We start from the raw sequence: 56987 nt of genomic DNA, 5'->3' as shown, positions 1-56987 counted from the left end.
AAGTTGTTCCAGGGCCTGTTGAAGACACTGGCTCAGCGGATGATCAGCCGAGTTGAGCTGCCGAGCCACTCCCAGTTCATCGACCAGGCCGGAAACTACTTCGTGTTCATCATCAGTGAGCGCCTCGCGCTACCTGGTCACCTATTGAGGTGCCGGAGGTAGAGGATGCGAGCGGCGCTGCGTCGCATTGGTGATCAGTTGTTCGTAGCGGGCGGTGTGCTCAGGGCTCAGTCGGCCGGCAGCGTAATCTGCGGCGATGCGGCGGCGGGCCTGGTCCAGAACGGCGCGGGCGTTGAGGAGCGGGGTGACGCCGACCGCGCGGAGGATTCCCGTGCGAACGGCGTGAGCCTGAGTTGCCATGGGGTGAGAGCGCCCACCGGCATGAGTTGCCGCTCCGCTCGAAGGAGCGGATTACGCCCCAATGCCTCTCCCCTCGCTACTCTTGGTCGGTTGCGGCTGGCGTCCGGGTCAGGTTGAACGTGAGGCTGGAGAAGTCGCGGCCCTGGATCACCGGGCCGCTCTGGGTGCCGCCGCTGATGCTGTTGTGCACGTCTCCGCCCTGCGCCTCCTGGGCCTGCCGCCACCACTCGTCGAGGCGGGTGCGGAACTCGCCGTCCAGGGCGGCGCGTACGCCCAGGGCAGTGGCGAGCGCCTGGGCTCGGATGGGGTCGGTGGGCTCGCTCTCCAGGGCCGCGACCTCCAGCTCGCCCGAGCTGATCGAAGAGGCTCCGTCATCCTCGGCTCCCTGTGCGACCCCGCGGCGGAAGGGACGCCGGACCAGCGCGGTGAGTCCCAGCCACGCGTTGCGCCCGGCCTCGGTGCCGATGCCGCCTGCCAGTGCCGCCAGTGCGGCTGCCGTGATCGGATCCACGCCAGGTCTCCCTCGGTCTGAGTCTCGGAGCACCCAGCTTAGGGTTATGTCCTGGTGGGGTGGAGGGGCTTGCCCGCCAACGGGCACTCTGGTGAGACGGCCAGTCCGGACACTCCGCATTCTTCCGTTGGACCGTCATATCACTGACACGGCCCTACTGTTGTCGTATGGCGGAGGAGACGCGCAACAGCCTGGACGGTCGTGCCGAGGTCGTCGTACAGGCCAGCCGCATCGGGGAACTGCACCAGCACCTACACGGTGTGGAGATGTCGCCGGCGGCACCCGTTCCGTTCCAGCTTCCCCCGGCGCTCCGCCGGTTCGAGAACCGGTGTGCGGAACAGGAGCGCATCACCCGGGCGATCGAGGATCACGCGCCCGGTACCGGTCCTCTCGTCGTCGCGCTCACCGGCATGGGTGGCGTCGGGAAGACCGCTCTCGGATTCCATGTGGCACGGCGGTTGACCGACGGATACCCCGACGGCGTGCTCTACGTGGACCTGGACGATCTGCGACGGGATGGTTCCGTCGAGGTTGCGGATGCCGTCGGGGAGCTGCTGACGGGCCTGGGCCTGTCGCCGGAGTGGCTGGAGCGCTCCTTCGCCGGTCGTACGAAGCAGTTGTGGACGCGCACTCGGGGCAAGCGAATGGTCCTGGTCGTGGACAACGCGAGATTCGGGAGCGAGGTGACCCCACTCCTTCCCGCCTCGGACCGGAGCCTGGTGATCGTCACCAGCCAGGGAGCCCTTTACGACCTCGACGGCACCGCCGCTGTCGAGGTGACGGTCGACCCGCTTCACATGGATGATGCGGTGCGTCTGCTGACGCATCTCGTGGACGATCCGCGCCTGGCGGGCGAACCAGAGGCCACGTCCCGGCTCGCGGAGGGGTGCGGGGGTCTGCCGGCCGCGCTTCAGGTGGCCGGTCAGTGGGTGCGCAGGTACCGCAGGCGGAGCCTGTCCCGGCTGGTCGACGAGCTGACGGCCGAGCTGCACGGGAAGGGGATTCCCATGGTCGAAGCCGTCTGGGATGCCGCGTACGCGAGCCTGACCGCGAAGGCTGCCCGCCTGTACCGGCTGCTGCCGGAGTTGCCCGGCCCCAGGATCGAGGAACTGTCCGCCGCAGCTCTGCTCCTGTGCGGCCTCGATGAAGCGGCTGACGCTCTGGAGGAACTCGAGTCCGCCGGGTTGCTGGACGGCAGGGGCGAGGACGGCTGGCGGATGCACGATCTCCTGCGGGGGCACGCCGAGCGATGCGCGCGGCGTGGCGATCCGATTGCGGAGGAGCGCGAGGGGGCCCGCCGTGCTCTGATCACGTGGTACCGGCGTCAGGCCGCCCGGGCGGACCTGTTGGCCGCCGGCCCCCGGATGACGTTCGCCGAGGTGCCGGATTCGGTAGGGGAGGAGACCCCCGATGTCTCCTTCCCCGGCAAGACGGAGGCGTTGCGGTGGCTGGAGTCGCAGCGGCTCGCGCTGTACGGATGTGTCCGTCTCGCCTTCGAGGCGGGGCGGGACGGGGACGCCTGGGCGCTGTGCGAGCCGCTGTGGACGCATTTCCTCGACCACCCGCACTACGCGGATGTCATGGACGCGTTCCGTATGGGGGCGGAGGCGGCCGACCGGGCCGAGTTCCTGCCCGCGATGATCCGGATGAGGTGCCAGCTCGCCCGCCCTCTGTGGGAGCAGGGGCGCCACGAGGACGCCGCTGAGCAGCTGAGGCACGCGCTTGGCGCAGCACAGTCCCTGGGGGATTCCCCGGCGGAGCGAAAGCTCCGGGCGTCGACCGTCGAGTTTTGTGGCCTTCTGAAGTCGGAGACCGGCGACTGGACCGGTGCCGTCGCTGACTTCGAGACGGCGAGGACCATCCACAGGGAGATCGACAACGGGTACGGGGTGCTGCTCCAGACGTATCTGCTGGGACGGACCGCCCTGAGGCGAGGGGCTCACCACGAGGCGATCGGGCATCTGGAGCAGGCGTACGCGAGTGCGGTCGAACAGCGGCGGGAGCGGATGATCTCACGCGCCGGGTTCGAGCTGGGGCGTGCATTGAGGCTGGTGGGCAGGCTGGAGGAGGCGCACCCCCTGGTCAGCGCCGCACTCGACGGTGCCCGAGCCCGCGGCTCCCGAATGGACGAGGTCCGTGTACTGGAGGAACTGGCCCTCCTGACGGACGTGCAAGGCGACCCGTCCGGCGCGGAAGTCCATCGCGCGACGGCGCGTCGCCTCGTCGCGGAGGCCGGCGGCCTCCTCAGCGACAGTCAGAGCTCGTAGTCGAGGTCGTCCGGGTGCGCGGTGTCCAGGTGCACTCGGGCGGCCACCGAACCGGCGTCGCACACCAGCGTCACCGCAGAGGCCGGGTCTGTACGGTCGCCTAGCCAGGCGTGGACCGCCGATACCACGAGCGACGGATCGGGGTACGAGATGCGGCCCCCGTTCCTGCTGGGTTCCACCCTGGCGGTCAACAGTCCGGCCGAACGGTGCCGAATCAGAACGCGGCTCCGGGTGAGGATTGCGGCCGCGGTGCGGCAGCTCGGACTCTCCTCCATGGCCTGGGCCGTCCAGCCCTCCGCCGTCCACGCCGTGCGCCCGCTTGGAGCGGTGGTGCTGTCCGCGCGACGCCAGAGCACCGCGGCGCTCTGCAGGTGCCGTACGCCCGCGCCGGGGAACTCCGCCGCACGGTGATGCGCTGGCTCGCGTGCGTGGACGGGGAAGCGCCGCACAGAGACGTGTACGTCGGTCACCTCGGCCCGGACTGCGAAGGCCAGCGGTCGTCGGGATGGTGAGGACGGCAGGGGAAACGCCGGTGAGTCCGGTACGCCCGGTTGGGGACTCAGCCCGAGTAGACGATAGAGATGTGTACGCAGCCGTGCCAGCGCCTGCCCCTGCGACGCGAACGCCTCGGCCGCGTAGCCTCGGGTGTCGGCGGACGAAGCGGCCAGGTAGGCGGCTTCCAGAGCGGCAGCGGACGTGAGTCTCGGGGTGGAGTCCAGCAAGCGCGCCATCGGGCTTCCGGGAAGGACTTCGTTGCCACCGTCGTATGCGTTGACGACCGGCGTTCCGAGGGCTGCGGCGTAGAGGGCGGTGGAGCCGTGGTCGGTCACCACGGCATCAGCTGCGACCAGGAGAGCAGCCCATTCCTCATAGGGGGCGGCGAGGACCAGTCCTGCGGCGAACGCGGGGGCGAGCTGACGGGCGAGATCGAAGGCGCCGATCCTGCTGTGCTGGTTGGGGTGCAGGATCAGGGCGACCTGGTATGCGTCGTACGGAAGGAGCCCGGTGAGTTCGGCGGCGAGGCCCGGACGGCGGGTGAGGAGCGACTCCGGGCCCCAGGTGGAGGTCACGGCGACGAGTCGGCGGGATCCGGTCCCCAAGGCGTCCCGATAGACGTCACGTTGCGGGGCGGATGCCAGGAGGCGGTCGAGGGTCGGGTCGCCGACGACGACGCTTCGGCTCGCGGCCAGGTGGCTTCGGGAATCCAGGCGGGCGACCTGCTCCTCGTGGGCCAGGGCGTGGAGATCGGCCCAGGGCTCGTCGCCGACGAGTAGGTAGTAGGGGTCCAGTCCGGACGGGATCCCGGGCGAACCGTCGTCATCGATCGACTTGTTGAAACCAGCCCCGTGGGGGAGCAGTACCCGGGGTCCGGAGAGACGGTGCAGCCCACCCTTGGGACTGGCGGCGAGGATCAGGTCGTGCCGGGCACGGAGAGCGTTGTCCCAGGGCAGGGTACGGGCACCCGACCGCTCCAGAACGGCGAGGGCGTCGATGTCGAAGTCTGAGCCGGGAACAAGGGTGAAGCGAGTGACGATGCGGGGGTCGCCCTGGAAGACGGGCAAGACGTCGAGGAGCCGGTGCAAAGCCCCCGCCGAACGAACAGCGACGAGTACGGCCCGCTGCCCGCTGCCCGCTGCCCGCTGCCCGCTGCCCGCTGCCCGCTGCCCGCTGCCCGCTGCCCGCTGCCCGCTGCCCGCTGCCCGCTGCCCGCTCAAATTATCCACTATACCTGGAGAAGATGAGGAATGTGGTGCGGTTTCATTCGAGGGTGCGGGATCGTGCGAGGACGCCTGATGCGGCATGACCTCGATGTTACCGATGCTGTAACCCCGTCATTGTCGCGCTGGTTCGCGTACGGTGACCCATGGTCGACGTTCCGAGAGGCGGTGGTCCATGCGCGCGCACGACGATCCCGAACGTCCCGTGACGCCTGGGATCATGAACCACCTTCCCGGCAACGTCGACGGACAGCTGGCGCAAGTGGGTGTCGCGCACGGTCCCATCACCTTCAACTACCACGCGGCAGAAGCCGTGTTATCAGCCGCTGGCCGTCGGCTCAACCAGGTGCCGAGACCGCCCCGAAGTTTCGTCAACCGTCACCGTGCGCTCGCGGAACTTGACGAAGTCCTCGCCGCCGACGACTTTCCGGGCTGCCCGATCGGTGTCTTCAGCGGACTGCCCGGCATCGGCAAGACCGCTGCCGCGAGCCAATGGGCACACATCAACCACCAGCGCTTCCCCGGCGGACAACTGTTCATCGACTTCGCCCAGCTAAGGTCCGGCGCCGGCGCGGACGTCTCGGAAGCTCTCGCCATCTGTCTACGAGCGCTCGGCGTCCACGACCAGTACCTCCCGGTGGGCTTTGCCGAGCGGACCGCCCTCTACCGGGACCTGTCGGCCGAGCGGGGCGGCATGCTGGTGGTGCTGGACGACGTGACGCGTCCCGCCCAGGTCACGCCCCTCGTGCCGCAGGGCCCGAGGAGCGCCCTGCTGGCGACGAGCACTTGGCGGCTCGGCGAGCTCGTACTCGATGGAGCAACTCTGCTCCAGCTTGACGTCCTCGACCCGGACAGCGCCGTGGAACTGCTGTCAGCCGTGTGCGGACACCAGCGAATCGCGGATGAACCCGATGCCGCGAAGCGTCTGGTCGAGCTCTGCGGCGGCCTTCCGATCGCGGTGCGGCTGTGCGGCGCCCGCCTGCTGACCCACCCCCGTCTGACCATCGGAGAGCTCGTCGTCGAACTCTCCGACGAACAGAGCCGCCTCAGCCGTATCGCCGTGTCCTCAGCACACGAGGAGCGCACCATGTCCGCCGCTCTCGAACTGGCCTACCGCGACCTTCCCGAAACCGCAGCCCGCATGTACCGGATGCTTGGCCACCTGCCAGGCCTCAGCTTCGACACCGCCGTGGCGGCGGTGGCAGCCGGGCTGGCCACGGCGGAGGAGGCGAAGGAGACACTGGACGTTCTGGAGAGAGCGAGCCTGCTCTCCGTCATGGAGGACCGCAGGTACGCCCTGCACAGCCTCGTACGGCTTCACGCCCGGGAGATGTCCCTGGCGCAGGACCCGCCCAGCGCGGCTCGGGAGACAGTGGGCCGGGTGCTCGGCCACTACCGACTGCTGACGGTCCTGGCGGATCTCGCCATCCGGGCGGACCGGCTCAGGATCACCGACACGGCTGAGATCACCACCGCCGCCGAAGCCTTCTCGGCCCCCGGTGAGGAAGCCAGCACTGGCGTCGGACCGTTCGCCGGTACGGATGACCCTGGTCGTGACGCGCTCTGCTGGCTGGAAGCCGAGCGCTCCAACATCCTCGCCGTGCTCCGTGCCGCTGCCGAACTGGGCTTCGCCCGTCCTGTCTGGCAGACGGTGGAGGCGTTCACCGTGCTCTTCCTCCATCACCGTCACCTCGCCGACTGGCGCGAGTCGTCGGAGCTGGGCATCGACGCGGCCCGGGGGGACGGCGCTGTCGCGGCGGAGGCCAGGTTGCGCAGCCTGGCCTCCAGGCCGCATATGGACCTGGGGCAGGACGAGCGGGCCAAGGAGCATCTCGACATCGCGGAGCGGCTCGCAGTGGAGTCCGGGCACGTCGTCCTCCAGGCCTCGGTGCAGGAGTTCGCCGGCCGGTACTGGGACCGGCACGAACCTTCCCGTGCTGTGGACGCCTACCGAGCGTCGCTGGCCCTCAATGCCGAGGCTGGAGAGGTGCGAGGCGAGGCACTGGCCCGGTACTTCCTGGGCTGCGCGCAGAGCGCGGCCGGCGACCACATGACCGCGCTGACGACGCTCCGCCGGGCGCGTACCGCCCTGCTGTCTCTGGGCGACTACCGCATGGCGGCTCGGGCCCTGGCCGATACCGGCAGGACCAAGGCGCGGCTGGGCGACACAGTGGATGCGATCGTCGACCTGTCGCGGGCAGCCGCCGATCTACGCCGGAGCAGGGCCTTCCACTACGAGGCGCAGGCTGTGGAGGACCTCGCAGGGCTTCTGGAGGACCCGGAAGAGGTCAGGGCATGTCTTCGCCGCGCCCTCGTGATCTACGAGGAGGGGGGAAGCCCGCGGGCAGCGGCGGTCCTGGCCCGGCTAACTGCCGGCTGATCGCTGGATGAGTGTGGCCCCTGGAGCATCAGCCGTTGCCGCCGCGGGCCGTGCCACAGGTACAGCATCGTGTCGTGGAGCGGCAGACCGCCCCGCAGGCAGGCGTACACCGCTGCCGCGGCGGTACCAGGGGACGTGAAGGCCCCGTTCGGGGTGGTGACCCGCACTGTCCGTCCGTCGCGCAGACCCACCAGGCAGCCGTTCTCCTGGGAAAGCGCGACGATCCGCGCCCCGGGGAAGTCGGAGTGCAGACGAGCGACGGACTCGGCCGCCGCCTCGGAAGCGAGGAGGCCGTCGGTGGCGCAGATGACGGAGGCGCTGTCGGTCAGCCGGGTGTCCGGCTCGTCGATGTCACAGGCAAGGTGCCAGAACGAAGACTCTCCCTCCGCCGGTTCCTCGGCCAGCGTGGCCGGGAACCGGCGTACGCGCACGTGGACGTCACCCGTCGCGTCCCGCTCGACCTCCGTGTGCACCATGAGCGACCGGACTCGCGTGACGGCGGGTGGCGGAAGAGGGAAGGCGCGGGGGCTTCGCGGGGGCAGGTGCTTCTGCGCGGGGAGCCCGATGAGGTCGTAGACCAGGTCGCGCAATAGGGACAGGGCAGCGTCTGGCTCCGCGAAGGCGCGCGCGGTCACGTCGGCGAACCGATCCGAGTGGTGTCTGGAAAGGGCGTTTTCTAGTTGTTCGCGCAGTGCCTGGCCCGAGACCACCCATTGAGCGGCCGAACGCAGCGCGTGTCCCGCCGTCCCGGGAACGGCCTCCGCCCCGAACGCAGCCAGCAGTACGGGGCGGTCGACCGCGGCCCCGTACAGCGTCACGGAACCGTGGTCACCGATTACCACGTCGGATGCCACCAGGGCCTGCTGCCAGCCGTCTGTAGGGTCGATGACGATCAGCCCCGACTCCAGGGCGGACTGCTGCATGACCTGTACTTGCCACGGCCCATGAGCGGACCAGACGTTCGGGTGCAGGACGAGTGCCACCCGGAATTCGTCGGTGGGCAGTTGAGCGAGCAACTCGGCGGGTAGCCCGGGGCGCGTGCCGATCAACGACTCGCCGCCCCAGGTCGAACTGACCAGCACCAGCCGCTGACCGGGGAGCAGGCCCAGCGCGGACCTGTACCGCTCCCGCCAGCGGGCACTGGCCCGCAGTCGGTCGAAACATGGATCGCCCACGAGTACGGTCCGTCCCACCGTGTCAGGGTGGGCGGCGGAGAGCTGCGCGGCCTGGTCGGGATGCGACACAGCGAGCCAGGCGCGCCGGGCCGTTAGCAAGTCCTCCGATACTAGGCCCGAGAGCCTCCTACCGGCCCCGGAGGAATCGGGCACGAGCTTGTGGAACCCGACGCCGTGTGGAAGCACGAGTACCGGGTAGTCGCCGACTGGAACCGAGATGTTCTCGGAAGCGGAGACGAGCAGATCGGGCGAGATCTCCGAAAGCTGAGACCACGGAAGTGTGCGGCATCCAGAGGCTCGGAGTAGATCGAGAACCCCGTTGTTGAAGGCCGACGTCGGGTCGTAGGCGAACACCACGGTGACGCGTGCATCGTCGTGGACGATCTCTGGTATGACGTCCAGCACACGCACCAATGATGTAACCGTCCTGGCCGCCACCACCAGCGTCCGCTCGCCGCCGAAGGTGCGCCAGCGCTCGGCATCAGGTCCTACCGGAACCAGAACGCGTTCGTCGGAATCCATCGTGCACCTCCGCCTGACGGCAGGATCACACACATGCGCCTCACCGGCTCCCGGCTCCCGGCTCCCGGCTCCCGGCTCCCGGCTCCCGGCTCCCGGCTCCCGGCTCCCGGCTCCCTAGCATAATTATTCAGACTTGGCAACCGATTCATCTCCCCCTTTCAGAGAAAGGTTACTTGGTGCCTTCCCCCGGAGGTGCTGAGTGGCTCACTCCGTGCGGGTCATCCTCAACGGGCATTTCACCTGGTCCGGATCGTGAGGTCGGCGGTTCGCTCCTCGGGCCAGCGCCAGGCGAGGGACGTGGGATTGATACGAGGTGACTCAAGTCGGGGTCGCACGGACGGCCACTGCGACAGTGGCCCGCGTGATTTCCGATGAGGTGACCGACGCCGTACCCCTGGTCTATGACGACAGCGTGGACATACCCGTGCTGTTCCGTGATGGGCCGGCCAAGCGACCGTTCAAGCAGTGGCGGACGGCCAAGCACCGGGCGTGGACCACACCGGGAGCGTTTCCGGACAAGGACGGCTGGTACGCGCCGACGACGACGTGGCGGGAGATCGTCAAGGCCGCCACCGAGGTAGGCCGAGACGTCACGCCCTGGCTGCACCAAGCCCCGCAGCTGGCGCGGGGTGAACTGGTCGCCCGCGTCTCCCCGCTATACGCCTATCTCGGCATCCACGACGTCACCCCCAAGCATCCGCTCCCGCACACGTCGGGTCGGCGCCTGACGGTCAACGCCGTGTACGAGCATGGCACCGAACGCTCCGCCAAGAGCATGCTCGGCTACCGGCTGGGCATGACGATGGCGGAGTGGGCATGCCGCTCGTTGATGGGGCTGGGCCAGACCTGGCACATCGAGGATGGCGGTCCCGTACCCGCCCTGGAGAGTGCCTTCAAGGACCCCGTCCGCACCCTTCCGGACCTGTGGGGGGTGCACGAGGCGGAGAACAGGTACTGGCTGATCGAGGCCAAGGGCGGCAACGTCCGCAAGAACCGGCTCACCGAAGGGTGGGAGCAGCTCGAGGAAGGGACCAAGGTCCTCCACGCATATGCTCACCGCCGCATCCTGTGCGGTGCCTCCGTCCAGCCCCAGGGTGACCTGTTCGTGACCATCGACCATGACCACCACCCCGGACAGCCGACGCTCCCGGTCAATGGGAAGTCCGCTCCAGCGCCCAGCAGCCCCGAGGACCACATCGGCGAGAGCGACGACGCGCTTTTGGCAACTGCTCGCGCACAGATGCTGACCTTCCTCGCTCTGCGCTCCGCGCCTCCTTCCCGGCTTCGGACTGTCGCCTTGACTGCGGACCGCTCCACCCGTCGCCGGCCTGCTGACGGGTTGACGACCCCGCTGGAACGCGACCCGATAACCCGTGACATGCGTGCAGCCGTTCGCGCCGAAGCCCCATCGGACGACGAACAGGCCCGCCGTAACATCACCCGCGAGATCGGCCTGGACGAGTTCCTCACCTACCGCATCCCCGGCACCGAACTGCACCTAGGCATGTCACGCCGTCTGTTCGCCGCCTGCGACCAACTCCACTACGAGGACCAGGCCATCGCCGCGCGCACCCCCGGCCTTCGCGCCGAGGACCAGCGCATTGCTGACGAGCCCGCCGACGAAGAAGCTGAGGAACAGCGCCGCCGTACCCAGCGGCGCGTCTTTCGTGAAGCGCAGGAGCAGGAACGAGAGCTCATCCAGGAACGCCTCCGCGACGCGTACGTGGACGGCGGCGACCGCCAGTGGCGTGACCTCCTGCTTGGTCAGGCAGAACCGAGACTCGACCTCGACGACCAGCCGGATCTGCTGGAGGCGGCAACCCCGGAGACCTACCTCGCACTGCGCCGAGACGACCTGCCTCACCATCGCCGCTGAACGGAGACACTGGTCTACTCGGCCTCCGACGATTTCTGTGTCGTCCATGCAGCGACGCTGGAGCGCCATCCGGTGGCTGACGGTGAGGGCGCTAACACTCCGCCGTTCGTGTCGGGGGCTGCCCGCAGGGCCTGCTGGATCTGGTCGACCGCGGGCGCACGGCCAGCCCGCCCGCGGTGCGGTAGATCCGGCAGGCGACCGACGGTGAGGCGCCCGGCTCGGCGAACGGGTCGCGACCGTCGATCAGGATCGTCGGGGAGCCGGTGAAGCCCGACCGCTCGGCTTCGCCCTGGTCGGAGATCACCCGCGTGGTGAAGGCGGAGACGGACAGCCCGGCGCCTTCCATCGCCTGCCGTAACCGCTCCTCCACGAGCTTCTGGTTCGGGCAGCTCGGGACCACCAAGACCTCGATCTCCATAATTTCCAGGATCGCGCGCCCGGCACTGTAGGGGCCGAAGGGCCCGGCCCGGTGGTGCGAGTCCACCTGCCTTGCAGCGCAGCCCTCCGCCTCGGCTATGGGACCGAGACAGAGGGCTTCGTGGTGAGCAGGTGCGACGTCAGGCTGTTCGCCCGGCCGCTTCGTGCGGCGGCTCGCCCTTCTGCGTTGTACGGGTGCGTCGTTGGCGGGGGACGAGCTTCACGACCGCCTCGGCGGCCTCGCGAGCGAGGTCGTCCAGGACGGACTGGTAGATGTCCCGGGTGATGTGGGTGTCCGAGTGGCCGAGCATCTCCGACACGATCTTGATGTCCACTCCGGCGGCAAGCGCCAGCGTCGCGGCACCGTGCCGTAGGTCGTGGAGACGGACCGGGGGCAGGCCGGCGGCTTCGAGCTCGCGCGTGAACATGAGCGAGACCTTGGCGGGGTGCAGGAGCGAGCCGTCCTCGTCGGTGAAGACGCGGCCGGTCGTCTTCCAGGCGGCACCCCAGCGGGCCTGGTCCTTACGCTGGCGCTTCTGGTGCTCGCGGAGGGAGTCGACTGACTCGGCGTCCAGAGCGACCAGGCGTTCCCCGCTGTCAGTCTTCGGGGCCGCCTCGTGCACCTGCCAGCCCGACTGGACGAGCTGGGTGGCGACGGTCATGGAGTGGTGGGCCAGATCGATGTCTATCCACCGAAGCCCGCAGGCTTCACCACGGCGCAGCCCTCGGAAGGCGATCAGGTGCCAGAGGGTGTAGAGGCGGTGCGCGGCGACCTGGTCGAGGAAGGCGCCGGTCTGCTCCGGCGTCCAGACCATGACGGGGCTGGGCTTCTCCCCGGTCCGCTTCCAGTGGCGTACCCGCTCGGCGGTCCAGACCATGGCCTTCGCGCGCGAGGCCGGGTTCAGTTCCACATGCTCGGCGGGGTTGAAAGGCGGGATGATCTGCTGGGCGATCGCGGTGTTGAGGGCGGCGCGCAGGGTGCGTTTGATCGTGTGCTGACTGTTGGTGCGGGTGGGCTTACGGAAGGGCGGCATCTCGTCGATGGATGCCTTGAGCCACTTGCGGCGGGCTCGGTTGTCCGCGCCCTTCCAGGGGATGGTCTTCAGCTCGTTCAGGGCTGCTCGCCGTAGGGCGTTCTGCTCGATGATCTCGACGTTCGCGTCGTTGATGGCCTCGAACATCCTGTCCAGGTCGGCGACACGGAGCCGGTCGAGCCGCAGGTGCCCCAGATGGGGCTTGAGGTGTACCCGTACGTCGCTCTCGTAGCGCTTGAGGGACGTGGAACGCAGCCGCTTCTTGCCCGCCAGCCACTCGTCGAGCCAGTCCCCGACAGTGATCTTGGAATGGAGGCTCTGGCCTGTGGCATAGCGCCGGCGCGTCTCGTCGTAGTCCGGCAGCGGCTCCTTGTTCTTGGCGCAGGTCTCCAGCATGTCGCTGACCGCGAGATGACCGGTGGGGTCGTCCTCGTCGGGGATGGCGAGCAGCGCCCGGGCCTTGTTCAGCTCCTTGGTGGCCTCGGCGGAGGACTCAAAGCCGCTGCGGCGGAACTCCCGGCGGGTGCCGTCGGCGCGGTTGGCCAGTTCGTGGCGTATGGACCAGGTGCCGTGGCGTCGGTTGGCGAGCTTGGGGCACGACTTGCCGTAGTTCTTGCCGGTCTCGGCGTTGCGGCAGGAGCAGCGGCGCGTGACGGCGCCGCCGGACGTGGTGGTGCTCGGCAACGCTAGTCCTCGGGGGTGTCGACGAACGTGAGGTCGGCAGGCAGAGCGGGGGGAACCAGCCCGCGCTCGCGCATCGCGTCGCGGAACTCCCGGAGTTCTCTGCAGTCGTCGAACGCGAGGTGCTCGTATGAGGCCGCGGTTTCGAGGAGGGCGTCGCGCCGGACGGCGTCGAGGGTGATGCTGGCCTTCCGCCGCCGTTCCTTCGCCAGGCGGGTGGACGTCAGGGCGGTGGTTACGGCGTCGCTGTGGGCGCGGTAGGTGTCGAGCACGTCCCGGGCGGACCCCTCGGGGGCGGGCTTGTCGAGGGGGGTCTCGCCGGTGAACCAGGACACCGCCTCCCATGTTGGGACCTCCCTGCCGGGGAGCACGGCCACCGAGGCGTCGGTGCCCAGCGGGAACAGCAGACTGATCGGCGGAACCTTGTAGACCTCGGCCAGGACGAGGAACTCCGCCAGGTCGATCGAGCTGCGTCGTCCGGTCTCCAGGTTCGTGATCGTCGTCTTCGGGACCGCGAGGCCCAGGGAGGCGCACGCCTCGGCGGCCTCCGCCACGGTGAGGCCGGCGGCCTTGCGCGCCCGGCGCATTTGCTCGGCGACGCGGGCGGTGAAGCTCGGAGACCAATCGTTGTTCGTCATAGGTGCAACTTACTTTGCGGAAATGTGTGGCTGCAACATCCATGGTAATCATTCTGTCGCCGGAACAACTTTTGATGATTGGATGCGTCATGGCTGCGTGCAAGGTTGTCAGGGGGATGACCCGTGAGGAACTGCTCGCTCTGCCTGTCGCCGTCGACCTCGACACGGCGAACAAGGCGCTGACGATTGGCCGCAGCACGGGCTACGCGCTGGCGAAGCGGGGCCAGTACCCCGTCACGGTCCTCAAGCTCGGTAACGCGTACCGCGTGGTCACGGCGGACCTGCACCGGCTCCTCGGGATCGACCTGGCACACGCTGTCGGGAGTGTTGAGCTCTGCTCGTAGCTGGGACGCTCCGGTATCCGCCTCTTCCGGGGTGCCGGGACCCCGTTCCAGGGTTACCAGTGCGCTGACGAAGAAACGCAGTGCATGCCGCTCACACGGTGTGGATAGTTACTGCATGGATGCGATTGGCGCCGCACGCGCTGTTGTCGAGGAACACCACCCTGACGCTCGGGCAGCGTTCTTGGGAGGCAGCGTCCTGACGGCTTGCCGCACGGCGACGTCGGACCTCGACATCGTGGTGCTCCTGCATGGGGCCCCAGCCCCGTACCGTGCAAGCCTCCGGCACGGCGACTGGCCGGTGGAGCTGTTCGTGCACACCGAGGCGAGTTGGCACGCGTACGTCGAGCGAGAAGTGAGCAGGCGCCGGTCACCGTTGCTCTGGATGTGCGCAGACGGGCTGCTGCTCTTCGACGCCGATGGAGTCGGTGCCCGACTCGCCGCTGAAGCCGGGAGGCTGGCCGCTGCGGGACCGCCGACCGTTTCGGCCGAAGAGATCGATGACTACCGCTACGCGATCACCGACCTCCTCGACGATCTCTCGGGGAGCGCGGACGGGGGTGAGCGGCTGTTCATTGCCGCTGAACTGGCGCGGCGAACCGGCGAGTTGGCCCTTGCCGCTGGCGGGTCTTGGGTCGGAGGCGGGAAGTGGCTGGCGCGTCGTCTCGAGACCACGGCGCCAGGGCTGAGCATGCGCCTGCACCACGCAGTCCGTGAGGTGCTGGAGGGGCAGGTCGAGCCGCTCGTCGGTGTGGTGGGCGAGGTGCTGGAACAGACTGGCGGCCGGTTGTGGGAGGGCTACAAGCGCAGCGGCAGAACGCCATGAGCGGCCCGGCTACCGGTGGCTGCTGGTATTCGTGACTGCGAGCGGGCTCGGGTCTGGCTGGGTACCCTGCAAGCCTCGCTCGGCACACGGCGGAGGCTGCTGGGGCGCAAAACGGGTCGAGAGAGGTTCTGAGGCGCCGGCCCTCTGGGGCGATGTTGTTCAAGCTGACCGGTCGAGTTGCTCGGGCAAGACGACACTCTCCTACGCCGCAGCCAGCAGGCTCGAGCGGATTGCCGTACACGACTTCGACGAACTCGGTGTGCCGGAGGATGCTGACCTGCACTGGCGCCATCGCATGACCGAGATGCGGGTGCGACGCGCGCTGGAGTACCAGGACCGCGGAATCGACCTTCTGCTCACCGGGCAGTCCCCCTTGGGTGAAGTCCTCGCCGTGCCCTCCGCCCCACTGCTGGACGGCATCGCCGTGTGCCTGGTTGATGTCGACGACGAGATCCGGCAATTCGCCTCGCTGAGCGCGACGCCGGTCGGTGGGACGCCCGGCGGTCGATGCCTTCCTCGGCTGGGCCGCGTGGCACCGGAAGCACGCTCTCGACCCCCGTCACCGGCCCGACGTTGTCATCGATAACAGATGGCCCGAGATGGTCTGGCACCGCTGGATCGGGTGGCACACCGGTGATCCCCGATGGCGCACTCAATTGCTCGACGCCACGGATCAGCCCGTCACGAAATCCGTGGACCAGGTCGAGAGGTGGATCACCGAGCAGCGCGACGCGCGTCAGGCCAGCCAACTCGCCCTGAGCCGAGACTGGGCTTCTTGATCCGTTCGAGCCGCCCGGACGGGCTGTCGACGATCCTGCTCCGGGTCGACGCCGAGCGAGGGTGCTGTCCCGTCCCATGACCACCGATTACGGCCCTAGAAACGCGCCTACCAGTCGCGTCGAGGGCAAACAGAACGGCGCCGACCCGGACGGGTGGGTCGGCGCCGGGTCTGAGTCTCAGGCGTCGATGCGGGCGACCTTGCGGCCGACCTTGAGGTACAGCTCGGCACCGTCGAGTGCCCCGACCTCGTTCACGACCGCGCTGAGCGCCTGCTGGACGGAAGCCTCCGTGAGCTGCGTGGTCTGCTGCTCTCCGTCCGACTCGCGGATGAGGCGGAGGCCGTTCTGCTGGGCCACACGGCGCACGGCGGAGATGCTGGGAGCGAAGTCCAGCGTGTGACGGATCAGCGCCCCGAGGGTGTCCTCGGCATGGTCCTTCAGGGAGACGATGGGGAGGTTCTGAGTGTCGCCGAAGGAGCGCTTGGAGAAGCGCGCCGTGAACTCCGCGCGGGCGGCGGCAGCGGCGTCCAGGCCGTGGAGAGCGGCCACCACTTCGCCGGCAAGGATCCGCTTGATCGCCATCGGGTGCGCGGTTCCCTCCTCCAGGCGCTTGGTGACCAGGCGGATCTCGTCGTCCGTCCACTCGGTGAGCAGCTGGAGGTACGGCTCGGTGAGGTGGTCGGGGATGGACATCAGCCGGCCGTAGACGTCATCAGGCGACGCCGTCAGGCCCACGTAGTTGCCCTTGCTCTTGCTCATCTTGGCGCCCGTGCCGTCGGTACCCTCGATGAGCGAGGTGGTGATGACGACCTCGGGGGTCTGGTCCGAGATCTCCATGACCTTGCGGCACATCTGGAGGTTCAGCAGCTGGTCCATGCCGCCGAGTTCGACGTCGGCGTCGATGGCCACCGAGTCCCAGGCCATGACGACGGAGTAGACGAGCTCGGCGATGGATAGCCCGTGGCCCTCGGCGAGCCGGGTGCGGAAGTCCTCGCGCTGGAGCGACATGGAGACCGGGACCCGGGCGAGAACCCCGACGAGCTCCGGCAGGGTGACCTTGTTCAGCCACTCGCCGTTGAAGCGCAGGTCGGCCCGCTCGAAGTCGATGAACGGTGTGACCTGCTGCTGGTAGCCACTCAGGTTGCGAGCGATGTCCTCGTCGGTGAGGGGCGGTCGCTCCGAGGAGCGTCCCGACGGATCGCCGATCTTGGCCGTGACATCGCCGATGATGAAGACGACGTGGTGGCCCATCCGCTGGAACCGGCTGGCGATGATGATCGGCACCGCGTGGCCAAGGTGGACATCGGGCGAGGTCGGGTCGATGCCGTACTTGACGACGAACGGACGTCCCGCCGCCTGCGCGGCCTCGATCTTCTCGGCGAGTGCCGCGGCCGAGGGGATCAGGTGGTTCGCGCGCCCCTCGACCAGGGCAGCCTGCTCCTGGGGGGAGAGGTCGGAGAGGTCGAGGGAGCGCCGTGCTGTTGTCTCGCCGAGCAGCTGCGCGGCCGTATAGTCCGCGCCCAGGTCCGCTCCATCGAGGATGTGCATGACACGGGTGACGGACTCACTCAAACGGCTCATGGCGCCTATACGCTCCTGCGTCGGACAACTGGCCTGACCAGTAGTGGGATTGGAAGCGGCGATTTTATCATCGCCACCTTCGATGCATCGTCGGATTGATCATGAATGACCCGGTTGTTCCGGGCCCGCCGTCAGCCGCACCAGCGGCCGTCCCGCGACCGTACTGGAGAGCGACCGGAGCCATGGCTTTATCGGGTCACGGGAACGGAGCGTGCCCATGAGCATTCCTGGAATGAGAAATATCGCGGACAGGCGCTTCTCCCGCTGCATGGCGGATTCCACCCTGTGGCCGAAGGCGAGCGTGCGGAAATGGCAGGAGATCCTTCGTAGCCGGCGACGGTTCGCCCACGCGGGAGGATTCCCGCACATCGCACGGAGACGGTCCGAGAGCGCCACGCAGACCTCGGCCCGGTAGTCCTGTGAGACGCCGGGCGTACCGCGGTCAGTCATGCTGCGAGGGTGGACCCGGTAGAAGGTCAACGGATCCCGGAGGGTGATGCCTCGGCCGGCCTCGCGCAACGCGTGGAAGAAGATCTCGTTGCTCACCGGAAGGAGGCTCAGGGCGGCATCGCGGCGGACCACCAGCGTGCTCGTGTTCCCGCCCGGGTGCGGCTCCTTCAACATCCGGTTCCCGTCGGAGTCGACCACGTGCTCCCAGTGCTCGATGAACAGCGTCCCACCCGTCATCGCCTCGGCGCATGTACGCAGCTTCGACGGGTGGAACCAGTCGTCGGCGTCGAGCGGAGCCACCCAGTCACCGGTGCTGGCGAGAAAGGCGTCGGTCAGGGTCTGTCCGAAACCCCGCTGGTTCCTCCGAATGACCTTGACCTTGTCGTTTCTCCCGTGGCGCAGGCACACCTCTTCGGTCTCGTCGACGGAACCGTCATCGATGACGATCACCTCGTGCAGGACGAAGTCTCCGGGTTCTTGTTCCAGACAACTCGTTATGGCCCGGTCGAGATACCGACCGTAGTTGTGGCACAGGATCACGCACGAAATACGAGGCGGGCCGTTCATCGGTCACCTCCGTACACGCGGGCGTATTGCCGCAGAATCACCTGATGCTCCTGAGTCCTGTAGTCAAGGAACTCACGATCCAGACGGCGTGGCCTGGAGTCGAGCCGAGCCGCCGCGTTCTCCAGCGCGGTCAGGAACTTCTCTCCGAAGAGATTGGGGTGCCCCTGCGACCAGTCGAACCACTCAGGCTCCTCGACCAGCCCCTTGTGCTGCTCGTACTGATCGGTCAGGTGTCCCGTGAGGGAGCAGACCGGGAGCAGGTTCAGGTCGAAGGCCAGCTCCAGCTGGCCGGAGTGGCTGCCCCAGAGGTAGGGGAGCAGCAGCGCGTCCGATGCCAGGCCGGCTTCGACCACTTCCTCGTCCGTGGGATACGGGCGCATGGTCAGGCGGATACGGGCATCGCGCCGGGCCGTCTCCAGTAGTAGCGGAGCGCGGCCTCCATCGGCGAAGTCGGCAGGGCTGAACGCGCGCAGAAGGACATGGAGGACGCTGTCGGGGTCCGTGATCCCCAGACTCCAGTTGACCAGGGTGGATAACTGGTCCCGGCTGGCCCGTGAGGCCCCGAACATGAGGTACCGGGACGAGCCGCTGGACTCGCGCTCCAGGCCAGCCAGTTCCTCCGGGGCCGCGACGTACCCGTGGGGGACGACGGCCGCGTCGGGACGCTTGCCGAGGACCTCGGTCAGCTTGGTGACAGAGCCTTCGGTGAGGCAGACCCAGCCCACCTCGGCCGAGTGGAGCATCCGCAGCCGTGTGGTGAAGTCCTCGGCGCTGCCGACCATGGGCCGCGTGTCGTGGGCGGTGAAGACCACCTTCACTCCGTCGTCCAGGCACGCGTCGAGCAGGCGCTCAAGAGTGGCGGGGTCCTCGAAGTCGATGTGGTGCAGGTGCAGGACGTCGAGCCATGTGAGAGGGGCATGTTCGAGGAGCCAGGTGGCGTTGACCGCCGTCGGCACCGTGTCACCGCCGGGGATCTCGGTTCCGTTCAGGATGTGGAAGTCATGGCTCTGCAGCTTCCACGCGTACGGGGTACGAGACGGGAGGTGAACGACACGCATGCCCGTGGACCGGGGAATCGCTGTCACCGTTGTTCCCCCTCCGCCTCTTCCGCGCCGACGAGGAGTAACTGGGTGGAGAGGCCGTTGGAGGCGTCGTCGCTTCGCGTGAGCTCGGCGTGGTGGATCTCGAAACCCGACGCCTTCAGCAGCGCCTGGAACTCGTCGCTCGCCCACTCCCGGACATGGCTGGGGTTGCGGGGTGGCCCAGATCGCGAACCTCATGGAAGCCATGGCCGCGATCATTCACCTGCCCGCCGACACCGAGCCGCCCGCATGGCTCGCCGCGCCCGACCGCGAGCACGAACAACGCACCATCGTGGCCTGCCAAAACGGCCTGCTCGATGTCGCCAGCCGCGACCTGCACCCGCTTACCCCCATGTTCTTCAACCGCGTGTCGGTGCCGTTCGACTACGAGCCAAAAGCACCCGCCCCCGCGCGCTGGCTCGGCTTCCTGAACTCCATCTGGCCCGACGACCCCGAAGCGATCCAGGCCCTACAAGAGTGGTTCGGATACGTCCTGTCCGGCCGCACCGACCTGCAAAAGATGCTGCTCATCGTTGGTCCCATGCGGTCCGGGAAGGGCACGATCGCCAGGACCCTGACTGCGTTGGTCGGCAAACGCAACATGACCGGGCCGACCATGTCGAGCCTGACGACGAACTTCGGCCTCGCCGATCTCGTCGGCAAGTCGCTCGCCATCGTTGCCGACGCCCGACTTCCCCGGCAGGGCGCCGAAACGATCGTCGAGCGGCTGCTCACCATCTCCGGTGAGGACGCGGTCACGGTCGACCGGAAGCACAAGGAACCGTGGTCCGGGCGCCTCCCGGCGCGGTTCATGCTGCTGTCCAACGAACTGCCGGCGTTCCGCGACTCGTCGGGCGCGATCGCCTCCCGGCTGCTCATCCTCACCATGGCCATCTCGAACCTTGGGCGCGAGGACACCACTCTCGAACGCGACCTGGCCCGCGAGATGCCCGGCATCTTGAACTGGTCCCTCGACGGCCTCGACCGACTCACCCAACGCGGGCGCCTCGTCGAACCCGCCTCGTCGACCGAAGCCGTCGCCCTGCTCGAAGCGAGCACAAGCCCCATCCGCGCGTTCCTCGCCGACTGGTGCCACCTCGACCCCGAAGCCAGCACGCCGAAGGACGGACTGTACGAGGCGTGGCGCGACTGGTGCCGCACCGAAGGCCGCGACCACCCCGGCACGAAACCGACGTTCAGCCGCGACCTATTCGCAGCCGGGGTCGGCATCAAGGAGACCCGCGTCAGGGTCGGTGGTGCCCGCGTTCAGTCGTACTCCGGCGTCCGCCTTGACCGTCCGGCACCGTCCGGTCAGGGCTGGTCAGGGTATTGGTCAGGGTCCGGTCAGGGCGGATAGCCCGATAAACCCGCAGGTCACGGCAGGTGGTCAGGGCGGTCAGGGTGATTTCAGAAAGCTTTCCCGCGCACACAGACACACGCACGCGCACCCCGTCAGAAAAAGTTCCCCGACATCACCCTGACCGCCCTGACCAACCAGGCGCCACCTGCGGGAACACGGTCACCCCCCACCCTGACCGGACCCCGCCCAGCACCCTGACCACCCCCGGCACCGCGAGCACCCGCACGCCGAAACCACCCCCTACCCACACCCCCTGTCGCACCGCGACGACCTACGTCCCGCGCGCACGTGAGAGAAGCACCGCCCCCGCGTCCGCGACCGGTCGCCACGCCCCCCGCGCGCAGGCGCGCTCACATGTATGAGAGGAACCCCGCCCCATGAGCACCGCCCCCGCCCAGCCGTTCGTACGACGCACCCGCGGCTATCCAGGCCGCGAGGAGCTCGACGCGGTGAACATGCGCTTCCGCCGAGCCCTAGCCCGCCTCGCCCGCGAGGGCACAAAGGACCCGGCCACCGCCGCCAAGCTCGCGCCGATCATCGCCGAGGCCGTCAGGACGCTCGAACGCCTCACCGCCAAGGCGACCGAAGCCGAGGGCAACTCCGCCCGGAACCGCGCAGCCATGGAACGCGAGCAGGCCAACTTGGAGCGCCTCGCCTGCCGCGCCGGCATCACCCTCCGTCGTCCGCCCGCCAAGCCCACCGGGCGCGCCGATGGCTAGCCGGACCCGTGACAGTGACGTGAGCACCCCCCTTGTGACCAGGAACGATGCACCCGTCAGCGGATACCAAATCCGTAGGAACGACCCCGCCGAGGGTGTTGTCGTCGTGCCGCGCGCCCTCACCTCCACGACGTTCGCCGCCCTTGTCCTGTACCTCCGCGACCGCGTACAGGCCGGCGGGGGCGCCCTCACCCCCGACGCCCGCGCGCTGCTCCGCGACCTCCACCGCGCCGCAGAGGGCGCCGAGGCCGACACAATCGAACACAGTTCCGATATCGGCACCGTGCCGCCCCCGCCCGGCACCGTGAACACCGTGTCGGTCGCAGAGGCCGCCGCGGCGCTTGAGTGCCGGCCCGAATACGTACGCCGCCTCGCCCGCCGCGGCGACCTCACCGCCCACCGCCTCGGCCGCCGAGCGTGGGCAATTGACCGCGCATCCCTCGACCACTACCGCCACGGAAGGACCCACGCCCCATGAGCACCGCCCCGAACCTCGCCGACGAGGTCACCACCGCCGAGCAGGAAGCCGCCGAGGCCGAGCAGCTGCTCGGCGCCCTGGAGGAACGCGTACGCGACGGCGACGACGAGGTGACCCCGCAGCAGCTCGCCGAACAGCGCGAACTCAGCGGCTTCGCCAAGCTGCGCGCCGAGGCTGCGCGTCGCAAGGCCGAGCGTGCCGCCGCCAAGGCCGAGGAGAAGCGCCGCGCCGATCTGGTCGCGCAGGCCGTTGACCTCGCCGACGGGAAGGGCGACCGTGCCCCGATCGCCGCCAAGTACGATGCCGCCCTCGCCGCCGTCGCCGAGCTGGTTGCCGCGGTCGAGCAGCACGACCAGGCCGTGACCAAGGCCGGCCGCCTGCTGCGGGAGGCCGGGTGCGGGCCGTCCTTCGAGTACGTGCAGGTGGACCACGGCGAGTACGTGACCAACCAGCCGCGCCCGGTGCCCGCGTCGCGGACCGCGCCGAAGGTCGACGCCAACCCGGGCACGGTCGCGTTCACGTTCGGCGACGGCACCCGATATCCGATCACCCCGGGTGCCGTGCTGGCCGTCCTGTTCGCCAAGGCCGCCGCGGGCGACGCCGGGCAGATGCCGACGGGCGAGCCCCGTCTCACCGCCGCCCCCCTCACCGACCACGCCCGCCGACACCGCGACCAGGTGCGCGCTCTGCTCACCGCGGGGGATGCCAAGTGACCGGGGCCCGCGAGCACATCACCGAGGCCGCGCCGGACCCGTCCCCGCGCCGCCGCTACGTCGAGCGGTCCGGGTGGGTGTCCCCGGCCACGCAGCGGCACGCCGAGATGCTGGCCGCCATCAAGGCCGACAACGCCCGCGACCGCTACCAGCCGCCCACGACCCGCGCCGAGCTGCTCGCCATGCGCAGCGACGACCAGGTGCGCACGTACAACGAGCACCGCGAGGTGTACGACCGGCTCATGCACGGGGGGAGTGACACCGCATGACCAGCCTCGCCGACGCCATCCGCCGCCGCTACGCGCAGCAGGCCGCCAAGCCGAAGTCGCCCCCCAGTCCCCTTGCCGCCGCCGTCGCCCGCGACCTCACGACACCGTTGGCGAATTCCGCGGCGAGCGTGACGTCCGCCTTCATGACCCGTTGTGGTCGTGAAGGCCGACGTGTTCCACCGCCTCAACGCCTGGTGGACTGACACTCCGCGAGCCCGTAGACGAACGTCTCGCCTGGCGGCCCTACGGCCCACCACCTAGCAGTACTAGGTCCCCAGCCCTCATCCCGGGCCAACCCGAGATCATGCGCAAGTCCGATGCCACCTTCTGGATGCGGGAGCCACCATGCTGGTGGAGACCTGCCAAGAGGAGCGCATCATGTCGTACCCGGAATACATCGAGTACCCGGAAGCCCGCTACCACGGCAACAAGGGCCAAGTGAACGCGGCCTTCCGCCCGGCCGACAGCCCACCGGACATCTCCTCACCCGGCGCCTCTACCCACTACCTCGCCACCAACGAGTCGACCGGCGGCGAATTCGGCCTATACAAGGTGGAGCTGGGTGCACGGTCCGCTGGGGCCAAGACCCACTTCCACAAGGCGATGTCGGAGTCCTTCTACATCCTCTCCGGCGAACTGGAGCTGTACAACGGCGAGAAGTGGGTCACGGGCCGCGCGGGCGACTTCCTGTATGTACCGGTCGGCGGCCTGCACGCCTTCAAAAACGTGACCGACGAGCCCATGTCCATGCTCATGCTCTTCTCCCCAGGCGCCCCACGCGAGGAGTACTTCGAGCGGGTCGCGGAAATGGCGCAACGCGGCGGCGAAGAGCTTATGCAGTTTCGCATCCGACACGACAGCTACTTCCTGGAAGACTTCGAGTCCGGGGAGGAGTAGTTCGGGGCCGTTGCAGGACTATCGCTCCCCCACTGCGATGGCCACTCCAGGGCGAGCCCGGCCTGTACAAGTTCGCCAACGGTGTCACCTCACCGCCGGGGCCGCGCCGTACCCGATTGCGCCGTGTTCAACGCAGCGCTTCAATGGCCCGCAGGACCAGGGCGCGGGCATCCGCCCCGTACACGGCCATCCTCCGCAGCCGCTCGAACGCCCTCACGTACAAGGCAACGTCCGATGGCTGCGTTATCCGCACGCGGGCCGACATCAACTCCACGGACACCAACGCGTCGTCGTACACGTGGAACAGCTCTTGCGGCCACAACCCGCGTTCCCGCCTCGTGCGGGGGATGATGCCGAGAGACACTGACGGCAAGGCACCGGCCGTGAGGAGATAGCCGAGTTGGGCAGCCATGGCGTCGGCGTCGCCGAGTTGGTAGTAGAGAACGCTCTCTTCGATCACCATCACGAACCGGTGTCCCGCTTCGTGCACGATCCGGGACCGTTCCATCCGGGCCGCCGCGGCCTGGTCCGCGTCGTTGGGCACGTCGAGCAGTTCAGCGACGTGGGACAGCACTGCGCGGGCGTAGCCCTCCGTCTGGAGCAGTCCGGGGACGAGGGTAGGCGAGTAGACCCGGAACAGCTCCGTAGCCTGGTACAGGTCCACGTAGCTGTCCTGTAGCCGCTTGAGGCCGGCACGCATCTGCCGCCGCCACTCCATGTACGCGGACTCAGCGTCCCGGGACTGAGCGATGATGTCCGCGGCCTGGTCCTCCGAGCCGCACGCGTGGCACCACCGGCGGATGTCCTCCGGCGTCGGCGGAGTGCGGGCGTTCTCTATCCGAGATGTCTTCGGATGCGTCCAGCCGCACCGCACGGCCAGTTCCTTCCCGGTCAGGCCGGAGTCGGCCCGCAGGTCACGCAGGCGACGGGCGACGCGCTCACGGGCAGCTTGGGCCGAGGAAGACGGGGAAGCGGGCATGTGGTGCGGCTGAACCCTTCACCTAGTCGAGCTTGAATTCACTGTGCGGAATGGCCCGTTGCCACACCGCCTCGAACGCCTCAGCGCACAGCCGGGCCGCTGCGCGATCCGTGCTGACCTCCCCAGGGGCCGACGCCCCATCCCCGGTGAAGTGGTTCCACCGGATCAGCCGGCCATCGATAAGCCAGAAGTCGTTGCCAGGCAAGGCAAGGTCGGATGCCTGCCGCCGCGGAAGCCAGCGCACGTTTTCACCAGCAGCGATGTTCACGACCGTGCCAGCGTGCTCGTACCGGATGTACGCGGACACCGGTACGGAGATGATCCGGGCCCGGCGCATGATGACGCCGCGGGCGACGGTACGGCGGGCAAGGCTGGTCCATGGCGCCCAGTATGGCGAGTCAGGGTCGGTGTCGGCTTCTCCGGTCTCCCGCCAGCGGGCGACCGCATCGGCCTCGGACGTGACGCCGTACGTGTCGCGCATCTCCAGATGCACGGCCGACTCGCGGGCGCTGTCCAGCAGCTCAGCGAAGCTGGGCACGCTCTGCGACATCACATGCCTCCCTCAGGATCGACACCATGCGGACCGGCACCCGCACCACCTGCTCGTTGTCCGGGATACCGACAGCGTGCCCCGGTACTTCGAAACGGGCGCACTCAGCCTCCGTCGCCGCGTCAGGCTTCCATCCCTGAATGACAAGTTCGCCTCTGCTCTCGTCGACCCACACGGTCGGGCTCTCGCCTTGCCCAGTGTTCGGATCGATACCGATGAACCTTAAAGACACGTGGACCTCCAACGCTCCTGGTGTACAAGGATGTTCACACCCTTGTCTTGGCCAGGGTGTGAGTCAAGGGCACGAAAGCCCAAGTCGTAGGCGCCGAAATGGTGTCGTGAACATCTATGAACATCGCTGGCCGGTTCCGAATCCGCGCTCGTAGCGTCTGCGGTCACGAGAAACCCCGACCGCGTGAACGGCCCGGGGAACGTGGCCGACCCCACGAGGGAGCGACAACATGGCAGAGGGCACGCCCCGCCAGACCACCCCCACGGAACCAGTGCACCTGCTGGAGCCCACGCCACCGGTCAAACCGGTTCCGGGGTGCAACGTGTGCGCGGCTCTGGACCGGCAACGCGCTGATGCCGCCAGAGCAGGCGAGTGGTCACAGGCCACCGACTACTCCGTCGAGATGTGCCGCCACGCGCACGAAGGGCAGCAGTGAACGGGAGCACGCCCGAGCCCTCGTCCGAGCCCCGGCCAGAGTCACCGCCCCGGCGTGGCACGACGCCGCAGACCAAACCTGTCACGCTGGCGACGTTCCGGGTGTCTCGCGACAGCGGCCGGACATGGGGGGCCCGCAGGAAGATCCGTAGCACGGAGCCACTCGAACCGCTCTCGACATCCGTGTGGCCGCTCTGTGAGTGCCCGCGCTGCCGCTGAACGCCCCCGCAAGGCCGCCCCGCCCGCTGGTGATGCGACAGCGGACGGGGCGGCCTCGTGCCCTACTCGCTGTCCGGCGCCCCTGCTAGGCCGTGTATCGGAAGCGGATCATGCACATAGGGTGTCGGCATGTCGCTGAGCCACATAGCCCTCTCGTCCGGTCGTTCGATCGAGCTCACCGAGCTGCGGATGTCTACGACGTATGGGGGGATGCTGGAGGGCTATCCGTGCCAGCGCATCAACGACATGAAGGTCAGCGGCCTCCTGCGACAGGCCGAGCATGCGTTCTCCTTCGCGCCGGTGCATCTCGTTCCGCCCTCCCGCGAGTACCCGGACGAGACCGTCGGCGCCTTCGGACCCGTTGAGGTGCTGCCATCCGTGGCTTGCATCGGTGTTTTCGGCTCTACAGCGGTCGATCCTGAACTCGACGCAGTGCTGCACCGCTCCGCTCTCATCGTGGCCTGGTTCCAGGCCACCCCGGAGGTCCCGTCGGGCGAGAATGCTGATCTCGCTCTTCGCAGCATTCGCTGGGACGAGCTGGCACAGGACTACGAGCTCTAGGGACACGTGCTGATCACAGCCACTCGTTGATGGCCGCTACGAGGACAGTGGCCTCATAGCGGACCGCGACCCTAGCCCCAATACCGGTGATTTAGTCGTTTTACCGGCGGGTCGGGCTGGTCTTGGTCGGCTTGGTGATCGTGACGGTTGGCTTCTCTGGGCGGGGTGGGTGGCAGTGTTCGGCTCGTTTGAGTTTCCAGTTGGCCATCTTGCGTTTGATCACGCGGGGGTTGGACCGTTGCCGCTGGGGCGGCAGGAGTCGTTCACGGATCTCACGCAGGGCGTGTGCCAGGGCCCGGCCGAGTCGGCAGGGGGGAAAGCGCCGCCTGCCCGGTGACGTGGCGGCGGACGACGTGCAGGGTGCGGGTGAAGGAGATCCGGTCCGGATCCCGTCCTGCCTGTTGTGCGGCCTGGTGCATCAGGTCGCGCAAGGGGACCAGCAGGAACGCGAAGATCTCCTGCTCGACGCCGGCCGGATGCCGGGAGCGCAGGACGAGGCGGGGTCCGCCCTGGTGGGTCTTGATCTCATCCAGCGTGGTCTCGATCTTCCACCGCTGGGCATACAAGGTGGCCAGTTCGGCCGCCGGAGCGGCCTGCGGGTCGAGAATCGTGGTGATCAGCCGGTAGACCGTGCCGTTGGCGCAGTCGTCGAGGGTGTACTCGATGACTCGGACCGTGATCGGGTCGGCCCGGCGGTTCTTGTCCCGCGCGGCAACGATCTCCGACAGGTACGAGCCGTCGTCCAGGGTCTCGACCACGGGCAGGACCGCGTTGTTCTTCACCCGCCACAGCAGGTCGGCGCCACCCGCGGTACCAGGCCCCGGCCGTCGTCTCGGTGGCCACCGGTCGGCACACCCGGGCGAACAATGCCTTGAGCGGTTCGGGGCCCAGCCGCAGCCGTGCCCGGCCGATCGCCGCCGTCGACGGAACCCGCCGCTGATTGGCCAGCCGTCGTCAACGACGAGTCGAGCGACTTTCATGCGGTGGCGCGGGGTGAGGACAGCGTTCGGATGTGACATTTCTGCGCTCCTGGATAGGGCGAAGGGCCGACCATCGTGTGTGTGGTCGGCCCTTCGAGAACGAACTTGGCGGGTGTGGGGCGTGCAGGTCAGTCCACCGGGGATACCCGAATGAGGTTGCCGTCGGGGTCCGTGATCACGAACGTGCGACCGAAGACAGCGTCGTGCGGCCTCTCCACGACGTGGACTCCCTTTGAGACCCAGTTCGTGAAGATTTCGTCAACTGCCGACGGTGGTCCCGGCACCATCAATCCGACCTCGGTTGTGCGAGGGGTGTTCGGGACCGCGTGCTCGCTGTAGCCGGTCCACAGCGCGAACAGGACGCCGGGGGCAACCTCGAAAGCTACGTAGTGGGGACTGGTGAAGGTCGGTTCGATCTCGAACAGGTCGCTGTAGAAGGTGGTAGCGGACTTGGCGTCGCGGACGCCGATCAGGAATAGGTTCGGTGCGGGCATAGAGCGCTCCTCAACTCAGTGATTTCTCGGTACCGCTTCAATTGATCGCCGAATCGCGACAGAACCTGTCATCTTTTTCTGCGAACATTGGTCAGCGTGAAGGCTTCAAGGTTGTTGCACCTCTTGTTGCTCCTGCAGGCCCGCCAGCGCATCACCACCGCCGAGCTGGCCAAGCGTCTGGAGGTGTCTCGGCGGACTGTGCTGCGCGACGTTGAGGCGCTCTCGACTGCAGGGGTGCCTGTTTATGCCGAACGCGGGCGCAACGGTGGGATCGTCCTGCTCCCCGGTGCACGGCTCAACGCATCCCATCTGGAACCACCAGAGCTGGAAGCACTCTCCGTAGCGGGTTTGGACAGCACGCAACGTGAGCGCATGGGCCTGTCTGCGATGTGGGAGTCGGCCGCACGCAAGATCGCCGCCCGTCAGGCCGCACCACCTGAGTACCCAAGCCCGCTGCGACTGGCGGATCTAGTGCTGGTGGACAGCACCGCATGGTTTGCCGACTCAGAGGCAGCGGTCGACGTAGCCGATCTGGCATCGGCCCTGCGGCACCGACGCCGACTGCGAATCCAATACCGGCGCAGCGCCGAGAATCAGGCCTCAACGCGGGTGGTCGACCCGTACGGGATCGTGGCGAAGTCCGGCCGCTGGTATCTCGTTGCCGATCACAGGGGCGATGGTCGGCTGTTCGCTCTGGAACGACTCTCGGCCTACGAACAACTCGACGCGCCAGTTGCTCTTCGACCAGACGAAACCCTCCGCACCAGATGGGCCGCGTTGAAGGAACGCACCGAGGGGCAAGGTCGCGTGAGCGTGACCTTTCGCCTGCCAGAACATGGCCTCGACTTGGCGCGGCGCATCCTCGGCACACGCATCCATGATGTCTCCGATGCGGAAAACGGATCATGCACCGTCGTCGTCTGCTACCCCGACATCGAGTCAGTGCGTCAACTCCTCCAATTCGGCGACCACATCGAGATACTCACCCCGCAGACAGCCCGCAAACGCATCAGCCAGCTCGCCAGAGACCTGGCTGAAAGACACTCAACCCCAGCCACGTGACCGATCAGAACGGCCTGCTCTCAATCAACGTCTCCGGTCAGTACAGCTAGCGGCCGTGCGCGGGCGTAGCCACGGACCCACGCCGACCGGAGCAGCGACGTACGCGGGTACGGGCATACCAAAGGTGACTCCCGTCGGCGCTCCGCCTCCTACCCCGCCAAGACCGCTCGTGCGATCTGCTCGCGTGTTCCCGCCATTCCCCCCTTCTGACCTGCACGTATGACAGGGGCCACCCGTGTTCGACCGGTGGCCCCTGCCTCGTCACACGCCCTTCTTGCTCCCGTCGAACACTGGCATCACCGGGAACAGGTCACCAGTCCGGATGGACAGAACCGCCGGCCGATGGCCGCCGCGACTTTGCGCACACTGGTCGGCGTATCGGTGCGCCTGCGCGAGAAGTCGTACCGCGTGCCGCACGACGTCCGACGCCGTCACACCCGTCCCCTGCAACAAGGCCAAGTCGGCATCCAAGTCCGCCGTACGGCGCACGGACAAACGCTGCTGCCTGCTCACTGGCCCTCCCTGGGAAGGGCGACAGCTTCGGACCACGTCTTGCCCGCGGCCAGGGCGGCGCGCGCCTGCTCGCCAGTGACGTAGCCGGTGGGCGGGTGCTCGGCGAGCCGTTCGCACAGGTAGGCGCTAGTCCACTCGACGCCGAGCGGGGCGCCGTCGAGAACGTCGCGCAATGCGATCTTCGCGTGCATGGCGCGGTCGCACAGCACACGTTCGTACGCTTCGGCGCCGCCGGTCGTAGCTGGCGCGGGGATGTCGAGCGCGTCGAGAACGGCCGCGAGCAAGTCGCGCACGGCACCGTCCGGGGTACGGTCCTGCATGAGTCTGGACTCCTTGATCAGAAGGGGTTCGGATCAAGGCCCCGTCCGGCGTTGGAGTCGCCGTGGCGGGGCCGCCGTCGTGTCGGCGGCGCGGTGGTCACGTGGTCACGGGAGTGGTCACGGACGCGCCATAGAGGGCCGACACGGGCCGATACCGGATGGCGGGGCCCTGGCCTGCTGACCTGCGCGGGAGTTGAGATTCGTCACCGGGCACCACCCGGCGGCACGCCTGAATTCGAACTTTTAATCCGTTGGTTGTGGGTTCGAGTCCCACACGGCCTACGCCTCAGCCCCAGGTCAGAGCACATCTGATCTGGGGCTGGTCCCGTTCTGCGGGCTTCCGGGATCGTTGGCCGGCTCCTGCCGGCCCGAGCGGAGGACGATGCTGATGGTCGTGCCGTACGGCCGATACGCCGAGCGGCGCGACATCCGGGTCAGGCCGCCGGCTCGATGTTCTGGTTGGCGTGGAAGAGGTTGTGCGGGTCGTAGGTGCGCTTGATGGCCGCGAGGCGGTCGTAGTGGTCGCGGTAGGTGGCGCGTATCCGGTCCGGGGTCTCGCCCGCGCCGATGAAGTTCACGTAGGTACCGCCCATGGAGTGCGGGTGCAGCTCCTCCCAGTAGTCGACGCACCACTGCCTGAGCCTCTCGGCGTTGTCCGGGTCCGGGTCGATGCCCGCGATGACGCCGGACCAGACCGCGTCCCGGTAGGCCCAGGCGGTGTCGTCGGGGCCCAGTTGGTGGGCGGCGCCGTCGACCGGGTACAGGTGCATCGTCGACAGATCGGTGGGCAGGTTCTCGGTGTACTTGGCGTGGACGGCGATGGCGTCGTCGGTGATCCGGTCGAAGAAGTTGCCGCGCCAGTACCACTGAAGGCCGGCGGGGAGCAGCTCGTCGAACATGGACTGCAGGGCGGTGTAGGGCATCGGCGTCGTGAAGTGGAACGCGGGCGGGCCGGGGTCGTTCACGGGTTTCAGGGTGGCTTCGAAGAGGCCGGGGTCGCCGGTCCAGCACCACACGACACCGCACACCTTCTGATCGTGGATCTCCTCCGGGAACGGGGGACCGGGCGGCACGGTCAGCGCGGCGAAGAAGCCGCTCAGGTCCTTGGTGGCGTTCGGCAGGAAGTCGCGGTACCAGCGGAGTATGTCGGGGGTCCGGTCGACCGGCCAGAGGGTGATGGCGACGCCCACGGTGTCCACCGGGTGCATCCGGAAGGTGAAAGAGGTGACGATGCCGAAATTCCCGCCCCCGCCGCGCAGCGCCCAGAACAGGTCGGGGTGGGTGGTGCCGCTCGCCGTCACCGAAGTGCCGTCCGCCAGGACCACGTCCGCGGCCAGCAGGTTGTCGGCCGTCAGACCGTATCGGCGGGTGAGGTGGCCGTGCCCCCCGCCCAGCGTGAGGCCGCCGACGCCGGTGGTCGACTGGATTCCGGCGGGGGTGGCCAGTTGGAAGGCGTGCGCGGCGTGGTCGAGGTCGCCCAGCGTGGCGCCGCCGCCGACCGTGGCCGTTCGCGCCGTGGGGTCGATGTGCGCCCAGCGCATGGGTGACAGATCGATGGTGACTCCGTCGTCCACCAGACACAGGCCGGCGCCGCTGTGTCCGCCGCCGCGGACCGCGAGCACGAGCCCCTCGTCCCGGACGAAATCGACTGCGGCCATGACATCCGCCGTGTCGCGGCACCGCACCACGGCCGACGGACGTTTGTCGATCATGGCGTTGTAGATCGTGCGGGCGGTTCGGTACTCCGGGTCCTGCGGACCGATGACGGGACCGCGCAGCGCGCTCCGCATCGAGTCCAGGGTGTCGAGTGTGCTGCCGTTCATGGACCGCCATCTCCCTGTTCGCCGAGATGCGGCACTCCGAGTACCGCGGACGGAACCGGCCTCCGTGGGCTGTTGTCTCAAGCCTCCCCGTGGTCCGGGAGCCGTGCCAGTTCGCCGGAGCGCGGGGAGGGAGGCATACGCGTCACGGCTGCGGGAGAGCGCCAGGACGGGGGCCGGCGCGCTCAGACGAGGAGCTTCGTCTTCGCCCGCTGGTACTCCTCGTCCGTGAGGGCACCCCTGTCCTTCAGCTCGGCGAGCTTCGCCAGGTCGTCGACGTGCCCGCCCTTCTCCGTGCCGGCGGCCTCACGTACGTACGCCTTGAAGGCCGCATTACGTGCCTGCGCCTGCCTGATGTCCCGCTGCCCCATGGATTTGCCGCGCACGATGACGTACACGAGGACGCCGATGAACGGCAGCAGCAGGGCCACGAGCAGCCAGCCGGCCTTGCCCCAGCCGCTGAGGTCGTCGTCGCGGAAGATGTCCGAGACGATCTTGAAAAGTAGGAACAGCCACATGATCCAGAGGAAGAACCAGAGCATGGTCCAGAAGAGGTTGAGCAGGGGGTAACTGTCCACTGTCGGCTCCCCGGTCACTGCGAGCTCATCGCGTCGGCTGACTGAATTGGTAAAGCAGTCATATCACCACATAATTACCCTCGCTCGTTGTTGCGCGAGGCCGTCCTTCCGGTCGATCCTCCGGGGCGGGTGCGGAGTACCGTGGAAATGTCGAGGGAGGCTCCAGCCTCCAGGAGGCGGGGTCGCCTCGTGTTCATGAAGCGGCGTGAGACGCGACGCGGAGAGCGGCGTGAGCGGCGATGTGACCAGGCGTACGCAGGGACGCTCGCGAGGACGCATGCGCAGGGCAGATGAGTCCGCCCGGAGCCCGGTCGGGGCGATCGGCCGCGTCACCGTGCCGATTCCGCCCGGTGGCCCGGGCGAAGTACTGGTGGCCGTACGGGGTGGCTCGGAGGCCTACACCGCATGGTCGGCCACGTCGATCGACAGGGACGTACGTGTCGTTGTCATCGATGTGGTCTCGGCGCGCGGCGTGATCGTGGAGCGCCTGCCGTCCTGAGCCGAAGCAATGACATGCCCGTGTCGGGCAGTCACGTACGGCAGGAGTCTTCCGATGTTCTTCTGGCACGTTCCCGCCCCCAACGAGGCGATGCTCATATCCGGTTCCAAGGGGCAGACGCTGGACACCCAGTTCCGGATCGTCACCGGTCACGGCAGTTTCGTGCTCCCGGTGAAGCAGAAGGCGCGCATGCTCTCCCTGGCGCTGCGCGAGGCGGAGATCACCGAGGACTGCGTGACGCAGCAGGGCATCCGCCTCAACGTCCGGGCCGTCGCCGTCTTCAAGGTCGGCGACGATGCCGTGTCCATCGCCAACGCGGCGCGCCGCTTCCTGACCGAGCAGGAGCAGATGGAGGAGCTCGTCGGCCGGATTTTCGCAGGCCACCTGCGTTCCATCGTCGGCGGACTGACAGTGGAGCAGATCATCCGCGAGCGCAACCGGGTGTCCCAGGAGGTCATCGCGGGCAGCCATGGCGAGATGGAGAAGCTCGGCATCGTGGTGGACGCCCTCCAGATCCAGGAGATCGACGACGCCACCGGCTACATCAAGAACCTCGCCGCTCCGCACGCCGCCGCGGTCGCCAGCCAGGCCCGGATCGCCGAGGCCAAGGCCGACCAGGAAGCCAGCCAGCGCGAGCAGCAGGCCGCCGCGCTCAAGGCGGAGTACGAACGTGACACCGCGATCAAGCGGGCCGGTTTCCTCGCGGAGACCGAGCAGTACAACGCCCGGGCCGCGCAGGCCGGGCCACTCGCACAGGCCAGGGCCTCGCAGGAGGTCATCGAGGAGCAGACGGCGCTGGCCGAGCGGCAGGCCGCACTCGCGGCGCAACGGCTCGAAGCAGAGGTCAGGCGTCCGGCGGATGCCGAGGCGTACCGTCAGCGCACCCTCGCGGAAGCGGCCCGCGACCGGGCGAAGTTCGAGGCCGACGGTGGCGCGTACACCGAGCGGACCCTCGCTCAGGCGCAGGCCGACGCCAACAGCGTGCGCGCCGCCTCGCTGCGCGACGGCAACCAGGAGCTCATCGCGGCCAACCGCATCGTGGAGAATCTGCCCGCCCTGGCCGACGCCGCCGCCCGCGGTATGTCCGGGGCCGATCTCACCGTTCTCAACGGCACCAATGGCGTCAATGAGATGGCGGCCGGCGTGGTCGGCCAGGGGCTGGCGATCCTCCACGCGCTGCAGCGCGGCGCGAACCCGATGAAGCAGCCGGCGTTCAAAGGGAAGGCCACTCCCCGTATCTCCGAGACGGACTGAGGGCGGCGAGGCCAGGTGACTTCCGTACGCCTGAGGCCATGCCGGGCGCACGGACCGAAAGCAACGGGCCGAAAGCCTCGGACCGAAAGCGGCGGTCATGATGGGCCGAGTGGTCATGAGTGCGCCGGACATGCCGTAGAGTTGTATTCACCGACGCGGGGTGGAGCAGCTCGGTAGCTCGCTGGGCTCATAACCCAGAGGTCGCAGGTTCAAATCCTGTCCCCGCTACTGAAGAATCAGGCCTGGCACGCATACAGCGTGCCAGGCCTGATTCATTTCCTCGTCGCGTTCCGGGGCAACGAGTGGACGGCCCGTGCGTGTGTGAGCTGTACCACGCAAGACAAGTACCCCATTGGCCGGTGAGGAGTCGCCGCGCCGCACCGCTCCGGTGAGCCTGGGAGTGGGGCGCGGTACCGTCCGCAGCCGCGCGGGTACCGGGCAGGAGACCACAGGTGGGGAAGCGGCAGAAACGGCGCGGCAGACATACCGAGGGCGGTGACAGCCGTGCCATGCGGTTCGTCCGTATGCTGCCCGCCCTGATGATCCTCGGCGGGCTGGCGTTCGATCTCCTCACCCCGCCGACCTTCACCGCCATTCCGCTGTTCGTGGCGGCGCCGCTGATCGCTGCGCCGTTCTTCTCGCTGTCCAGGACCATCTGCATCGGCGTTGCCTCGGTGCTGGCTGTCGCCGTGCTGCGGCTGTACAGCAACACATTGCCGTTGGTCGTGCCGTTGATCGAGTTGCTCACCCTGGCCACCGTCTCGGTCCTCGCGGTCGTGATCAACACGGTCGTACGGCGCGGAATTGAGGAGGTGGCCTCCGCGCGGGTCATCGCGGAGACCGCCATGCGGGCGGTGCTGCCGAAGCCGTCCGACCGGATCGGCGGGCTGCATGTGGCGGCGCGGTACGAGGCGGCGCAGGCGGACGAGTACGTCGGGGGCGATCTGTTCGCCGTGTCGGACACCCCGCAGGGTGTGCGGCTGGTGGTCGGGGACGTACGGGGAAAGGGACTCGGCGCCGTGGAGTCGGTGGCGGTGCTTATCGGGGCCTTCCGGGAGGCGGCCGAGCAGGAGCGTTCACTGGAGGGCGTGGCGCAGCGGCTGGAGCGGGCGCTGGCGCGGGAGTGGGCGCGGGGTGGGCTGGACGCGGTGGAGGGTTTCACCACCGCTGTGCTGGCCGAGATCCCGCCCGGGGTGCCCCGGGTGCGGATCGTCAACCGCGGTCACCCCGAGCCGCTCCTGCTGTACGCGGACGGGACGCTGGAGGTGCTGAGGCCCTCGGTGCCCGCACTGCCGCTCGGGATGGACCTGGGGGTGTGGCCCGACCGGGCGGACGAATGGGATCTGCCGGCGGGGGCGACCCTGCTCCTCTACACCGACGGTCTCTCCGAGGCGCGGAACGCCGATGGGGTCTTCTACGATCCGGCGGCCCGGCTGCGCGGTCGGATCTTTCCGGGGCCGGAGGAACTGCTGTCCGGGCTGACCGATGATGTACGGCTGCACACGGGCGGCGAGACGACCGACGACATGGCGCTGCTCGCGGTCGTACGTCCCGCGGAGGGGCAGCCGGACCGGCGCAGGATCGTGAGGATTGTGGGCCTGGAAGAGGCGTGACGGGTGGGTCGGGTGCATCGCGCGGGCCCGCTGACTCGCGCGGGTCGGGTGCTTCGCGCGGCCTGGGACGAGGCCTTGGGCGGAGGACGCCACCGTACGTAATCGAAAGGCGTCGCTCCGCATAACAATTGACGCAACGTCAGAAACTGGGTAGTGACTGAGAGGCAATCAACTCGCCCGATTCCACCCGGTTGTGCCGGTAAAGTCCAGGCCAAAGACCTGAACGATCAGTGGGAACAGCTTGGAATCAGGCCCCTGCGTCTATTAACGTTCGATAACGCAGCGCGGTCGTCCCAGCCGTCGTCAGTGGCGGCACCGTGCGCGAGCGCCGAATTCCGCAAGGGAACCGGGGAACCATCTACATGGGGTGAATCGGACACCTGTGTCTCGTGAGAGGCAGAGGCGCCCGTAGGAGACCTTCCTGCTCCGAACCCGTCAGCTAACCCGGTAGGCGAGAAGGAAGGAAAGGAGTGCGCCCCCGTGGCGTCCAACAAGCCTGCCCCCGAGGCCCCCTCTCGGTTCAGCCCCGAGTTCAGTTCCGACGTCGGTGCTGACGTCGGATCCGGTTTCGGCTCCGACCACGGAACCACCGCGACGAGGACGGCGTTCGGCACCGATTACGGCACCGATTACCGCACCGAGCCGGGCGGCGACTTCACCGGTGAGTTCGGCAGCCAATTCGGTTCCGACGGCAACGGTGAGCCCGACAGGAGCTGGGGCGAGTGGAACCCCACCGAGGAGTCCGTCCGCCCCGTACGCGGCAAGCACCGCATCGCCAAGCAGCGCAACGGACTTGCCCGTAGCTCCACGGTGCTCGGGGTGGGCGTCATCGCGGCAGTCGGCGCGGGCGGCATGGCCAGCGCGCAGAGCAAGCCGCCGGTCTCCATCTCCCTTCCCGACTCCATCTCGGACAACCTCCCCGACGCCAAGTCCCTTCCCGGTGTGGGCTCGCTGCTCTCCGGTGAGTCCGAGGACGACAAGGCCGAGGCCGCCGCTGCTGCCCCGCTCACCACTGCCGGCCTCACTACCGCCGAGGCCGAACAGGGCGCGACGGATGCGGGCGAGGCACTCCGCGCCCGCATCCTCCAGCAGGCCGAGCAGCAGCAGGCCGCCGCCGACGCCGACGCCAGGGCGGCCCAGGAGAAGGCGGCCGCGGAGAAGGCCGCCGCCGAGGCCAAGAAGCAGCAGGATGCGGCCGAGGCCAAGGCCGCCGCCGAGAAGAAGAAGGCGGAGGAGAAGGCCAAGGCGAAGGCCGAGGCGCTGCGGCTTGCCAAGCTCGCCGCCAGCTACGCCATCCCGACCTCGTCGTACACGATCACCTCGACCTTCGGCCAGGCCGGCTCGATGTGGTCCTCCGGACACCACACCGGCCTCGACTTCGCGGCGCCGACCGGCACCCCGATCAAGGCCGTACACGGCGGCACCATCAAGTCGGCGGGCTGGTCCGGTTCGTACGGCTACCACACGGTGCTGGAGCTCGAGGACGGTACGGAGGTGTCGTTCTCCCACCAGTCCTCGATCGGCGTCAGCGTCGGCCAGAAGGTCGCCACCGGTGACACCATCGGCCGGGTCGGCGCGACCGGCAATGTCACGGGCCCGCACCTCCACCTGGAGGTCCACACCCCCGACGGTACGGGCATCGACCCGATGGCCTGGCTGCGCGCCAAGGGCCTCAACCCCTGATCCGCCGGCCCGCCTTTCGGCCCGCTTGATCCGAGCCGGTTCTTGCAGTCCTGACGCTCACTGTTCCTAACCAGTGCGCGTGAGTGGGTCCTGGACCCACTGCTGCGTTCTGGGCGCATCCCGAACGGTGTTGGATGCGCTGGGTTCCCGCTTTCGCGTCCCGTTCGGCGGCACGCCTCCAGGGGCGTGATCCGTTGCGGGTGGGCGGGTTCCCTCACGCCCCCGAGTGCCTGGTGGGGCCTGGGCGGTCCGATGCCCCGCACGATCACTCCGGTCGTGTGGGGGCGGTGCCGTCCGACGCCTGATGGGGTGTCCGAGGGCGCGGCGTCCGATCGCGATGCCGGCGGCATCGTGACGGGACATGGTGCGGTAAGGCCCTGGCGGCGCTCGACAGGGTCGCCCAGGAGCACGACGCGGAGATCGCGACCGTCGCGCTTGCGTGGCTCGCGTCCCGGCCGACCGTCGCCGCGCCGATCGCCTCGGCCCGTACGGTCGAGCAGCTGCCCGCGCTGGTGGCCGTCGCCGGCCTCTCGCTGACCGAGCAGGAACTGGCCGATCTCACCGAGGCATCCGCCTGACGAGGGCTACTGCGGCGGCGGCCGGTGCGAGTTGAGACAGGGGTTGTGGCCGTAGCCGCCGTACTGCGCGGGCTGCGGGAACGGGTACGCGTACGGGGGCGTCGACAGGGGGTGGGGGCGCAGGAGGCCCATGGCCTGCGCCGCGTACGTCAGGGCGGGAGCGGCCACTTCCCTGCGTTGCCAGAGGTGGTGCAGCAGCTCCAGCTCGCGTTCGGGGAAGTCCGGGCCCGCCGTCCCGCGGCGGGCCTGTAGGCGCAGCGAGGCCAGTGACGTCGCGAACGATTCGTATTCGGCGACGGCGCGGGCGGCAGCCCTGCCGTGGGCCTCGGCCTGTGCTTTGGCATGAGCACTGACCCGGGCCGAGGGCCTGCGCCCGGGCGACACATGGCCCGGCCCGAACGCCGGCGCGTACCCCGGTCCGTACGGGCCTCCCCAGGCTGCGGCGGCGTGTCGTTGGCGTGCCGCTTCGCGTGCCATGCCGCGGGCCCGCATCGAGGAGAGGGCGAGCGGTTCGGCGGGGGTCAGCCAGCCGGCCGCAGCATAGGCCGGAAGCTCGGCGGAGAGCATACGCAGCTCCCGCTGGCGCGACCAGATCGCCAGCCAGGTCACCAGGCCGAAGACCGGGACCATGAACACCCCGTACACGGCATAGAAGCCGTACGGGCCGAATGACGCCGACCCGTTCCACAGGGCGTGCATGCCCATGGCGAGGACGAGACCCAGCAAAGGCAGTGCGATGCGGCGGATCCGGCGGTGCTTCGGAGTGACCGCGGCCAGCCCGAAACCTATTCCGGTCAGCACCGTGAAGAGCGGATGCGCGAACGGCGACATCACCGCCCTCACGAAGAACGTCGCGGCAGTCACCGAGGCGATGCCCGAGGTGCCTATCTGCTGGTCCTCACCGAAGGCGGTGCCCAGATAGAGGATGTTCTCGGTGAAGGCGAAGCCGCTCGCGGTGAAGCCGGCGATGACGACACCGTCGACGATCCCGTGGAATTCCCGCCTTCGGAACAGGAAGATCAGCAGGACGGCCGCGGCCTTGGCGCTCTCCTCGACGACCGGCGCTATGACCGTGGCGCCGAGGGTGTCGGCGTCCGACGGGTCGGCGGCGGCCGTGGCTATCCAGCGGGTCGCGAACGAATTCGCGGTGATCGCGACCAGGGCGGCCGCGAACGCACCCCAGGCGAAGGAGAACAGCAGATTCCGCCACGGTGCCGGTTCGACCCGGTCCAGCCAGCGGAACGCCGCCATCAGGAGAGGAACGGGCAGCACGGCGAGACCCAGACCTACGAGAAAGCCCTCGGTGCCCGTCTGGTCACGGACCAGGGCCAGGATCGCCAGACCGCACAGCGCGAGCACCGTGAACACGGCCGCTATGCGGAATGTCCTGCTGCGCCACACCATGCCGACGCGGCGTGGCCGGTAACGCCAGTGCTTGCGCTCCGGCACGGAAGCCAGGATCTCGCCGACCCGCTGCTCCTCGAGAAGCGGGACGGCCGGCTGTGACTGCCGCTGCTGGACAGACCCGTCGGACACCATCCGACGACCCTAACGATCAGCACTGACAGCCGGCCACGGGGCGACGGGTCCGTCAGGTCCCGTCGCCGGCTGCGCCCGCGGGTCTCAGCGGCGGGCGAAGAGCAGGTCGTGCACGACATGGCCCTTGTCGAGGCCCTGCCCCTCGAACCGGGTCAGCGGCCGGAACGCAGGGCGCGGCGCATAGCCGCCGTCCGTCTGGGTGTTTTCGAAGAGGGGGTGCGCGGTCAGCACCTCCAGCATCTGCTCGGCGTACGGCTCCCAGTCGGTCGCACAGTGGATCACGGCCCCCGGCTTCAGCCGCTGCGCCACCAGATCGAGGAACTCCGGCTGGATCAGCCGCCGCTTGTGATGGCGCTTCTTGGGCCACGGGTCGGGGAAGTACACCCGCAGCCCGTCCAACGAGTCCGGCTTCAGCATCTCGCGCAGCAGGATGATCGCGTCACCGTTGGCGACCCGGATGTTGGACAGGCCGTTCCGGTCCGCGAGACCGAGCAGATTGCCCTGGCCCGGGGTGTGCACATCGACGGCGAGAATGCCCGTACCCGGGTCGTCGGCCGCCATTTCCGCTGTGGCCTCACCCATTCCGAAACCGATCTCCAGTACGACCGGGAGCCCGTCGAACAGAGTGGGCAGGTCGAGGAGGCGCTGCCCGTCGATGTCCAGGCCCCACTTCGGCCAGAGCCGCAGCAGGGCGTCCTCCTGGCCGGGCGTGACGCGGCTGCGGCGCGGCTGGAAGCTGCGGATCCGGCGCTCGTGGTGCGATCCGGCCGGATCGATCGCGGGTCCGCCGGGGAAGCGCGGCTCCTGGCGCAGCCTGCGCTGCCGCTCGAAGGAGGCGGCGCGCAGATCGTCCGGAATCCCGGCCACGGCATCGCGGGACTTCGGGGCGGAAGGATTCGCGGAGGGATCTGCGGAGGGGTTCAGGGACTCAGACACAATGCCCCGATTCTACGGCGGGCGGTTTCCACTCCGTCCCCCGTGCCCGGAGCAGCGCCCTGCGTGCCACCTCCCGCCCGATGGGCAGGGAGGCCGTCGCGGCGGGCGACGGGGCGTTCAGCACGTGCACGGTGTGCGGGGCCTCGCGGATCAGGAAGTCGTCCACCAGGGTGCCGTCCCGCAGCACGGCCTGGGCCCTGACCCCGGCCGGGGCCGGACGCAGATCGGACTCCGTGACCTCGGGCAGCAGCCGCTGCACGGCTGTCGTGAACGCCCGCTTCGACAGTGAACGGTGCACCTCGCCCGCCCCGTACCGCCAGTGTCTGCGCGCGATCTGCCAGGTGCCGGGCCAGGCCAGGGTGTTCGCCAGCTCGCGGGGGCGTACGACGGGCCAGCCGTACCCCTCGCGGGCCAGCGCCGGCACCGCGTTCGGCCCGACGTGGATGCTGCCGTCGTGGCCCCGGGTCAGATGCACGCCGAGGAACGGGAAGGCCGGATCGGGCACCGGATAGACCAGGCCGCGCACCAGCTCCGGCCGCGCCAGCTCGTAGTACTCCCCCCTGAAGGGCACGATCCGCACCCCCGGATCGTCGCCCGCGAGCCGCGCCACACGGTCGCAGTGCAGCCCCGCGCAGTTGACCAGCACCCGGGCCCGCACCACCGGGCCGTCCGCCGTACGCACCGCCACACCCCAGGGGCGCCGGTCGATCGCGGTGACCTCCGCCCCGTAACGGATCACTCCGCCCTCCGCCCCGCTCACCTCGGCGGCGAACCGCGCCGCGACCGCCCCGAAGTCGCACACCCCGGTCGTCCCGACGTGGATCGCGGCGAGCCCGTGCACCTGCGGCTCGTACTCCGCGATCTGGGCGGGCCCCAGCTCGCGGACGGGCAGCCCGTGCTGCCGGCCGCGCTGGACCAGTGCGTGCAGCCGGGGCAGCTCGGACCGCTCGGTCGCGACGATCAGCTTGCCGGTCACCTCGTGCGCGATGCCGTGCTCGGCGCAGAAGTCGACCATTTCGGCGGCGCCGCGCACTGCGTAACGGGCCTTGAGCGAGCCGGGGCGGTAGTAGATGCCACTGTGGATCACTCCGCTGTTGCGCCCGGTCTGGTGACGGGCGGGGCCCCACTCCTTCTCCAGCACCGTCACCCGGGTGCCCGGAGCGGTGCGCGTGATCGCATACGCCGTCGACAGGCCGACGATCCCGCCGCCGATCACCAGCACATCGCAGTCGTACGCCGCGTGCGTCATCATGACGCCACCTCCCACCCCGATAGTGCACTGACCCACTGACAACGTACTCAAACCAGTGAAGCCCCGCGTGGCGCCGAATCCTTACGCCTGGCGGCGGCCGGATGCCGCCGCCAGACCGTCCGGACACTGTTTGTATGCCACAAGGGCGTCGTGGTGACACTGTGAGGTGCGTGGTCCGTCCTGCGCCGCGGTCCGGCTACGCGGGTGCCACCAGCAGCGGCCGGGCCCTTTCACGCAGCTCGGCGACGCGCGGCTCGTGCCCGTACGGTTCGAGCCGGTGCAGCAGATTCCGTACGTACTCCGTGGTACGCGCCGAGGAGATGCGGCCCGCCACCTCCACCGCACGGGTGCCCGCCGCGCAGGCCGCGTCCAGATTCCCCGACTCCAGCTCGGCCACCGCCGACACCACGAGCCGCAGCCCGTGCGAGCGGACGAATTCCTCGGTGGGTCTGGACAGGGCCTGCTCGGTGAAGCGCCGAACCTGCCGGGGCGCCTTCAGATCGAGGTGGCACTCCGCGGCATCGGCCGCGAACCTGTCGTACGAGTAGAAGCCCAGCCAGGACGGGTCCGCATCGCCGTCCCTGGAACGCTCCAGCCAGCCCTCGGCGGCCTTCAGCGCTGCCCCTGCGGCCGGTGCGTCACTCGCCTTCGCATGGGCGCGTGCCTCCACCAGACGGAAGAAGCTCATGGTGCGGGCGGTGGCGAGCCCCCGGTTGCGTTCGACGGCGGCCTGCGCGAGGTCGACCCCCTCGTCGGCGAAGCCGCGGTAGGTCGCCTGCAGCGACATCGAGGCGAGCACATAGCCGCCGAGAGGTACGTCGGCCGCGGCCCGCGCGAGTCGCAGTGCCTGGATGTAGTAGCGCTGGGCGGCCTCCTGCTGACCGGTGTCGAAGGCCATCCACCCGGCAAGCCTGGTCAGTTCGGCCGCTGCGCCGAAGAGCGCCCGGCCCACCTCGTCACTGTACGAACCGAGCAGCAGCGGCGCGGCATCCACGCGTAAGCACTCGGGAACCATGGAGGAACGCCAGTCACCGCCGCCGTACTTGGAGTCCCAGCGGCGGGCGTCCTGGGCCGCCTCGCGCAGCTTGGAGACATCGCTGTGGCCGACCCGCAGCGGGGAGATGTCGCTCGTGATCGTGTTCGCGGTTGCGGTCGCGCTGGTGGGCGTGGGCGTGGATGCGGTCTCCGGGCCCGGCCGGGCGGGGGCGGGCGGTGTCCGCTGTGCCTGCGGAGCTTCCGGGGTTTCCAGCGTCGCCCGAGCCGCCTGCGTATTCAGCGCTGCCTGTGCTCCGGGTATCGGCTGTGCACCGAGCGGTCCCTGAGCGGCCAGGGCCCCCGGCGTCGCACCCGCTGCGCCCGGCCCCCTCTGCGCCCCTGCACCGGGGTGTGCGCCCCTTGTGCCCTGGGTGCCGAGGATGGCTGCCTCGGCGGCTGTCGAGTCGCGCGCCACCGATGGGTCGGCGGGGGATATCAGCCAGCGGGACGCGGGCATCGCGTACGCACTCACCGAGAACGAACCCGCCAGCGACTGCCAGATCCCGCCGCTGCCCGCCCGTCGTCCGGCCAGATCCAGCCGGTACAACTCGGTCGCCGAACGGACGGCCTCGGCCACATCGCGCGGAAAGGCCAGCCCGACCTCCGGCGCCGGATCGGCATCCGCGAGCCCGATCTCGTGCAGCGGGACCGGCCGGCCGAGTTTGGCGCCGATCGCCGCCGCGATGAGATGGGGCGCGGCGCCCTGCGGCACCATCCCCTTGGAGACCCACCGGGCCACCGAGGTCTTGTCGTACCGGAGCGTCAGACCGCGCTGCGCCCCGAGATCGTTGACCCGCCGGGCGAGCCCGGCGTTGCTGATTCCCGCGAGGGCGAGAACGGTTCCGAGCTTCTCGTTCGGTCCGCGTTGCTCCCTGGACATGCGCCACCCCTCGACACACAGACGGCAGCCGCGTCACCGTTGCGGCGCGCGGCATTCGTACTGTGTCCTCCCCAGGGACGGACCCCGGCACTCCGGCCGCACACGCGTATGGCCGAGCCCCGAGGAATATGCCTCCTGCCGAGAACCTCAGTAAACCCAGGGTAGTTCGCCGCATCCCTACCGTTAAGGGGCAGACGTCCGTATGGCGGGATTGTTGTCCGTGCGGATGCGAGCGCCTTCGCGGTGCCGCTCCGGGCGCTGCCGCGGTGCCACTCCGGTTGCCGCGCACAGCGGCCCGGATCCCGGCCCGGCTCCGGTCGGGGCCCCGCTCGACGCCCCGTTCGTGCGCTCCCGGAGGCACCGTTTGCACGTCGCGGCGACACCGCCCGCCCAGTCCTGTACGTGCTCCTGGTGTGTGGCCGTGCGCCTGGCCGTGCGCTCTCGTACGGCCGTTTCGGAAGCGCTTCCATGGTTGCTGCGTGGGTCGGCCCACTGCATCGGACTCAGTGGGCTGGGGGACACTGCCGCCTCATTCCCCGCAGGCGGCGGACCGGTCCGGGAGGTGAACGGACGCCTCCCGGACCGTGCGTTGACACTGGTACGGGCCGGGTGCGGGGGCCATGCCCTGGCTGCCTGCCGCCCAGGTGGCGATCTCCTGCGACCGACGGGGGATTCCAGGAGGAACTCGCGAAGAATCGGGGAATGAAGTGGGGCGAAAAGGGACTTCTGATGCGTCGAGTTCCCTGTCGCCGGGTTGCAGCATGCTCTGAGAATGGCTGAATATCGCCGGTCGATCGAGGTTGGGCCGACCGATTCGCGTACATCCCGTCGACCATTCGGAAGTCGTCCGTCACCGGCCCGTGTGCCCTTCGGGGGTGGTCGGATTTCGGCCGGTGGATCTCGCTCGTACGGGAACGCAACGCGCCCGAGCCGTAAGCCTGTTGGCATATGAGCCGCCTCACGCGGGCTGTGCTTCGGTCGGCCCTCGGGAAGCCCGCCGCCGGTTGCCGTCCGACGCGCGTCCGTCCGCACCCGGCTGCCGCCCGTCCCGGCCCGTCCCTTGCCAGGGGCGCATGCGCTTCCGGCGTGCGCCGTCCGTAGCCACTCCTGTGCGCCTTTGTCGTGGCAGCATGTTCGCAACGGCGCCGCGTGGTACCGCAGTTCTCCCGGTGCTTTCCTGCTGCGCCGTTTTGTCCACAGCCTGTGGAGGCGGCGATGCGTTGGTTGGTGGGGTGGAGCAGTATCGCCGCGAGCTTCGGCACGGCCGGAGCCGTAGGCGCCGCCGACGAGGGGCGCACGATGCACCCCGTCGGGTCTCAACTCCTGTGGGGCGACCCCGATCCGCTCTGGGCCGTCGGCGACTGGCGCCCTGACGAGATCCGTATCAGTACGGTCGAAACCGCCGAAGGCGCGCCCACCGCCCGAATGGCCGTACTCGGCTGCTGCAGCGCCACCGACGAACAGTTGCGCGCCGGCCTCCTCGCCGCCCGCGGCGGAGCCCTGCGCCATCTCACCTCCTGGCCCGGCGGCTACACGATCGTCGTCCAGGTCGGCCGCCGGATCACCGTCATCGGGGATCTCGCCGGGGCCCGCCCGGTGTTCTACACGCCATGGGCCGGCGGTACGGCGTACGCCACCGCCGCACTCCCGCTCGCCGACCTCATCGAAGCCCAGCTGGACATCGGTCACCTGGCCGCCCTGCTCGCCTGCCCCGAAACACCGGAGGCGCTGCGCGACGGCACCCCGTACGCGGGAGTGAAGCGCATCCCGCCCGGACACGCGCTCATCCTCCGCGAGGGCTCGCGCGAGATCACCGGGTACGAGGCGGTGGCCTCCCTGGCCGTCGCCGCGCCCCAACTCGACCCGGTCAGCGCCGTCGACGGGGTGCGCGACGCACTGGTCGAAGCCGTACGCGCCAGGCTCACCGCCCCGCGCCACGCACCCGAAACCCTGCCGCCCGACCCCGGACCCGTCCCCGGGATGGGGCCCGCCGAACGACGCGCCGCCCGCGGCGCACCCGTACCGGGTGTCGGCGCCGACCTCTCCGGAGGCAGCGCCTCCGCCACCCTCGCCCTGCTCGCCGCCGGACTGCCGGGCCTGCCCGGCACCCTCCTCGGCCACGGCACGGGCGCGGGGGAGCGGCTGCTCGCAGTCACCTTCAACGACCTCACCGCCCGCGGACACGAGGGCGAACTCGAACGCGCCCGCGTCATCGCCGCCGATCCGCGCCTGCACCATGTCGTCGTCGCCGCCGGGGAAGAGGCCCTGCCCTACGCCGACCTGGGCGGCGGTCCGCTCACCGATGAACCCGCCCCGTCCCTCGTCGTCGCCGAGCGCCACCGCCGCCGCCTCGCCTCCGGCAGCGCCGACCACTTCGTCGGCGGCGGTGCACGGCAGGTGCTCGATGCCCACCCGGCCCGCCTCGCCGACCTGCTGATGGACCGGCACCGACGCCATCTGCTGCGCCCGGTCGCCGCACTCGCCAAGGCCGAGGGCCCGACCGCGCACTCCTTCTTCGTCCCGCTGACCGTCTACCGCGCGGCCCGCCGCCTTTCCCGTACGTCGTATCGCACCGGCCTGGAAACGGCGGCCGACCGGCTGCCGGACGCCAACCGCCACACCCCCGACCTCGACACCCCCGCCGATGCCTCGCTCGCTGCCCTCGCATGGTCGCGGCCGGGGCCCGCCGCACGCTGGCTGACGGGGGAGGCGCTCGCCGAAGTATCGGTTCGTCTGCAGGAGGCGGCGATCCGCCCAGCCTCCGTCCAGCGCCCGGGCGAGGCCCGCGCGCGGGCCGCCCTCGCCCGGTACGCCGCCGACCACCGGATCCTGGAACAGGCCGCGGAAAACCGCAGCCAGCGACTGCACGCCCCGTTCCTCGACAATCAGGTCGTACGCGCCGCCCGTGCGCTTCCCGAGTCGCTTCGGGTCCAGCCGGGCGCCCGCGCCGCGGTCCTGCGCCGGGTACTCGCAGGCGCGGGCATCCACGAACTGCCGCCCGGCTGGGGCGCCCCTTCCCTCGCCACCTCGAACGCGACTGCCCGCACCGGACTGCGCGCCGCCCTTCCCCAACTGCTTGCGCTCTTCGACGCACCGCTGCTTGCCGACGCAGGCCTGGTCGAGGCCCGCGTCGTACGGAAGGCCCTGCGCGCGGCCTCGGAGGGCGAGCCGCTCCCGCTGGACGGCCTGGCGCACCTGGCGTCCACGGAACTCTGGCTCCGCCGCCTCGTCTCGCGGCGCGGCACCTGCTGGACGGGCACGGCGGCACCCCGCCAGCGTGCGGTCGCGGGCGGAGTCGTCCCGGCGAGGCGGACGCTGCAGCCGTAGCAGCCGCACGAGTCAGAACGCGCCGCAGGCCGCACCCCGACGACCTTGCCTCGGGCCCCTCACTGACAACTGATGGTCGAATCCGCCCAGTTGGCGAGTGTCACGCCGCCGCCTGGATGGATCCGCTCGACGACGAGCCGGATCCTTTCCTGACCGGTGATATTGACCCCGACGGGTACGGCCGGGTCGTTACGGTCCATCACCGGGGACTGCCACAGCTGCGTCCCGTCACCGTTGAAGACGGAGAAGCGCACCGAGCCGAGCCCCGTCGTCATGCCGTCGACCCCGACCATGGCCTCATAATGCGCGCATTGCCGGTTCAGCTTGATGGTGACCGAGGACTCGCTGTGGACGGTCACCCCGTGCGTGTACCACGTGCCGCCGATCGACAGGTCGGAACGCTGCCAGACCCAGTTGCTCTCACCGAGCACCACCTCCGGCCGGGTGTGGTCACCCAGTACCGAATAGCCCAACTCGCTGACCCGGTAGACAGTCGGCGCGGGCGTCGGGGTCGGCGTCGGCGTTGGGGCCGGGGCAGGCGGCGTCGGTTCCGCGGGAGGCGGTGTGGGCTTCGGGGTCGGTGTCGGAGTCGGGGTGGGCGTCGGAGTCGACTTCGGTGGGGGAGTCGGGGACGGGGCAGGTGGCGCGGGTGGTGCCGGCGCTTCGGGCTTCGGAGTCGGGGTGGGCGTCGGAGTCGACTTCGGTGGGGGAGTCGGGGACGGGGCAGGTGGCGCGGGTGGTGCCGACGCTTCGGACTTCGGCGGCGGCGGCGTCGGCTTCGGCTTCGACTTCGGCGGTGCGGGCGTCGGCACCGTGGGCGCAACGGCAGCCGGCTTGGCCACATGTCCGACCTCGGGCTTCGGCTGGTCGTCGCCGACCAGTGCCCAGGCCAGTCCGGCCGTCACGGTCACGGCCCCGGCAACCACCGCAGCCGCGACACCTGCTTTCGCCGGGGCACCGAGTCCTTCCGAGAGCGCGGCACCGCCGGCCGTTCCCGTGGACGAGCTTCCACCGGCCGCTGCTGCGGCGGCACCCGCGCCCGCGGCTGCCGCCGCGCCACCGGCGACTGTTCCGGCAGCCTTGAGCGCATACCCGGCGGCGAACCAGCCGATGACCGCGACCGGCAACAGGGCAGGAATTCCGGCGTTGACATGGGCAAGTTCGCCGACGGCGAGCCGGCACTTCACGCACTCGTCCAGATGCCCCCGCAACCCGCGCTCGGCCCGCATCCGGAGGCCACCCCGGGCATACGCGCCGAGGCGGTCGGCGTAACGAGCACAGTCGCCGTCGGAGATGAGCGCCTGGCTCACATGCGCCTGCAGGTACGCCTGCTTGAGCCCTTCGCGGGCCCGGCTGGCCAGCACCGCCGTGGCATTGGCGGTCAGCCCGAACAGCGGGGCGATCTCGCTGGGTGACTCCTCTTCGACGGTGGTGTGCCACAGCACCGCCTGCCAGCGCTCCGGCAGACTGCGGAACGCCTGCATCGCCATCGACTGCTCGGCCTCGTGCATCGCCAGCACATCGGCACCCAGGTCGAGCGTGTCCGCGTCCGACACCTGGGAGGACTGGGATGCCTGGGCGGCGAACACCGCGAAGTCATCGACCAATTGCTCCCGCTTGGCGCTCTTGGTCCAGGCGGCACCGACATGCCGGACAGCCGTCATGAGGTAGGCCCGTACCGCCTCCTCGGGCCCGTTGCCTCTGCGTACTGCCTGCAGCGTGCGGGCGAAGACCTCGGCCGTCAGATCGTCGGCGGTGTGCGCGTCCCGGCAGCAGGTCCGCGCGTAGCGGCGCACCGCGTCCGAGTGCCGCCGGAACAGCTCCTCGTACGAGAGATCGTCGCCGTCCCGCATCTGCTTGATCAGCTCGGCGTCGGAGAGTGCGGAGCCGGGGGCACGGATGGCGGTGGTGTTGCCACCCTTCCGCTGCATCGGCACAGCGGCGCCGGCCTCGACAGTGGCCTCAACGGGTGCCGGCCACGGACCGGGCAGGACGGTGCCGCTCTCGGCGTCGCCACCTGACCGCCCGGGTCCGGCCTGACTGGGTACCTGCCGGGAGGACGGCCCACCGGCCTCCGCCACTCCGCCCACGTCCGAGACGTCGTCGAACGACTCTTCCTGCTGCCCGTCACCGCTCATCGCGGAAGCCCCCGTATGCGCTTTCGGACCCGAACTCCGGGCAAGGGTGCCACATGGCGCAATCACGCCGGACCTTCAGCCCCAACAACCACTCATCCGGGGTCTTTTCTCGAATATGAGTACTAGGGATCACTCATTCGGGGAAGGCTCAATGGGCTTTTCTGCACGGGTGGGTTGCAGACACTGGGCGGCGTCCCCACCGGCGAGAGCCGATCAAGCGCCGAGCAAACACCGATCAAGAGCCCTTCGAGCAGCGCACGAGGGCCGACCAGAGATCCGGAGAAGAGCAGGGCCGGTGCTGCGGAGAGCCGGTCGGCGGGCGGCCGGGCCGCGCCTGGTCCAAGGACGGTCCGGAGCCCGGAGGCGGAGGCCGGCAGCAAGAGAGACAGACGCGGTAGCCGGAAGCGGAAGCGGAGCAGGAAGGGCGCGCGAGGGGCGCACGAGCGACGATGAGCTGCCGAGCGAGACACGCCAAAACTGGCCACGCCGAATGCTCAACGCCTAACGTATTCACGCCAGGCCAATCACGCCGACGGCACACCCCAGCCACCCGGTCCGATCCGACCGCACACCCCAGCCATCCGCCCAGGAGAGCCGACGCACTCACGCCCATCACGCCCGCGCACCCTCAGGCGGCCCCGCATTCACGCGTTACCACCGTCACCGCGTCAGCGCGCATGCGCACCACTTTCACACGCCGGCACGCACGCGCACTCCACTGCCGTGCACCCCGTTCACACGGCCGGTCGCGAGCGCAGTCCCTCCAGCAGGATGTCCAGAAGCCGGCTCGAAGCCGCAGCCTGCTGAGCCGCGTCAGGCAGCGAAGGCGCCGCCGTCGCGATGACCAGCAGCACATCCGCCACTGTCACATCGCAACGCAGCTCACCGGCCGCCCGTGCCCGGTCCACCAGCCGTCCGACTACCTCCAGCAGTTCACCGGCTCCCGTGTCGTCGTCCTCGGTGCCGGCGTCCGTGGCGGAACGCCCGTCAGCCGGCCGCAGGTCGGTCTCCCCTTCGCCCTGCCGCTGCTGAGGCACCCACGTCTTGTTTCGAGCGCTGTCCGGGCTCGACCCGGATACGGAGGCCGCTATGCCCCCCGACTCCCCGACCGCGTTCGAGTCGTCGGCATCGGCATCGGCATCGACCCCGACCCGCAGCACCTGCGGCGGCAGCAGCCGCCCCGCGCCCGAGGCCACGGACGTCCGCAGGAAGCGCGACAGCGCCGACCACGGCTCTTCCTCCTGGCCCAGCGCGGTCCGCGCCTGGTCCGTCAGCCGGGAGGTCTCCTCCTCGGCTATCCGCCGCACCAGAACGTCCTTGCTCGGGAACCGCCGGTACACCGTGCCGACTCCGACTCTGGCACGACGCGCCACGTCTTCCATCGGAGCCCCGTATCCCAGCTCGCCGAACACCTCGCGTGCTGCTCGCAGCACATGCTCCAGATTGCGTTGCGCGTCCACGCGGAGCGGAGCCGAGCGCCCGTTCGCTCCGGCTGCCTCGGCTGTTCCGGTCGTACCGCCTGCTCCGGCCGCCGCGACCGTGCCCACCGGACCCGCTGTGTCCACTGTCCCCACCACTCCGTTTAGTCCGTTTTCGTCGGACGAATGGGACGTGCCCGCCGCAGCAGTCTGCCAATGAGAATCCTGAATGTGCATAACTGTTCCCCCGGATATGACGTCTCCCCCCGGAGACTTCCCGCCGTTTGAGATCAGAGAGTGGATCACGGTCACGACCCGACACCCCGACGACGTACGAACATAGTTGAGCCCGAGTCAATTCAGAAGGGGGTGGTTCCGCACGGAGCGCCCCCCGATCGGAGCAAGGACCGGTTGATCACTGATTCGACCCCCGCCCGCCGCCCCCACTCCAACCTCTGACCTGCGCAGCTTCCACATCGTCGCCGCGATCAGCAGCAGCGGCCCGTCCAGAACCTCCGGTCACACAATTTGCCGGGGCTGTGGACAAACCCTTGAGCACGATGCGTCATGGGGTGGTGATGGCTTCAGATTCCGGGGGAACGCCCCCCGGCCCCCCGCCGGGTGTGCGCATTCTCGTCGTCGGCGGCGGCTACGTCGGGATGTATACAGCGCTGCGTCTCCAGCGGAAGCTGAAGCAGAGACTCAGAAGCGGTGAGGCCGAGATCGTCGTCGTCACGCCTGAGCCTTATATGACATATCAGCCATTTCTGCCCGAAGCGGCCGCCGGTTCGATCTCACCGCGTCATGTCGTCGTGCCACTCCGCCGGATCCTGGCGCACTGCAAGATCGTGATCGGTGAGGCACAACGTATCGACCACGCCAAGCGCACCGCGACCGTCACCACTCTTGCCACCGGCGAGGACGGCACCGGCGCCGTCGAGATTCCGTACGACGAGCTCGTCCTCGCCCCAGGCTCCGTCTCGCGCACCCTCCCGGTCCCCGGCCTCGCCGACCACGGCATCGGCTTCAAGACCGTCGAGGAGGCCATCGGCCTGCGCAACCATGTCATCGAGCAGATGGACATCGCCTCCGCCACCCGCGACCCGGCCATCCGCGACGCCGCCCTCACCTTCGTCTTCGTCGGCGGCGGATACGCGGGCGTCGAGGCCCTGGCCGAGCTGGAGGACATGGCCCGCTACACCTCGCGGTACTACCACAACATCAAGGCGGAGGACCTGAAATGGATCCTCGTGGAGGCGTCCGGCCGCATCCTTCCCGAGGTCGGCGACGCCATGGGCGCCTACGCGATCCGTGAGCTGCGCGGCCGTAACATCGACGTCCGCCTCGACACCCGGCTGGAGTCCTGCGAGGACCGGATCGCCGTCCTGAGTGACGGCTCCCGCTTCCCGACCCGCACCCTCGTGTGGACCGCGGGCGTCAAACCCGCGCCGATCCTCGCCGCCACCGACCTGCCGCTCAACGAGCGCGGCAGGCTCACATGCACGGCGGAACTCACCGTCGAAGGGGTCGAGCACGCCTGGGCCGCCGGGGACGCAGCGGCCGTGCCCGACCTGACCGCCGCGGAATCGGGCAAGGAGACCGCCCCCAACGCCCAGCACGCCGTGCGCCAGGCCAAGCTCCTCGCCGAGAACCTCCTCGCGTCGATCAGCGGCGAACCCCTCAAGGAATACCGGCACAGCTACGCGGGCTCCGTTGCCTCACTCGGTCTCCACAAGGGCGTCGCCCATGTCTTCGGTCGTAAAATCAAGGGCTGTCCGGCCTGGCTGATGCACCGTACGTACCACCTCAGCCGTGTCCCCACGCTCAACCGGAAGGCCCGCGTCCTTGCCGAATGGACCCTCGCAGGGCTCTTCAAGCGCGAGATCGTCTCCCTCGGCTCGCTGGAACACCCGCGCGCCGAATTCGAACTCGCCGCAGGAGGCAAACGCCCCAGGCCGACCGGCCCGCCGAACACCGACGGCTCGCCGGGACCCGGCCACCCGCCAGGGCCCGACGGCCCGCCGAGGAACGGCGGCTGACTGGCCGTCGGCCCGCCTTCGCACCTGCCCGCGCCCGGCTGTACCGACAACTGTCAGTACGGTCCGTCACACTGGACGTGTGACCATGGGTGGACCCACACCTGCACAGAGTGACCCGGCCGGCAGTGACCGACACTGAGCAGCCCGCCCGAGCGGACCAGACCGACACACGAGGCCAGAAATTCCGTGAACTTCACGCGTTGGAGCGCCCGCCTACCCGGAACGCAGCGCCGCGCCGCCGTACGGGACGACCGCAGTCCCGTACCCTCGGCCCGCGCCGAGTACGCACAGCCTGAGACCGGGCCCTGCCCGCCGGACGGCGACACGCACGGCGAACCTCGCAGGGACCGCGGCCCCGCCCTGGAGGATCTCTGCGCCCGTGACATCCTCGGTCAGCTGCCCGCCCTGGTGGCCCTGGTGTACGGCCCCGACCACCGGATCGCGTACGTCAACGACGCCTACGCCGCCGCCTTCGGACCCCGCCCGGCCGGCGCCACCGCCGCCGAGGCCATGCCCGAGCTCACCGAGCTCAGCCTGCTGCCCCTCATGGACCAGGTCCTGCGCAGCGGCACACCCCGTACGGTCAAGTCCCGCAAGGTCCGCAGCGGCAATTCGTACACCGTGACCTGTACCCCGGTGCACAGGAACAACGGCGAAACCGGAGGCGACGGAGGCAGGAGCAAGAAACAGAACAAGCGCAACAGGAGCAACAAGGACAGGAACGGCAGCGCAGGCGGAGTGCTCGTGTACGCCGTCGATGTCACCGACCACGCCGAAGCGGCCGAACGGCTCCGCGCCAGCGAGCGCCGCCACCGCGAAACGGCCGTCACCCTCCAGCGCTCACTGCTCCCGCAGGAGCTCGAGCAGCCCGACGACCTGCGGATCGCCGCGACCTACCAGCCCGGCGGCACGGACGCGGCGGTCGGCGGCGACTGGTACGACGTCATCACGCTCGGCGCAGGCCGCACCGCTCTGGTCATCGGGGACGTGATGGGCCGTGGGGTGCGCGCCGCCGCCGTCATGGGCCAGCTCCGCACGGCCGTGCGCGCCTACGCCCGCCTCGACCTCCCTCCGCACGAGGTGCTCCAGCTCCTCGACGGTCTCGCCGCCGAGATCGACGCCAGCCAGATCGCCACTTGCGCCTACGCGGTCCACGATCCGAACGAGGGCCGGCTCGTCTACGCCTCCGCCGGTCACCTCCCGATCCTGGTGTGCGACGAGGACGGTACGGTCCACCGCGCCGAGGACCCGACAGGCCCACCGCTCGGTACCGGCGGCTGGATCCACACATCGGGCACGATCGCGCTGCCGCCCGGCTCCACCGCGGTCCTCTACACGGACGGCCTGGTGGAGCGCCGCAGCGAGGACATCGACGAGGGGGTCGCCGCTCTGGAACGCGCCCTCTCCGGTGCCAAGGGTTCGCCCCAGGTGGTCTGCGACCGGCTGATCCGCTCCCTCGGCGTCACCGCGGAACACGACGACGACGTGGCGGTGCTGGTGGTCCAGCACCCCGCCCGCACGGGGGCGGACGCGGAGCTGTTCCACAACGCCTCGCTCGATCTCCTCGGAGGCATCGAAGCGGCCCCGCGCGCCCGCGCCTTCGCGACCGGCGTCCTGACGTCGTGGCGATTCCCGGTCGAACTCTGCGACCTGGGCGTACTGGCCGCCGGCGAACTCGTCGCGAACTCCCTCAAGCACGGCACCCCGCCGATGTGCCTGGGCCTGCGCCGCACCGACCGCCGCCTGATCATCGAGGTGACCGACGGCGACGACCACCTGCCGCGCCGCCGCCGCGCCGATCCGGCGGACGAAGCGGGCCGCGGTATTTCCATCGTCGCGACGATCGCCACGTCATGGGGCAGCCGCCGCACACCCGGCGGCGGCAAAGCGGTCTGGTGCGAATTCGCCCTGCCACAGTAGGGGCCCTGCCGAAGCAGGACCCCTACTCACCCCTACTGCCTCAACGAGTGGTGGCGGCGGAGGAGGCGGCCACGGGCTCGGCCTCCGGCAGTGACACGGCCACCACCCTGGACGGCACCGTCTCGATCGAAGGCTGATCCTGTACGGGAGTGAGCCGCCGGCCGAGCCGCATCGCCAGCACCGTGATGCCCAGCGAGAACAGTACGAACGTCACGATGTACGGCCCGTGCAGCGTTGCCCCCATCGGCCCGCCCACGGCCGGACCGACCGCCAGCGCGAGCTGCTTGCACAGGGCGAACGCGGAGTTGTACTGCCCGACCATCGACTCCGGCGCCAGATCGGCGACCAGCGGCGCCACGGTCGGCGACAGCATCGACTCACCGAGTCCGAACAGCGCGTATGTGGAGATGAACGCGGCCGTCGCCATGGTCTGGCTTCCGTGCCCGAGCCCCGCGTACCCCGCCACGATCCAGGCGAGTGCCCAGATCAGACCGACCGATGCGATGACACGGCTGCGCCTGCGGCGCTCCACCAGACGCAGCACGACGAACTGCGCCACGACGATGACGGCGGTGTTGGCAGCCAGCGCGATACCGAGCGTCGAAGGCTGGATTCCGGCGGCCTCGGTGCCGTATGCCGCAAGCCCGGACTCGAACTGTCCGTAGCAGGCGAAGAACAGCACGAAGCCCAGCACGCACAGCTGCACCATGGCCCGGTGCGAGAGCAGCGCCCGCAGCCCGCCCGACGTCTGGGACCCGTCGGTGGGCCTTGCGCCGCTGAAGGAGGGCGTACGGGACAGCCGCACCGTGGAGGCGACGACACCGAGCACGATGAACATCGCGGCCTCGATGAGGAACAGCAGGGTGAAGGTCTCCGGCCGGCTCGTGTCGACGATCTGCCCGCCGACCAGCCCACCGATGCCGAGCCCGAGGTTCTGCAGGAAGAACTGCGTGGCGAAGGCGCGCGTACGGGTGGCGTTGCTGGAGCACCACACGAGCATGGTGGCGAGCGCCGGCTGCGTGACCGCCGTACCCGCGCCGAGCACCGCGGCCGACAGCACGGCAGCGGTCACATTCGACGACAGACCGAGGGCGACCGCGCCCAGGGAAGCGAGGACCGAGGCGGCGACGAGTACGGGCAGCGGCCCGCGCCGGTCGATGGCACGGCCGGTGAAGGGCAGAACGGCGAGTGCTGCCATGGCGAAGACCGCCAGCACGACTCCCGCCGTACCGGCACCCAGATCCCGTACCTGAGCCACATAGACGTACAGATACGGAACGGTGAACCCCAGCCCGAATGCGCTCAGCGCGCTGCCCAGCTGGGTCCGCCGCAGTGCTGCACCCATCTCCCTGGTCACACTCACCTACCTCAAGGTCTCGAAGCGACTTGCCGAGCCACCCGAACGACTCGAACCCGAAGACTTTAGCACTAAAGTTAGAAGCTCAACAATTCAGACCGAAGGACTTCGATGGTTTGGAGGGCGTGCCATACTGCCCGCCATGTCTGACACCACCGAGCAACCCGGCCCGCAGGAGCCGAGCCTCGACGAGCAGATCGCTGCCTACCAGCGCGAGTTCCGAGACCTGGACCCCCAGGTCGAGCAGGTCGTCTCGGCCCTGGGCCGACTGAACCGCCGGATGAACGTGGCGTACGGACGCCAGGTCGCCGCTCTCGGCATCAGCAACGCCGAGTGGGAGGTCCTCAAGACCCTGGTCCTGGCCGGCGCCCCGTACCGCCTGGGCCCGGGAGAGCTGGCCAAGCGCCTCGGCCTCACCCCGGCGGCGATGACCCACCGCATCGACCGCATGGCGGGCGAGGGCCTGGTCACCCGCGACCGGGACGAGAAGAACCGGGTGCGCGTGATCGTCGAGCTGACCGACGAGGGCCGTGCGAAGTGGCTGGAGGCGATGCGCATGGCCTCCGACTTCGAGGCGGACCTGCTCCAGGACCTCGCGGGCGACGAACGTGGAGTCCTCGGCGACATGCTGATCCGCCTCCTGCGTCGCGTGGAACACGCCCAGCCGGACGCCGGCGGCCGCCTCACCGACCTGGACTGAACCTCTGCCGGACAGGCAGGAAAACCGCTTGACCTGGCGAGGTTGACACGCCCCTCCTCGGTCCGTAAGGTTCTTCGAGTTGCCACAGAGCCGGAACGGTTCTGCGGCAACCGATCCCGCCGCGAATGCGGCAACCAAAACTCAGCACGATCTCCCACTCGGGAAAATTTCGGCATGCCGAAATTGATTTCGAAGACTCGATTATGAGTCGCCGGGAAAATCCGCTAGAGTTTGAGCGTCGGAACGGCCCAACGGCCTGGAAGGCAAACCCCGCTGACTGGGAATCGGGTCCGAAAGGATCTGATAGAGTCGGACTCGCCGGAAAGGGAAACGCGAAAGCGAAGAACTGGAAAGCGGCCCCGCTTCGACCGGGAATCGGACACGAAAGAGTCTGATAGAGTCGGAAACGCAAGACCGAAGGGAAAAGCCCGGAGG

General features: G+C 69.2%; 48 protein-coding genes, 1 tRNA gene, 5 pseudogenes and 1 riboswitch. Of the genes and pseudogenes, 26 read left to right on the top strand and 28 right to left on the bottom strand.

What is annotated here, in order from left to right; all coding sequences use genetic code 11:
* Positions 1 to 141: 141 nt before the first annotated feature.
* Together ACH4EW_RS04735 and ACH4EW_RS04730 are read right to left on the bottom strand one after the other, a co-directional pair.
* Positions 142 to 360 (bottom strand): hypothetical protein, encoded by a 219-nt coding sequence (locus ACH4EW_RS04735; RefSeq protein ID WP_398251415.1) that lies wholly within the window; start codon positions 358 to 360, stop codon positions 142 to 144.
* A 76-nt stretch (positions 361 to 436) separates the two neighbouring features.
* Positions 437 to 871, bottom strand: a complete 435-nt coding sequence (locus tag ACH4EW_RS04730; protein WP_398251412.1) for a hypothetical protein — start codon at positions 869 to 871, stop codon at positions 437 to 439.
* Between the two features lie 167 nt (positions 872 to 1038).
* Here ACH4EW_RS04730 and ACH4EW_RS04725 point away from each other — a divergent pair, with 167 nt between their 5' ends.
* Positions 1039 to 3138 carry an NB-ARC domain-containing protein gene (locus ACH4EW_RS04725; RefSeq protein ID WP_398251409.1) on the top strand — a complete coding sequence of 700 codons (2100 nt, stop codon included), beginning with the start codon at positions 1039 to 1041 and terminating at the stop codon, positions 3136 to 3138.
* On the opposite strand, the gene ACH4EW_RS04720 is transcribed toward ACH4EW_RS04725, so the two are convergent.
* On the bottom strand, positions 3126 to 4721 hold the full coding sequence (locus ACH4EW_RS04720; protein ID WP_398253254.1) for a translation initiation factor 2: 1596 nt from the start codon (positions 4719 to 4721) through the stop codon (positions 3126 to 3128). The genes ACH4EW_RS04725 and ACH4EW_RS04720 overlap by 13 nt on opposite strands.
* Positions 4722 to 5076: 355 nt before the next feature.
* Between ACH4EW_RS04720 and ACH4EW_RS04715 the strand changes: the two genes are divergently transcribed.
* The gene (locus ACH4EW_RS04715; RefSeq protein WP_398251406.1) at positions 5077 to 7236 is read left to right on the top strand and encodes an NB-ARC domain-containing protein; all 2160 of its coding nucleotides are present in this window, start codon (positions 5077 to 5079) and stop codon (positions 7234 to 7236) included.
* A 367-nt stretch (positions 7237 to 7603) separates the two neighbouring features.
* Positions 7604 to 7714: pseudogene (locus ACH4EW_RS04710) on the top strand (hypothetical protein); the annotation flags it as partial.
* 349 nt (positions 7715 to 8063) lie between these two features.
* On the opposite strand, the pseudogene ACH4EW_RS04705 reads toward ACH4EW_RS04710, so the two are convergent.
* A pseudogene (locus ACH4EW_RS04705) lies at positions 8064 to 8933 on the bottom strand (hypothetical protein); the annotation flags it as partial.
* Positions 8934 to 9294: 361 nt separating this feature from the next.
* On the opposite strand from ACH4EW_RS04705, the gene ACH4EW_RS04700 reads away from it, so the two are divergent.
* Positions 9295 to 10809, top strand: coding sequence for a gamma-glutamyltransferase (locus ACH4EW_RS04700; RefSeq protein WP_398251403.1), 1515 nt, complete (start codon positions 9295 to 9297; stop codon positions 10807 to 10809).
* A gap of 91 nt (positions 10810 to 10900) precedes the next feature.
* Here ACH4EW_RS04700 and ACH4EW_RS04695 read toward each other — a convergent pair whose 3' ends face one another.
* From ACH4EW_RS04695 to ACH4EW_RS04685, 3 genes are all read right to left on the bottom strand, one after another.
* Positions 10901 to 11227 (bottom strand): DsbA family protein, encoded by a 327-nt coding sequence (locus ACH4EW_RS04695; protein ID WP_398251400.1) that lies wholly within the window; start codon positions 11225 to 11227, stop codon positions 10901 to 10903.
* Between the two features lie 139 nt (positions 11228 to 11366).
* A complete protein-coding gene (locus ACH4EW_RS04690) occupies positions 11367 to 12944 on the bottom strand; it encodes a tyrosine-type recombinase/integrase (RefSeq protein WP_398251397.1) in 1578 nt (525 codons plus the stop codon).
* A 2-nt stretch (positions 12945 to 12946) separates the two neighbouring features.
* A complete protein-coding gene (locus ACH4EW_RS04685; RefSeq protein WP_398251394.1) occupies positions 12947 to 13579 on the bottom strand; it encodes a helix-turn-helix transcriptional regulator in 633 nt (210 codons plus the stop codon).
* 116 nt (positions 13580 to 13695) lie between these two features.
* Between ACH4EW_RS04685 and ACH4EW_RS04680 the strand changes: the two genes are divergently transcribed.
* Positions 13696 to 13923 carry an integrase gene (locus ACH4EW_RS04680; RefSeq protein ID WP_179500131.1) on the top strand — a complete coding sequence of 76 codons (228 nt, stop codon included), beginning with the start codon at positions 13696 to 13698 and terminating at the stop codon, positions 13921 to 13923.
* 115 nt (positions 13924 to 14038) lie between these two features.
* Positions 14039 to 14746: a nucleotidyltransferase domain-containing protein gene (locus ACH4EW_RS04675; protein ID WP_398251391.1), complete on the top strand. Its 708-nt coding sequence runs from the start codon at positions 14039 to 14041 to the stop codon at positions 14744 to 14746.
* A 956-nt stretch (positions 14747 to 15702) separates the two neighbouring features.
* Here ACH4EW_RS04675 and tyrS read toward each other — a convergent pair.
* The 3 genes from tyrS to ACH4EW_RS04660 form a co-directional block, all read right to left on the bottom strand.
* Positions 15703 to 17106 carry a tyrosine--tRNA ligase gene (tyrS, locus tag ACH4EW_RS04670; RefSeq protein ID WP_398251389.1) on the bottom strand — a complete coding sequence of 468 codons (1404 nt, stop codon included), beginning with the start codon at positions 17104 to 17106 and terminating at the stop codon, positions 15703 to 15705.
* Positions 17107 to 17205: 99 nt separating this feature from the next.
* Positions 17206 to 18123: a glycosyltransferase family 2 protein gene (locus ACH4EW_RS04665; RefSeq protein ID WP_398251386.1), complete on the bottom strand. Its 918-nt coding sequence runs from the start codon at positions 18121 to 18123 to the stop codon at positions 17206 to 17208.
* On the bottom strand, positions 18120 to 19208 hold the full coding sequence (locus tag ACH4EW_RS04660; RefSeq protein ID WP_398251384.1) for a hypothetical protein: 1089 nt from the start codon (positions 19206 to 19208) through the stop codon (positions 18120 to 18122). Before ACH4EW_RS04660 ends, ACH4EW_RS04665 begins: the two co-directional genes overlap by 4 nt.
* A 172-nt stretch (positions 19209 to 19380) precedes the next feature.
* Here ACH4EW_RS04660 and ACH4EW_RS04655 point away from each other — a divergent pair, with 172 nt between their 5' ends.
* From ACH4EW_RS04655 to ACH4EW_RS04625, 7 genes are all read left to right on the top strand, one after another.
* The gene (locus ACH4EW_RS04655) at positions 19381 to 20562 is read left to right on the top strand and encodes a phage/plasmid primase, P4 family (RefSeq protein ID WP_398251381.1); all 1182 of its coding nucleotides are present in this window, start codon (positions 19381 to 19383) and stop codon (positions 20560 to 20562) included.
* A gap of 380 nt (positions 20563 to 20942) precedes the next feature.
* Positions 20943 to 21284 (top strand): hypothetical protein, encoded by a 342-nt coding sequence (locus ACH4EW_RS04650; protein ID WP_398251378.1) that lies wholly within the window; start codon positions 20943 to 20945, stop codon positions 21282 to 21284.
* A 19-nt stretch (positions 21285 to 21303) separates the two neighbouring features.
* Entirely contained in the window at positions 21304 to 21762 is a 459-nt protein-coding gene (locus tag ACH4EW_RS04645; RefSeq protein WP_398251375.1) for a helix-turn-helix domain-containing protein, read from the top strand.
* On the top strand, positions 21759 to 22475 hold the full coding sequence (locus ACH4EW_RS04640; RefSeq protein WP_398251372.1) for a hypothetical protein: 717 nt from the start codon (positions 21759 to 21761) through the stop codon (positions 22473 to 22475). The genes ACH4EW_RS04645 and ACH4EW_RS04640 overlap by 4 nt, the downstream gene beginning before the upstream one ends.
* Positions 22472 to 22744, top strand: a complete 273-nt coding sequence (locus ACH4EW_RS04635) for a hypothetical protein (protein ID WP_398251369.1) — start codon at positions 22472 to 22474, stop codon at positions 22742 to 22744. The genes ACH4EW_RS04640 and ACH4EW_RS04635 overlap by 4 nt, the downstream gene beginning before the upstream one ends.
* Positions 22741 to 22947 (top strand): hypothetical protein, encoded by a 207-nt coding sequence (locus tag ACH4EW_RS04630; RefSeq protein ID WP_398251366.1) that lies wholly within the window; start codon positions 22741 to 22743, stop codon positions 22945 to 22947. Before ACH4EW_RS04635 ends, ACH4EW_RS04630 begins: the two co-directional genes overlap by 4 nt.
* Before the next feature lie 175 nt (positions 22948 to 23122).
* Positions 23123 to 23641: a cupin domain-containing protein gene (locus ACH4EW_RS04625; protein WP_398251363.1), complete on the top strand. Its 519-nt coding sequence runs from the start codon at positions 23123 to 23125 to the stop codon at positions 23639 to 23641.
* Between the two features lie 127 nt (positions 23642 to 23768).
* On the opposite strand, the gene ACH4EW_RS04620 is transcribed toward ACH4EW_RS04625, so the two are convergent.
* Genes ACH4EW_RS04620 through ACH4EW_RS04610 form a run of 3 tightly spaced genes read right to left on the bottom strand, consistent with a single transcriptional unit; the run spans position 23769 to position 25402 of the window.
* Positions 23769 to 24620: a helix-turn-helix domain-containing protein gene (locus ACH4EW_RS04620; RefSeq protein WP_398251360.1), complete on the bottom strand. Its 852-nt coding sequence runs from the start codon at positions 24618 to 24620 to the stop codon at positions 23769 to 23771.
* A 22-nt stretch (positions 24621 to 24642) separates the two neighbouring features.
* Entirely contained in the window at positions 24643 to 25170 is a 528-nt protein-coding gene (locus tag ACH4EW_RS04615) for a DUF6879 family protein (protein ID WP_398251358.1), read from the bottom strand.
* Positions 25142 to 25402, bottom strand: coding sequence for a hypothetical protein (locus ACH4EW_RS04610; protein WP_398253252.1), 261 nt, complete (start codon positions 25400 to 25402; stop codon positions 25142 to 25144). Before ACH4EW_RS04610 ends, ACH4EW_RS04615 begins: the two co-directional genes overlap by 29 nt.
* A gap of 229 nt (positions 25403 to 25631) precedes the next feature.
* Here ACH4EW_RS04610 and ACH4EW_RS04605 point away from each other — a divergent pair, with 229 nt between their 5' ends.
* Together ACH4EW_RS04605 and ACH4EW_RS04600 are read left to right on the top strand one after the other, a co-directional pair.
* Positions 25632 to 25838, top strand: coding sequence for a hypothetical protein (locus ACH4EW_RS04605; protein ID WP_398251355.1), 207 nt, complete (start codon positions 25632 to 25634; stop codon positions 25836 to 25838).
* Between the two features lie 347 nt (positions 25839 to 26185).
* A complete protein-coding gene (locus tag ACH4EW_RS04600; protein ID WP_398251352.1) occupies positions 26186 to 26617 on the top strand; it encodes a hypothetical protein in 432 nt (143 codons plus the stop codon).
* Positions 26618 to 26889: 272 nt separating this feature from the next.
* On the opposite strand, the gene ACH4EW_RS04595 is transcribed toward ACH4EW_RS04600, so the two are convergent.
* Both ACH4EW_RS04595 and ACH4EW_RS04590 read right to left on the bottom strand, forming a co-directional pair.
* The gene (locus ACH4EW_RS04595) at positions 26890 to 27399 is read right to left on the bottom strand and encodes a transposase (RefSeq protein ID WP_398253249.1); all 510 of its coding nucleotides are present in this window, start codon (positions 27397 to 27399) and stop codon (positions 26890 to 26892) included.
* Between the two features lie 326 nt (positions 27400 to 27725).
* Positions 27726 to 28091: a VOC family protein gene (locus ACH4EW_RS04590; RefSeq protein WP_078638018.1), complete on the bottom strand. Its 366-nt coding sequence runs from the start codon at positions 28089 to 28091 to the stop codon at positions 27726 to 27728.
* Between the two features lie 96 nt (positions 28092 to 28187).
* Between ACH4EW_RS04590 and ACH4EW_RS04585 the strand changes: the two genes are divergently transcribed.
* Complete coding sequence (locus ACH4EW_RS04585; RefSeq protein ID WP_398251349.1) at positions 28188 to 29153, top strand: helix-turn-helix transcriptional regulator; 966 nt, start codon at positions 28188 to 28190, stop codon at positions 29151 to 29153.
* Positions 29154 to 29173: 20 nt separating this feature from the next.
* Here ACH4EW_RS04585 and ACH4EW_RS04580 read toward each other — a convergent pair.
* From ACH4EW_RS04580 to ACH4EW_RS04560, 5 genes and pseudogenes are all read right to left on the bottom strand, one after another.
* Positions 29174 to 29290: pseudogene (locus tag ACH4EW_RS04580) on the bottom strand (Rmf/CrpP fold protein); the annotation flags it as partial.
* A gap of 124 nt (positions 29291 to 29414) precedes the next feature.
* Positions 29415 to 29666, bottom strand: coding sequence for a hypothetical protein (locus tag ACH4EW_RS04575; RefSeq protein WP_398251346.1), 252 nt, complete (start codon positions 29664 to 29666; stop codon positions 29415 to 29417).
* Positions 29663 to 29986 carry a hypothetical protein gene (locus ACH4EW_RS04570; protein ID WP_398251344.1) on the bottom strand — a complete coding sequence of 108 codons (324 nt, stop codon included), beginning with the start codon at positions 29984 to 29986 and terminating at the stop codon, positions 29663 to 29665. The genes ACH4EW_RS04575 and ACH4EW_RS04570 overlap by 4 nt, the downstream gene beginning before the upstream one ends.
* Before the next feature lie 434 nt (positions 29987 to 30420).
* The gene (locus ACH4EW_RS04565; RefSeq protein WP_398251341.1) at positions 30421 to 31809 is read right to left on the bottom strand and encodes an FAD-binding oxidoreductase; all 1389 of its coding nucleotides are present in this window, start codon (positions 31807 to 31809) and stop codon (positions 30421 to 30423) included.
* A 182-nt stretch (positions 31810 to 31991) separates the two neighbouring features.
* Positions 31992 to 32384: an SHOCT domain-containing protein gene (locus ACH4EW_RS04560; RefSeq protein ID WP_398251338.1), complete on the bottom strand. Its 393-nt coding sequence runs from the start codon at positions 32382 to 32384 to the stop codon at positions 31992 to 31994.
* A 277-nt stretch (positions 32385 to 32661) separates the two neighbouring features.
* Here ACH4EW_RS04560 and ACH4EW_RS04555 point away from each other — a divergent pair, with 277 nt between their 5' ends.
* The 5 genes from ACH4EW_RS04555 (at position 32662) to ACH4EW_RS04535 (ending at position 37433) form a co-directional block, all read left to right on the top strand.
* Positions 32662 to 32883: a hypothetical protein gene (locus ACH4EW_RS04555; protein WP_398251335.1), complete on the top strand. Its 222-nt coding sequence runs from the start codon at positions 32662 to 32664 to the stop codon at positions 32881 to 32883.
* 54 nt (positions 32884 to 32937) lie between these two features.
* Positions 32938 to 34137 carry an SPFH domain-containing protein gene (locus ACH4EW_RS04550; RefSeq protein WP_398251332.1) on the top strand — a complete coding sequence of 400 codons (1200 nt, stop codon included), beginning with the start codon at positions 32938 to 32940 and terminating at the stop codon, positions 34135 to 34137.
* A gap of 154 nt (positions 34138 to 34291) precedes the next feature.
* A tRNA-Met gene (locus ACH4EW_RS04545) sits at positions 34292 to 34365 on the top strand.
* A gap of 281 nt (positions 34366 to 34646) precedes the next feature.
* Positions 34647 to 35750: a PP2C family protein-serine/threonine phosphatase gene (locus ACH4EW_RS04540; RefSeq protein ID WP_398253246.1), complete on the top strand. Its 1104-nt coding sequence runs from the start codon at positions 34647 to 34649 to the stop codon at positions 35748 to 35750.
* Between the two features lie 316 nt (positions 35751 to 36066).
* Positions 36067 to 36219, top strand: a riboswitch (cyclic di-AMP (ydaO/yuaA leader).
* Positions 36220 to 36230: 11 nt separating this feature from the next.
* Positions 36231 to 37433 (top strand): M23 family metallopeptidase, encoded by a 1203-nt coding sequence (locus ACH4EW_RS04535; protein WP_398251329.1) that lies wholly within the window; start codon positions 36231 to 36233, stop codon positions 37431 to 37433.
* Positions 37434 to 37499: 66 nt separating this feature from the next.
* Here the strand turns inward: ACH4EW_RS04535 and ACH4EW_RS04530 are convergent.
* Positions 37500 to 37802: pseudogene (locus ACH4EW_RS04530) on the bottom strand (IS200/IS605 family accessory protein TnpB-related protein); the annotation flags it as partial.
* A gap of 2 nt (positions 37803 to 37804) precedes the next feature.
* Here ACH4EW_RS04530 and ACH4EW_RS04525 point away from each other — a divergent pair.
* Positions 37805 to 38011, top strand: a pseudogene (locus ACH4EW_RS04525) (aldo/keto reductase); the annotation flags it as partial.
* 6 nt (positions 38012 to 38017) lie between these two features.
* Here ACH4EW_RS04525 and ACH4EW_RS04520 read toward each other — a convergent pair.
* From ACH4EW_RS04520 to ACH4EW_RS04505, 4 genes are all read right to left on the bottom strand, one after another.
* The gene (locus tag ACH4EW_RS04520) at positions 38018 to 39547 is read right to left on the bottom strand and encodes a PrsW family intramembrane metalloprotease (RefSeq protein WP_398253244.1); all 1530 of its coding nucleotides are present in this window, start codon (positions 39545 to 39547) and stop codon (positions 38018 to 38020) included.
* An 87-nt stretch (positions 39548 to 39634) separates the two neighbouring features.
* On the bottom strand, positions 39635 to 40417 hold the full coding sequence (gene trmB, locus ACH4EW_RS04515) for a tRNA (guanosine(46)-N7)-methyltransferase TrmB (RefSeq protein ID WP_398253241.1): 783 nt from the start codon (positions 40415 to 40417) through the stop codon (positions 39635 to 39637).
* Positions 40418 to 40478: 61 nt separating this feature from the next.
* Complete coding sequence (gene lhgO, locus ACH4EW_RS04510) at positions 40479 to 41738, bottom strand: L-2-hydroxyglutarate oxidase (RefSeq protein WP_398251326.1); 1260 nt, start codon at positions 41736 to 41738, stop codon at positions 40479 to 40481.
* 196 nt (positions 41739 to 41934) lie between these two features.
* The gene (locus ACH4EW_RS04505) at positions 41935 to 43653 is read right to left on the bottom strand and encodes a sporulation protein (protein WP_398251323.1); all 1719 of its coding nucleotides are present in this window, start codon (positions 43651 to 43653) and stop codon (positions 41935 to 41937) included.
* Between the two features lie 1215 nt (positions 43654 to 44868).
* On the opposite strand from ACH4EW_RS04505, the gene ACH4EW_RS04500 reads away from it, so the two are divergent.
* The gene (locus ACH4EW_RS04500; RefSeq protein ID WP_398251320.1) at positions 44869 to 46980 is read left to right on the top strand and encodes an asparagine synthase-related protein; all 2112 of its coding nucleotides are present in this window, start codon (positions 44869 to 44871) and stop codon (positions 46978 to 46980) included.
* A 59-nt stretch (positions 46981 to 47039) separates the two neighbouring features.
* On the opposite strand, the gene ACH4EW_RS04495 is transcribed toward ACH4EW_RS04500, so the two are convergent.
* Both ACH4EW_RS04495 and ACH4EW_RS04490 read right to left on the bottom strand, forming a co-directional pair.
* Complete coding sequence (locus tag ACH4EW_RS04495) at positions 47040 to 49118, bottom strand: sigma-70 family RNA polymerase sigma factor (protein ID WP_398251317.1); 2079 nt, start codon at positions 49116 to 49118, stop codon at positions 47040 to 47042.
* A 734-nt stretch (positions 49119 to 49852) separates the two neighbouring features.
* Positions 49853 to 50773 carry a TetR/AcrR family transcriptional regulator gene (locus ACH4EW_RS04490; RefSeq protein WP_398251314.1) on the bottom strand — a complete coding sequence of 307 codons (921 nt, stop codon included), beginning with the start codon at positions 50771 to 50773 and terminating at the stop codon, positions 49853 to 49855.
* Positions 50774 to 51114: 341 nt separating this feature from the next.
* On the opposite strand from ACH4EW_RS04490, the gene ACH4EW_RS04485 reads away from it, so the two are divergent.
* Positions 51115 to 52575, top strand: a complete 1461-nt coding sequence (locus ACH4EW_RS04485) for an NAD(P)/FAD-dependent oxidoreductase (RefSeq protein WP_398251311.1) — start codon at positions 51115 to 51117, stop codon at positions 52573 to 52575.
* Between the two features lie 186 nt (positions 52576 to 52761).
* Entirely contained in the window at positions 52762 to 54495 is a 1734-nt protein-coding gene (locus ACH4EW_RS04480; protein ID WP_398251308.1) for a SpoIIE family protein phosphatase, read from the top strand.
* 40 nt (positions 54496 to 54535) lie between these two features.
* Here ACH4EW_RS04480 and ACH4EW_RS04475 read toward each other — a convergent pair whose 3' ends face one another.
* On the bottom strand, positions 54536 to 55840 hold the full coding sequence (locus ACH4EW_RS04475) for an MFS transporter (protein ID WP_398253237.1): 1305 nt from the start codon (positions 55838 to 55840) through the stop codon (positions 54536 to 54538).
* 154 nt (positions 55841 to 55994) lie between these two features.
* On the opposite strand from ACH4EW_RS04475, the gene ACH4EW_RS04470 reads away from it, so the two are divergent.
* A complete protein-coding gene (locus ACH4EW_RS04470; RefSeq protein ID WP_398251305.1) occupies positions 55995 to 56552 on the top strand; it encodes a MarR family winged helix-turn-helix transcriptional regulator in 558 nt (185 codons plus the stop codon).
* The last annotated feature ends 435 nt before the right edge of the window (positions 56553 to 56987 follow it).

Origin of the sequence: Streptomyces sp. NPDC018000 (genome assembly GCF_044328025.1) — a bacterium.
In the GTDB taxonomy this organism is placed as follows: domain Bacteria; phylum Actinomycetota; class Actinomycetes; order Streptomycetales; family Streptomycetaceae; genus Streptomyces.
Note: the sequence above shows the minus strand (reverse complement) of the source record. Positions and strands in the feature narration are given on the sequence as shown.

Bases quoted from the DNA above. Each gene is read 5' to 3' on its own strand.
- ACH4EW_RS04735 (WP_398251415.1), bottom strand. From the start codon at position 360: ATGGCAACTCAGGCTCACGCCGTTCGCACGGGAATCCTCCGCGCGGTC.
- ACH4EW_RS04725 (WP_398251409.1), top strand. From the start codon at position 1,039: ATGGCGGAGGAGACGCGCAACAGCCTGGACGGTCGTGCCGAGGTCGTC.
- ACH4EW_RS04715 (WP_398251406.1), top strand. From the start codon at position 5,077: ATGAACCACCTTCCCGGCAACGTCGACGGACAGCTGGCGCAAGTGGGT.
- ACH4EW_RS04695 (WP_398251400.1), bottom strand. From the start codon at position 11,227: ATGGAGATCGAGGTCTTGGTGGTCCCGAGCTGCCCGAACCAGAAGCTC.
- ACH4EW_RS04685 (WP_398251394.1), bottom strand. From the start codon at position 13,579: ATGACGAACAACGATTGGTCTCCGAGCTTCACCGCCCGCGTCGCCGAG.
- ACH4EW_RS04680 (WP_179500131.1), top strand. From the start codon at position 13,696: ATGACCCGTGAGGAACTGCTCGCTCTGCCTGTCGCCGTCGACCTCGAC.
- ACH4EW_RS04675 (WP_398251391.1), top strand. From the start codon at position 14,039: ATGGATGCGATTGGCGCCGCACGCGCTGTTGTCGAGGAACACCACCCT.
- tyrS (WP_398251389.1), bottom strand. From the start codon at position 17,106: ATGAGCCGTTTGAGTGAGTCCGTCACCCGTGTCATGCACATCCTCGAT.
- ACH4EW_RS04665 (WP_398251386.1), bottom strand. From the start codon at position 18,123: ATGAACGGCCCGCCTCGTATTTCGTGCGTGATCCTGTGCCACAACTAC.
- ACH4EW_RS04650 (WP_398251378.1), top strand. From the start codon at position 20,943: ATGAGCACCGCCCCCGCCCAGCCGTTCGTACGACGCACCCGCGGCTAT.
- ACH4EW_RS04640 (WP_398251372.1), top strand. From the start codon at position 21,759: ATGAGCACCGCCCCGAACCTCGCCGACGAGGTCACCACCGCCGAGCAG.
- ACH4EW_RS04630 (WP_398251366.1), top strand. From the start codon at position 22,741: ATGACCAGCCTCGCCGACGCCATCCGCCGCCGCTACGCGCAGCAGGCC.
- ACH4EW_RS04625 (WP_398251363.1), top strand. From the start codon at position 23,123: ATGTCGTACCCGGAATACATCGAGTACCCGGAAGCCCGCTACCACGGC.
- ACH4EW_RS04620 (WP_398251360.1), bottom strand. From the start codon at position 24,620: ATGCCCGCTTCCCCGTCTTCCTCGGCCCAAGCTGCCCGTGAGCGCGTC.
- ACH4EW_RS04615 (WP_398251358.1), bottom strand. From the start codon at position 25,170: ATGTCGCAGAGCGTGCCCAGCTTCGCTGAGCTGCTGGACAGCGCCCGC.
- ACH4EW_RS04605 (WP_398251355.1), top strand. From the start codon at position 25,632: ATGGCAGAGGGCACGCCCCGCCAGACCACCCCCACGGAACCAGTGCAC.
- ACH4EW_RS04600 (WP_398251352.1), top strand. From the start codon at position 26,186: ATGTCGCTGAGCCACATAGCCCTCTCGTCCGGTCGTTCGATCGAGCTC.
- ACH4EW_RS04590 (WP_078638018.1), bottom strand. From the start codon at position 28,091: ATGCCCGCACCGAACCTATTCCTGATCGGCGTCCGCGACGCCAAGTCC.
- ACH4EW_RS04570 (WP_398251344.1), bottom strand. From the start codon at position 29,986: ATGCAGGACCGTACCCCGGACGGTGCCGTGCGCGACTTGCTCGCGGCC.
- ACH4EW_RS04565 (WP_398251341.1), bottom strand. From the start codon at position 31,809: ATGAACGGCAGCACACTCGACACCCTGGACTCGATGCGGAGCGCGCTG.
- ACH4EW_RS04555 (WP_398251335.1), top strand. From the start codon at position 32,662: ATGCGCAGGGCAGATGAGTCCGCCCGGAGCCCGGTCGGGGCGATCGGC.
- ACH4EW_RS04550 (WP_398251332.1), top strand. From the start codon at position 32,938: ATGTTCTTCTGGCACGTTCCCGCCCCCAACGAGGCGATGCTCATATCC.
- ACH4EW_RS04540 (WP_398253246.1), top strand. From the start codon at position 34,647: ATGCGGTTCGTCCGTATGCTGCCCGCCCTGATGATCCTCGGCGGGCTG.
- lhgO (WP_398251326.1), bottom strand. From the start codon at position 41,738: ATGATGACGCACGCGGCGTACGACTGCGATGTGCTGGTGATCGGCGGC.
- ACH4EW_RS04505 (WP_398251323.1), bottom strand. From the start codon at position 43,653: ATGTCCAGGGAGCAACGCGGACCGAACGAGAAGCTCGGAACCGTTCTC.
- ACH4EW_RS04500 (WP_398251320.1), top strand. From the start codon at position 44,869: ATGCGTTGGTTGGTGGGGTGGAGCAGTATCGCCGCGAGCTTCGGCACG.
- ACH4EW_RS04495 (WP_398251317.1), bottom strand. From the start codon at position 49,118: ATGAGCGGTGACGGGCAGCAGGAAGAGTCGTTCGACGACGTCTCGGAC.
- ACH4EW_RS04490 (WP_398251314.1), bottom strand. From the start codon at position 50,773: ATGCACATTCAGGATTCTCATTGGCAGACTGCTGCGGCGGGCACGTCC.
- ACH4EW_RS04485 (WP_398251311.1), top strand. From the start codon at position 51,115: ATGGCTTCAGATTCCGGGGGAACGCCCCCCGGCCCCCCGCCGGGTGTG.
- ACH4EW_RS04475 (WP_398253237.1), bottom strand. From the start codon at position 55,840: ATGGGTGCAGCACTGCGGCGGACCCAGCTGGGCAGCGCGCTGAGCGCA.
- ACH4EW_RS04470 (WP_398251305.1), top strand. From the start codon at position 55,995: ATGTCTGACACCACCGAGCAACCCGGCCCGCAGGAGCCGAGCCTCGAC.